We start from the raw sequence: 51,695 nt of genomic DNA, 5'->3' as shown, positions 1-51,695 counted from the left end.
CGGCGGATGGGCAACGACCACCCCTCGATCGCCCCCTATCAGCTGCTGGCGTGCCGGGACGCGCCGCTCGCCGTCGCCATCGGCAATGACGCGCAGTTCCGCACCTTCGCCGCGGCCCTCGGCGTCCCCGAGCTCGCCCAGGACCCGCGCTTCACCACGAACACGGACCGGGTCGAGCACCGCGAGGAGCTGCGCACCGCCCTGGAGGACGCGCTCTCGGCCGAGACGGCCGCCCACTGGCGGGACGTGCTGCAGGCCGAGCGGCTCCCGGTCGGCCTCGTGTCCACCGTCGCCGAGGGCGTCGAACTGGCCGAGTCCCTCGGCCTCGAGCCGACCGTCGAGGTCCAGGACCGCTCCGGCGCCCCGGCCGGCCGGCAGTTCCGCCACCCGGTGCAGTGGGACCCGCCCGTCGCGCACCCGCGCCACGCGCCGCCCGCGCTCGGCGCGGACACGGCGGCCGTCAACACCTGGCTCGACGCCCGCTGACCACCCCGCAGAGAGGACCCCCACCATGACCACCCCGTTCCACACCGAGGCCGACTCGTTCCTCGGCCGCGCCGACGTCGTCGGCCTGGACTCCCTGTTCTCCGCCGAGGAGAAGGCCGTCGCACTGAAGGTGCGCGGCTTCGTGGACGAGCACATCCGCCCGCACATCGCCCGCTGGTACGACGACGCCGTGTTCCCCCGCGAGATCGTCCCCGAGCTGGGCCGTCTCGGCGTGCTCGGCATGCCCTACGAGGGCCACGGCATGCCCGGCCGCTCGGCGGTGGAGTACGGCCTCGCCGCGCAGGAGCTCGAGGCCGGCGACTCCGGCCTGCGCACCTTCGTCTCCGTACAGGGCTCGCTCGCGATGGGCGCGATCCACAAGCACGGCTCCGAGGAGCAGAAGGCGCAGTGGCTGCCGCGCATGACCGCCGGCGAGGCGGTCGGCTGCTTCGGCCTCACCGAGCCGGGCGCCGGCTCGGACCCGGCCTCCATGACGACGACGGCCCGCCAGGAGCCCGGCGGCGACTGGGTGCTCGACGGGGTCAAGCGGTGGATCGGGCTGGCCACCCTGGCCGACGTCGCGATCATCTGGGCGCAGACCGGCGAGCCCGGCGACGGGCGCGGGGTGCGCGGCTTCGTGGTCCCCACGGACACTCCCGGATTCCGCGCGGAGGCGATCACCCAGAAGCTGTCCATGCGGGCGTCGGTGCAGTGCGAGATCCACCTCGACGGCGTGCGCCTGCCCGCCTCCGCGATGCTGCCGGCCGACTCCGCCGTCGGGCTCAAGGGCCCCTTCCAGTGCCTCAACGAGGCCCGCTACGGGATCATCTGGGGTGCGATGGGTGCGGCCCGCGACTCCTTCGACGCCGTCCTCGACTACGCGATGCAGCGGCAGCAGTTCGGGGTGCCGCTGGCCTCCCACCAGCTGACGCAGGCCAAGCTCGCGGACATGGCCGTGGCCATCGGCAAGGGCTACCTGCTGGCGCACCAGATCGGCCGCGCCAAGGACGCCGGCCCGCTCACCCCCGCCATGATCTCGGCGGGCAAGCTGGACAACTGCCGCGTGGCCATCGGCATCGCCCGGGAGGCCCGCGAGATGCTCGGCGGCAACGGCATCACCCTGGAGCACTCGCCGCTGCGGCACGCGAACAACCTCGAGTCCGTGCGCACCTACGAGGGCACGGACGAGGTCCACCAGCTGACGCTCGGCCGGCACCTCACGGGCATCGGCGCGTTCGCCCCGGCCCGCTGAGCCCCGCGCCCGGGCTCAGGCGTCGTCGGCGGGCGCCTCGGGCGCCGGGGCCTCCTCGGCGACGGAGGCGAGGATCGGGGTGGCCGGCAGCTTCCGCACGCGCTTGGGGCGGCGGGCGCGGGCGGGGATGAGGGCGCGCATGTTCTCGGTCTTGCCGAAGCAGAGCAGCCGGTCGCCCTCCTCGAGGACCTTGGTGTCCGCGGGGTTGGGGAACACGGAGGTGCCGCGGTGCAGGGTGAGCACCTGCAGGTCCTTCGCGAGCAGCCCGGAGTCCTCGATGGACTGGCCCACCCAGCCGGAGCCGGCGTGCACGGTGATCTCACCGACCCCGTACCCGGTGGACACGGCCAGGCGCTGGCGCACGTCGATGTCCGGGAAGCCGGCCTGGTCCGCCACGTAGTCGATGATCGCGCCGGCCACGTCCAGGTCCGTGGCGGCCTCGATGCCCTGCAGCCCCGGCGAGGAGTTCACCTCCACGACCAGCGGACCGTGCTCGCCCTCGAGCATGTCCACCCCGGCCACGCGCAGGCCCATGATGTGGGCCGCCCGCACGGCGGTCTCCGCGTACTCGGGCGAGAGCTCGACGCGCTCCACGGTGCCGCCGCGGTGCACGTTGGAGCGGAACTCGTCCCCCTGGGCCCGGCGGCGCATCGCGGCCACCACGCGGTCCCCCACCACGAGCGCGCGGATGTCCGTGCCCTTGGACTCCTCCACGAACCGCTGGATGAGCACCTGCTGGTTGGTGCCGTGCAGCGTCTCGATGATCGCCTCGGCCACCTTCTTGGTCGGCGCCAGGATCACGCCGATGCCCTGGGTGCCCTCGAGCAGCTTGATCACCACGGGCGCCCCGCCCACCATGTCGATCGCCGTGGAGACCTCGCCGCGGTTGCGCACGAACACGGTGGCGGGCATGTCGATCTCGTGGCGGGAGAGGATCTGGGTGGCCCGCAGCTTGTCCCGCGAGTTCATGATCCCGGCGGCCGTGTTGGGCGTGTAGACGTCCATCTGCTCGAACTGGCGCACCACGGCGGTGCCGAAGTAGGTCACCGAGTTGCCGATGCGCGGCAGCACGGCGTCGTAGCCGGAGAGGGGGCGGCCGCGGAACATCAGATCGGGCTCGTCCGAGCTGAGGTCGATGCCGAAGCGCAGGGTGTCCAGGACCTTCACCTGGTGGCCGCGCTCGAGCGCCGCGGTCTTGAGGCGCTGCGTCGAGTAGGCGCGCAGGGAACGGGAGAGGATGGCGAGCTTCATGACCGCTTTCCTGGGAGGATGAGGGGCGTGTCTGAATCTAAGCACACGGCCCCGGCCCCCCACGGCGTGCCCCCCACCGACGACGGCGCCGCTCGCCCGGGGCTGGTGGGCTGGCGCGAATGGGTCGGCCTGCCCACCGCCCACACCCCCTGGATCAAGGCCAAGATCGACACCGGCGCCCGCACCTCGGCGCTCCACGCCTTCGGCATCGAGCGGTTCACCCGCGACGGCGCCGCCTGGGTCCGGTTCGAGGTGCACCCGTGGCAGACCTCGGCCGCGGACGCGCGGACGGCCGAGCTGCCGGTGGCCGACCTGCGGACGGTCCGCTCCTCGAACGGCGAGGCGCAGGAGCGCGTCGTCGTCGTGATGCCGCTGACCCTGGCCGGCCGCACGATCGAGGCGGAGGTGACCCTGACCCACCGCGACGAGATGGGCTTCCGCATGCTCGTGGGGCGCACCGCGCTGGCCGCCGGCGGCCTCCTCGTGGACCCCGCCGCCTCGTACGTGGGCGGGCAGCCTCCGCGCGGCGTGCGCCGCCGGAACCGGGGACGCGCGTGAGCCCTCGCCCCGCCCGCGCCCCCTTCGCGTTCGGCGGGGTCGAGATCCCGGCCGGCCGCCGCCACGAGCTGTCCCTGCCGATCTCCCAGCTCGTCACCGGCGCGGACGTCACCCTGCCCGTGCACGTGCTCCACGGCCGCGAGGACGGGCCCACCGTGTGGGTCTCCGCCGCGATCCACGGGGACGAGGTGGCCGGCGTCGAGATCGTCCGCCGCGTCCTGGAGCGCCTGCAGCCCAGAAACCTGCGCGGCACCCTGCTGGCCGTGCCCATCGTCAACGTGCTCGGCGTCATGGCCGGGGACCGCTACCTGCCGGACCGCCGCGACCTGAACCGCTCCTTCCCCGGCTCCGCCCGGGGCTCCCTGGCCTCGCGCATCGCGCACCTGATGATGACCGAGGTGATCGGCCGCTGCACCGTGGGCATCGACCTGCACACCGGCGCGGACCGCCGCTCCAACCTGCCGCAGATCCGCTGCGACCTGGAGGACCCCCAGACCCGCGCGCTCGCCGAGGCGTTCGGCGCGCCCGTGCTCTTCCACGCCCGCCTGCGGGACGGCTCCCTGCGCGCCGCGGCCCGCGAGACCGGCGCGCGCGTGCTGCTCTACGAGGCCGGCGAGGCCTGGCGGTTCGACGAGTACGCGATCGCCCCCGGCGTGGACGGGGTCCTGCGCGTGCTCGCGGCCCTGGACATGGTGGATCCCGCGGACGTCGGGCTCACCGAGCCCGGGCCGGACGCCGTCGTCGACGCCCCCGGTCCGCTGCCCGGTGAGGTCCCCGAGGAGCGGACCACGGACGTGCCCGAGGCGACCGACGCCACCGGCGAGGACACCGCCGCCGTGCACCCCGACGTCGTCGACGGCGAGCAGGACGCCCCGTACCTGGTGTGGCAGTCCACGTGGGTGCGCGCCCGCGCGGACGGCCTCGTGCACCTGGACGTCTCCCTCGGCGAACGCGTGAGCGCCGGGGACCGGATCGGCGCGCTCTACAACTCGTTCGGCCGCCGCCTCGCGCACGTGAAGGCCGAGCTGACCGGCGTGGTCATCGGCCGCACCGAGGCACCCCTGGTGCACCGCGGCGACGCCCTCGTGCACATCGGGGGATGGGACGCATGAGCAGCGGCGGGGCGCCGTCCGCGCGCCGGAGCCGCCCGGCTCAGGCCGGGGACGGGCGCCGGGCGATGGCCCGGCCGCCGTGCACGAGCCGGTAGTAGAGCAGCAGCGCTACCCCGACCCCGCCGGAGAGCAGGTACATCACCGGGATCCCGACGGCGGCCGCCACCGCGCCGAGCACCATGGGGCCGAGGCCGGTGCCGAGGTCCAGGAGCAGGAAGAACGTGCCCGTGGCGACGCCGATCTCGGTGGGCCGGACCACCTTGATCGCGATCGTCTGGAACACGCTCACCACCGGCCCGTAGGTCAGCCCCAGCAGAGCGCCGGCCACGAGCATGCCCGCCGGCTCCCGCCACAGCGCCAGCACCGCGTAGGAGACGGCCATGCCCGCGAGGATCGGGTAGGCGACGGCGTTGTCCCCGTGCCGGTCGTGCAGCACGCCCAGGACGGCGCGGCCCACGATGGTGCCCGCGGCGAAGAGCAGGAAGAACAGGCTCGGCACCATCGCCGGGTAGCCCTGCTGCTGCGCGAACGTGGCCATGAACGCGAGGATGCCGCCGTACATGAACCCGGAGGCCAGGGCCACGCCCGCCGCCGGCGCCACCTCCGCGGAGAACACGTCCGCCCGGTGCAGCCGGAACCGGCCCGTCAGCGGCGGCTCGGGCACGCGCAGGAACAGGGCGATCAGCAGGGCCATGCCCGTGAAGCCGATGCACGCCCGGAACAGGGCGTCGTAGCCGAGGGCCGTGCTCAGCTGCAGGGCCACCATCGGCCCGACGGCGCCCGCGAGCGTCATGGACGTGGAGAACCAGCCGGTGCCCTCGGAGCGGCGCACGGGCGGGACGATCCGCTGCACGGCCGTGGCCAGCACGGTGCCGGCCGCGCCGAAGCACATGCCGTTGAGCAGCCGTACCACGGTCAGTGCGGCCAGGGAGTCCGCCCACAAGTACGCCGCCGTCGTGAGGACGTAGCAGGCCAAGGCGACGAGCAGGACCCGCCGCCGCCCCCACGCGAAGGTGGCGGGCGTCGTCGTCATGCGGGTGAGGACCGCGCCCAGCACGAACGCCCCCACCACGACGCCGGCCTCCGCGTCCGACGCGCCGAAGGACGTGACGGCGTAGAGCGCCATGGCGGTCATGAGCGTGTAGAAGATCATCGCCACGAACAGGTAGGTGGCGCTGACGAGGATGAACGGGCGCGTCCACAGCGGCGGGCGCGGGGCCGCCGTCGAGCCGGCGGGGTCGGAGGACGGTGGGGCGGAGGGCATGACCTCCATGTTCCCCCACGGCACGAGGCCCCGGCCCGCTCGTGAAGAGCAGACCGGGGCCTCGGGTGCGTCGCGTGCGCGACGGGTTCAGAAGCGGTTGATCACTTCTTGGCCTTGGCGGCCACGACCTGCAGCTGGACGGTCGCGATGACGTCCTCGTGCAGGCGGACCTGGGCCTCGTGGTTGCCCACGGACTTGATGTGCGCCGGCAGGGTGATCGAGCGCTTGTCCACGGAGCCGAGGCCGGCGGCCTCGATCGCCTCGGCGACGTCGGCGGTCTGGACGGCGCCGAACAGGCGACCCTCCGCACCGGCGGTGCGCTCGAGCTTCACGGTGGCGGACTGGAGCTGCGCGGCCTGGGCCTGCGCGTCCTCCAGGTTCGCCACCGCGCGGGCCGCGCGGGCCTTCTGCAGGGACTCGACCTGCTTCTCCCCGCCCTTGGTCCACACGGTGGCGAAACCGCGCGGGAGCAGGTAGTTGCGGGCGTACCCGTTCTTGACCTCGACCACGTCACCGGAGGTGCCGAGACCGGCCACTTCCTGGGTCAGGATGAGCTTTGCCATCTGGGTGTTCCTTCCTTCGCTCGCTCGATCAGCCGCGGCCGGCGCCGGCGTAGGGCAGCAGGGCCACCTCGCGGGCGTTCTTGACGGCCTGGGCGATCTTGCGCTGCTCCTGGACGGTCACGCCGGTCACGCGACGGGCACGGATCTTCCCGCGGTCGGAGATGAACTTGCGCAGCAGGGCCACGTCCTTGTAGTCGATCTCGGTGATCTTGGCGGCCTTGAGCGGGTTGGACTTCGGTTTGGGCTTGCGGAGTTCAGCCTTCGCCATCGTGGTGCTCCTTCAGAGTTCTCTGGAGCCCGCAGAACGGTTCTGCGGGATGGGATCACGCGGCGTCCCGTGCGGGGCACGGGGCCGTGTGCAGTGCGGCCCGGCGGTGCCGGGTCGCGGGTGGGATGGGCCGCCGGGGCGGCCCTCCGGGCAAGGTGCGCCCGGACGGAGAGGTCCGTGGTGTTCCGTGTCCGTCGCGGCCGCGGGGGCCGCGCCCGGTCAGTGCAGGATCAGAACGGGGGCTCGTTGGAGGACGGGGTGTCCCATCCGCCGCCACCGCCGCCGGACCAGGGGTCCTGCGGTGCGGCCTGGCCGCCGCCCTGCTGCTGGCCGCCCCAGCCGCCGCCCTGCTGGGCGCCGCCGAAGCCGCCGTCGTTGTTCCCCCCGAAGCCGCCGCCGGCCGGGGCGCCGCCGAAGCCGCCCCCCTGCTGGCCGCCGCCGAAGCCACCGCCGCCGCCGCCGCGCTGGGCGCGGGTGACCTTGGCCGTGGCGAACCGCAGCGCCGGGCCGACCTCGTCCACGTCCAGCTCCCAGCTGGTGCGACGGTTGCCGTCCCGGTCGTCGTAGGAGCGCGCCCTGAGGCGGCCCTGCACGATCACGCGCATGCCCTTGGTCAGCGACTCCGCCACGTTCTCCGCGGCCTCGCGCCAGACCGAGCAGCGCAGGAACAGCGCTTCGCCGTCCTTCCACTCGTTGGTCTGGCGGTCGAACGTGCGGGGCGTGGACGCGACGGTGAAGTTCGCGACGGCCGCGCCGTTCGGGGTGAAGCGCAGCTCCGGGTCGGCGGTGAGGTTGCCGACCACGGTGATGACGGTCTCGCCTGCCATGGTCACTCCTGTCTTCGGGGGTTCTGCCGGTCAGTGACCGGATCCGGGGATCCGGGACTGCTCAGCGGGGTTCCGGTGGGGGCGTCGGGGACTGATCCGATGCTCTCAGACCCTCCGGACACGGTACGAGGATCACTCAGCGGTGATCTTCTGCTCCTCCGGACGGATGATCTTGGTGCGCAGGATCGTCTCGTTGAGGTTCAGCAGACGGTCCAGCTCCTGGGTGGCGGCCGGCTCCGACTGGAAGTTGACGACCACGTAGATGGCCTCGGACTTCTTCTGGATCTCGTAGGCGGTCTTGCGGCGACCCCACACGTCGATGTTGTCGACGGTGCCGCCGGCGTTCGTGACGACCTCGAGGTACTTCTTCAGGGTCGGCTCCACGGTGCGCTCGTCGACCTCAGGGTCGATCAGCACCATCAGCTCATAAGCACGCATGCGAACCCACCTCCTCTGGGCTTGCGGCCGCGGTCTCTCCGCGGCAGGAGGTTCTGCGTTCTCCCCTTACGCATGCATCCGCACTCTTCGGCGGCACGCAGGGGATCCCGTCAAGAATACCAGCACTGCGCCTCCGCAGATGAGGTGCCACCCCTAGGGGGCCGTGGGGTGGCCGGGGCTTGCCCTCGGTCGACGACGACGTACCTTGGAAGGAGGACACACATCCTGTGTCACACCCCTCTCACGTTTCGGAGCATCCATGTCAGAGTCCACGTCGGCAGCGCCCCAGCCGTCCCAGTCCGTCCCCTCCCGCCGCCGAGTCGCCAGCAGCCTCGCGTGGGCGGTGCCGACCGTCGTCGCCGCCGCCGCTGCCCCCGCCGAGGCGGCCAGCCCTCTCCCGCGGATCGACCGCGTGTTCAGTATCCGCCGCGCCACCACAGCAGCCGTACCCGGCGCGTCGGTGTCGGCCTGCGGCTCGGGTTCGACCCGCTTGAGCGTCACCACGGACGACGTCAATACCTACTACCGGATCGCCAATGTGCGCACCGGCTCCACGGTGACGGATGTGACCGCCTCCGTCCTGGTGCAGAAGGACATGGTGGATGCGATGGAGACTGGGAAGAACCCCACCACCTTCACCTGGACGAGCAGCGCTACACCGTCCTGGAGCACCCCCGTCCGTGAGGTCTCCGGGACCGGCAGTCCGGTCCTGTACACCAACAATGGAATCCAGTACTACCGCTACGTCAGCAAGCTCTCCACCCCGGTACCCGCCCCCGTCTCAGGCACCATCACCCTGCCGATCATCGGGTGGTACAGCAACTGCAGCACGACCCTCGCCGGCGTGTCGGTCAACGGCCGCGGCAGTGCCGTCGTGAACGGCACGCCCTTGGTCAATGTCGGCACCTACCGACAGCTGTGACCCCAGGCTCCGCCGGCTGACGCAGCCCCGCGCACGCCGCTCGCGGCGCCCCCCACGCGCAGCCTCACACCCCGCGGAAGAACTCCCGCACGGCCGCCGTCAGATGCTCCACATCCCGCACGCCGCACATCTCGCGCGCCGAGTGCATGGACAGCAGGCCCAGGCCCACGTCCACGGTCCGGATGCCCAGGCGGGTCGCCGAGATCGGGCCGATGGTGGAGCCGCAGGGGACGTCGTTGTTCGAGACGAACTCCTGGAACGGCACCCCCGCCACGCCGCACCAGCGGGCGAACGCGGCTTCTCCCCCGGCGTCGGTGGCGTAGCGCTGGTTGGCGTTGATCTTCAGCAGCGGGCCGTGGTTCACGCGCGGGTGGTTCACGGGATCGTGCCGCTCGGCGTAGTTCGGGTGCACCAGGTGGCCGGCGTCCGCGGACAGCAGCCAGGACCCCGCGATCGCCCGCGCCCGGCCCTGCCCGGCCACGCCGAGCGCCTCGAGCACGCGCCCCATGACCTCCTCGAGCAGCGGACCGGCCGCCCCGGACCGCGACGCCGACCCCAGCTCCTCGTGGTCGAACGCGGCGAGCAGCGGGATCACCGGGGCGCCGGACGCCTCACCGGCCACCCCGCCCGCGACGGTCCCCTCGTACACGATCGGCCCCTCGGCGCCGCCGTGCTCGCGCGCCAACTCCTCGAGCGCCACGAGGCCCGCGTGCACCGAGCTCAGGTTGTCCAGCCGGCCCGACGCGAAGAACTCGCCCGCCAGCCCGAAGAGTCCGGGCGCCTGGGCGTCGGCCACCACGACGTCGTGCCCGCGCACCGCGGCCGGGTCCACGCCGGCGGCGGCCGCGAGCGCGGTCAGCACGTCACCGGGCACGCGGGCGACCAGACCGTCGGCCACGGTCGCGCCGGCGCCCTCGCCGCGCGGGTCGAGCGCCCCCACGACGGGGTTCGTGTGCCGCTGCCGCTTCAGCGTCAGCCCCTCGTTGACCTCGCGGTCCAGGTGGATGGCCAGCTGCGGGATGCGCCCCACGGGCCCGGTCGCGGCGAGCACCTGCGTGCCGTCGTCGAGGGCGAGACGCCCGGCGAACCGCAGCTCGCGGTCCAGCCACGAGTTCAGCAGCGGGCCGCCGTACACCTCGACACCGGCCTGCACCCAGCCGTCGGCCGTGACGGTGGCCGGGTTCGGCTTGAGCTTGAACCCCGGCGAGTCCGTGTGCGCGCCGAGCACGCGGAACACCGGCACGACGCCGGCGCTCGGCCCCGCGTCGTCCGGCCCGGCCACGCGCGGCTCAGCGCCCGCGGCCCGGCCCAGCGCCCCGGCGCCCGTCGGCACGATCCAGGCCACCGCCGCGCCGTCGCGCACCACCACATAGCCGCCCGGGGCCGACGGGAAGTCGACCGTCTCGTCCAGCCGGGTGAAGCCGACGGCCTCCAGGCGGCGTGCGACCTCCTCCGCGGCGTGGTAGCTGGAGGGCGAGGCGGTCACGAACTCGGCCAGGTCCCGCAGGTGGGCGGGCAGCTCGGCGGCGGTGTCACGGGTCACGGGGGTCATGCCCCGACCGTACCGCCCCCACCACCCCGTCCGACTACCCTGGCCCGCAAGCGGGCCCGCCGCATCGCCCGCCCCGTCAGCGCAGGAGGAGCCCGCCGTGGACATCATGATCGCCGTCGCCGTGGGGGTCTTCCTCCTGGTGGCGTGGACCGTGGGCGGCTGGGCCATCGTGCGGCTGGGCTTCACCCGGGACGGGGACGCGGCCCGCGCCCCCGCCCACGACGCCCACGACGACGGCGCCGCGCGTCCGGCGCACCCCGGCGCGGCCGCGGACCCGGCCACCGACCCCCACGTGATCTGGCGCGAGCAGATGAAGGCGGCCACGGCCGCCTCCGGGGCGCAGTGCGTCTGCCCGCCACCCCGCGAGGGCGGCGCCGCCGAGGCGGGCACGACCGCGCCGCCGTCGTCCCCGGACTGCCCGATCCACCGCTGGGACTACGCCTGAACCGCGGCCGGCTGGCCTGAGCGCCCCCGGGCCGGGCCGGCGTACGCGCCGGCGAGCGGGTCGGTGTCCGGGTGGCCGCCGTGGTCGCGCTTCACGAGGTCCTCCGCCGGGTGCAGCATCTCCCACACGACGCGCCCGCACAGCCACAGCACCGCAAGCATGTGCGCGAGGATCGCGGCCACGTAGACGGAGTCGTCCATGGAGTGCTGCGGCGGGGTCTCGGCCACCCCCTTGGCCAGGTACATCCACACGGCGAAGAAGTGCAGCGCCTCCACCGTCTGCCACACCCAGAAGTCCCGCCAGCGCGGCAGGGCGAGCGCCAGGAGCGGGATCAGCCAGACCACGAACTGCGGTGAGTACACCTTGTTGGTGAGCACGAACGCCGCCACCACCAGGAACGTCAGCTGCGCCAGCCGCGGGGTGTGCCGCACCCGCACGCCGAGCACGAAGATCCCGAGGCAGCACACCGCGAAGGTGCCGTAGGCCAGCAGGGTCAGGGAGTCCTCCGGCACGAACGCCCACCCGGCCTGCGCGGCGGTCACGTCCCATGCGTGCCACACGCTGGACAGGCCCGGCCCGCGCTCGCCGGAGAAGGTGAAGAACACGGACCACGCCTGGAAGTTCAGGGCCATGAGCGGCACGTTGACCGCCGCCCACGCCGCCACCGTGCCCCCGGCCGCGAGCAGGAAGGGCCGCCACCGTCGCGAGCGCACCGCCAGGATCAGCAGCGGCCCCAGGATCAGCAGCGGATACAGCTTCATGGCCGCGCCGAGGCCGAACAGCATCCCCGCCGTCAGGGACCGGCCGCGCGACCAGGCGTACATGCCGCACGCCAGCAGGGCCACGGCCCACAGGTCCCAGTTGATGGTGCCGGCCAGCACGATCCCCGGGGCCACGGCCACCATGAGCCCGTCCGTCCACCGGCGCCCCGCCATCCGGACGGTCAGCACCGCGACAACGGCCCACAGCACCACCACGAATCCGAGGTTCACGAGCCAGAACACCACCGTGCCCTGCTCCGGCGAGAACGGCAGCGCCTGCGTGATCCAGGCCGCCACCGAGCCCACGACGGACATCAGCACGGGGTACTCGAACGTGGAGCCCGCCCGGAACGGCGCCCACGGGTCCGCCGCGAACCCCCGCCCGCCGTAGAGCGCGGCCCAGTCCGAGTAGCAGCCCGCGTAGTAGACGTCCGGGGCGCCCCAGCCGTGCAGCAGGCACGGCGACTTCTGCAGCACGGTCACGACGGCGGCCAGAGCCACCAGCAGCCCCGTCAGCGCCGCGGGCCCGGCCCAGGAGCCGGTCCCCCGTCCGGGGCCGTTCGCCGCGAGGCCGCCGGCGAGCTGGAAGCGGCCGCCGCGCTCGCCGGGGGCGGGCAGGGTCCCGGACGGTGCGCTGTCAGCGGAACGCCCGGCGGGGGCACCCGGGTCGGCCACGGCGTCGCACGGGGCGCCGTCCGCGGCGTGAGTGGGCGGCTCGCTGGGGGTCGCGGCATGCGCGGGGGCCGGTCTCATGCCCCCATCCTAGGAAGCCGCCCGGACACCGGACGGGCGGGGCCGCCGTCGTCGGTCGTAGACTGGCGGGGTTGATCCCCGGGTGAGCGCCCCGCCGAACGGTGTGGGCCCCCTGCGCGCGCTCCGCGTGCCCGCACCCGTTCCGGACAGTCGAGGAGAGAACCAGACCGTGGCCACCAATCCCATCCGCGTCGCCATCGCCGGCGTGGGCAACTGCGCAACATCCCTCATCCAGGGTGTGGAGTACTACCGCGAGGCGAAGGCCACGGACACGGTCCCAGGCCTGATGCACGTGCAGTTCGGCGACTACCACGTGTCCGACCTCGAGTTCGTGGCCGCGTTCGACGTGGACGCGAAGAAGGTCGGCCTCGACCTGTCCGAGGCCATCACCGCCTCCGAGAACAACACCATCAAGATCGCGGACGTGCCCCACGCGGACGTCACCGTCCAGCGCGGCCCCACCCTGGACGGCCTCGGCAAGTACTACGCCGAGACCATCGAGGAGTCGGAGGCCGAGCCCGTGGACGTGGCCCAGGCCCTCCGCGACGCGAAGGTGGACGTGCTGGTCTGCTACCTGCCCGTCGGCTCGCAGCGGGCCACCGAGCACTACGCCCAGGCCGCGATCGACGCCGGCGTCGCGTTCGTGAACGCCCTGCCCGTGTTCATCGCCGGCACCCCGGAGTGGGCCGAGAAGTTCACCGCCGCGGGCGTGCCGATCGTGGGCGACGACATCAAGTCCCAGATCGGCGCCACCATCACCCACCGCGTGATGGCCAAGCTGTTCGAGGACCGCGGCGTCACCCTGGACCGCACCTACCAGCTCAACGTGGGCGGCAACATGGACTTCAAGAACATGCTCGAGCGCGAGCGCCTGGAGTCCAAGAAGATCTCCAAGACGCAGGCCGTCACCTCCAACACCTCCGCGCAGCTGGGCGAGAAGGACGTGCACATCGGCCCGTCCGACTACGTGGCCTGGCTCGACGACCGCAAGTGGGCGTTCGTGCGCCTCGAGGGCCGCAACTTCGGCGACGCCCCGGTCTCGCTCGAGTACAAGCTCGAGGTGTGGGACTCCCCCAACTCGGCCGGCGTGATCATCGACGCCGTGCGCGCCGCGAAGATCGCCCTGGACCGCGGCATCGGCGGGCCGATCCTCTCGGCCTCGTCCTACTTCATGAAGTCCCCGCCCGTGCAGCACAACGACGACGCGGCGCACGAGCTCGTGGAGGCCTTCATCCGCGGCGACATCGAGCGCTGACCCGCCCGGTCCCCGCGGACCGCGCACGACGCCGGCCCGTCACCTTCCCCGTGGAGGTGACGGGCCGGCGTCGTCGTGGGGGCGCATGCCGCCCCGGCCACCGCGCTCAGCGCCGTGTGCCGAGCCGGTCCTCGATGGTGAGCCGGACGAGCTGGGCGTACATGGCCTGGCCGTCGGCGCGGGGGTGCACGCCGTCGGCGGAGAAGTCCGTGACGTGCTGCTTCGCCGCGGCGTCCCAGTCCGCCAGGACGATCCGGTCCGGGTGGGCCTTGGCCTGCGCCTCCATCTGCACCTGCACGTCCGCGATCCAGTCCATCGGGCCGTGCGGCACCACGAGCACGAGCAGCCGGTCCTCGCCGACGGCCGCCAGGATCTTCTCCCAGTCGCCCCGGTGGGTGGTGCCGTTGGCGCCCAGGGCCACCACGACGACGTCGCTCAGCTGGCCGTCCGCCTTGAGCTTCTCGATCTCGTCCGCGGCGTCCCAGATCTGGTAGCCCACCTCCGCCTCGAGCAGCATCCCCGGCAGCTGCTCCAGGAGCGTGGGCGCGGCCGAGAGCGAGACGGAGTCGCCGATCAGGGTGACGTCCGGGCCGAGCTCGGACGGCGGCAGGGCCGCGGTGAGCTGCTCCTTGGAGTACGTGGGGCGCGTGACGGCCGGGTCGCCGAGCCCGAGCCCGGACGGCTCGGCGGACGACCCGGGCGAGGGCGTCGCACCGGCGGAGCCCTCCGCGTCCCCGGGGGCGGCCGAGCCGGGCGAGGCCGAGGCCGATGCCTCGGCCCGCTTCGACTGCTCCGCCGCCCGGGACTCGCGGGCCGCCTGCTGGGCCGCCTGGGCGGCCTTGAGGGACTCCTCCGCCTGGGCGATGTCCTGCTCGAGCTGGGTCTGCGCGGGCGAGTGCACCACGGCGGCCACGGCCGCCGCGGGGACGGCCACGAGCCCCAGCGCCGTGGCGGCGGCCGCGAGCCGGCCGATCGGCCCGGCCCCGCCCGTGAACGCCCGCCGAGCGGCTGCGCCCCAGCGACCGAAGGCACCCCTGAACCCCTCGTGGAGGATGGGCTCCTCGATCAGCCGGGTGCTCAGGTCGGCGATCAGGGCGGTCAGCAGCAGGATCGCGCCGGCGGCCACGGGCTCGACCCACCCGGGGGCGTCCACGGGCACCATCACGCGCATGATCACGAGCAGCGGCCAGTGCCACAGGTACGCGGCGTAGGAGCGGCGCCCCCACCAGCGCAGGAACCCGTTGCCCAGCGCGCGAGAGAGCGAGTCGCGCCGGTCGCCCTGCACCACGTGCCAGACGATGAACGCGACGACGGCGGACAGGCCCGCCAGCACCCCGCGGTACGTGCTCGCGTGGCCGCCGTCGACCAGGGCGAATCCCGCCGCGAGCACCGCGACGGCGCCCCACGCGACGGCCACCCGCGTGGCCGAGGTCCGCGGCTCGGGGCCGCCGTGCTCGGGCCGGGGCACATGGGCCAGGCCGATCGCCACGCACGCGCCGAACAGCAGGCCGAAGGCGTGGGTGTCCGTGCCGAAGTAGAGGCGGGCCTGCTCGAACCCGTGCCACGAGCCCCAGGCCATCCACGCCGCGGAGGCCACGGCCATGACCGCGACCACCAGGATGCGACGGCGGTCCGCCACCCGCCCCGAGTTCACCGTGCTGCGCGGCGGCCAGGTGAGCAGGAGCAGCCCCCAGAGGAGCAGGGGCCAGAGGATGTAGAACTGCTCCTCGATCGCCAGGGACCACAGGTGCTCGAACAGGGGCGGCGAGGCGCGGTTGAAGTAGTCCCCGCCCTCGAGGATCATCACCCAGTTGCTGGTGTAGGTCAGGGCGCCGAACCATTGGCGGCCCAGGCCCGCGGGGAACTCGTCCACCGCCAGCCACGCGAGCGCGGTGGTGCCCACGAGCGCCATCAGCATGGCCGGGATGAGGCGTCGGACGCGCTTCATCCAGAAGGTGCCCAGCGCCACGCCCCGGCCCGCGTCCACACCGCGGACCAGGCCGGTGGTGATGAGGAAGCCGGAGAGCACGAAGAACATGTCCACGCCCACGAACCCGCCGCGCAGGAAGGTGGGCCAGGCGTGGAAGACGAGCACGGCGAGCACCGCGATCCCCCGCAGCCCGTCGAGGGCGGTCACCCGGCCGGGGCCGCGACTGACCCGAGTGCCGACCTTGACGGCGGGCACGCCGTCCTCGGGCGACAGGGCATGGCGGGGCACGGACGCGGTGCGCTGGTCGGAACTCACAGCGGTCGATCATCCCATCCGGACCTGGATGGGCCAAAGCCTCCGGCTATCCCCGCCCGCCCCACCGGGTTGGGGGCGGCTTCCGGCGGTATTCCGCTCCCAAAGCACCGGTTTCCGCCCCGGAAGCGGGGGGCGGGCGCCGGTCAGTGGTTCCGCAGCGCCTCGATGAGCTCGTCCTTGGTCATCGTGGAGCGGCCCTCGATGTCGAGCTCGCGGGCCCGCTTCGCGAGCTCGTCCTTGGTCCAGTCCTCGTAGGAGCCGGCCTCGCCGCCGCGCTCGGCGACCTCGTCCCGGCCGTCCCGGGCGGAGGCGTTGGCGATCCGCGCGGCCTTCTCCTCGCTCGCGCCCTCGCGGCGCAGCGCCTCGTAGACCTCGGGGTCCTTGATGTTGGAGGTGCCGGGGCCCATGGGGGCGCCGTTCTTCTCGGTCTTCTTCTCAGCCATGCGGCCAGTGTGGTCCCGGCCCGACGACGGGTGGAAGGTCCGCCGCGCCGCCTCAGTCCTGCTGGGCCTCCGGCTGCTCGGCCCACCAGCGCCGCAGCTCCGCCTCGGCCTCGGCCGGCTCGTGCGGCCCCTCGTCCAGGCGCCACTCGAGCAGGTGGGTGTACGCCCGGCCCACCACCGGGCCCGGGCGGATCCCCAGCAGCGCCATGATCTGCTGCCCGTCCAGGTCCGGCCGCACAGCCGCGAGCTCCTCGGCCTCGGCGATCTCGGCGATGCGCCGCTCGAGGTCGTCGTACGCGTGGGCCAGCCGCTCGGCCTTGCGCCGGTTGCGGGTGGTCACGTCCGAGCGGGTCAGCGCGTGCAGGCGGGGCAGCAGGTCGCCGGCGTCGTGGGCGTACCGGCGGACGGCGGAGTCGGTCCAGCCGGCGTCGCCGTAGCCGTAGAACCGCATGTGCAGCTCCACCAGGCGGGCCACCGCCTTGATCGTGTCGTTGTCGAACTTCAGGGCGCGCAGCCGCTTGCGGACGAGCTTGGCGCCCACGGTCTCGTGGTGCCGGAAGGTGACGGCCCCGCCCTTCTCGAAGCGACGCGTGGCCGGCTTGCCGACGTCGTGCAGCAGCGCCGCCAGGCGCAGCACGGGGTCGGGGGTCGACGGCGCGTACTCGCCCTCCAGCTCCATGGCCTGCTCCAGCACGGTCAGGGAGTGGGCGTAGACGTCCTTGTGGCGGTGGTGCTCGTCCGACTCGAGCTGCAGGGCGGGCAGCTCGGGCAGGACGTGGTCGGCCAGGCCGGTGCGCACGAGCAGGTCGAGGCCGGCGCGCGGGTGCGCACCGCACACGAGCTTGACGAGCTCCTCGCGGACGCGTTCGGCGGAGATGATCGTGATCCGCTCGGCCATCGCGGTCATGGCCTGCTCCACCTCGGGGGCCACGGCGAAGCCGAGCTGGGAGGCGAAGCGGGCGGCGCGCATCATGCGCAGCGGGTCGTCGGAGAAGGAGTCCTCAGGGGTGCCGGGGGTGCGCAGCACGCCGGCGTGCAGGTCCCGCATGCCGCCGAAGGGGTCCACGAGCTCGAGGGCGGGCAGGCGCAGGGCCATGGCGTTGACGGTGAAGTCGCGGCGCAGCAGGTCGTCCTCGAGGCTGTCGCCGAAGGCCACCTGCGGCTTGCGGCTGGCCGGGTCGTACTGCTCGGCCCGGTAGGTGGTGACCTCGAGCTGCCAGCCGGCCTTGCGGAAGCCGATGGTCCCGAACCGCCGTCCCACGTCCCACGTGGCGTCCGCCCAGCCGGCGCCGACGGCCTCGGACGCGTCCGGGTCGGCGTCCGTGGTGAAGTCCAGGTCCGGCGACGACCGTCCCAGGAAGAGGTCGCGGACCGGGCCGCCCACCAGGGAGAGCTCGTGGCCGGCGGCCTCGAACCTCCGCCCCAGCTCCACGACGACGGCGGGCAGGGTGGCGTCCGCGGGGAAGCCGGGGGGCAGCGCGTGGGTGGTGGTGGTCAGATCCATGATGCCTACAAGGGTGCCAGACGGTCCCGGCACGGGCCCGCGCGGGCCGGGCTAGAGTTGACGGCATGACCCGCCCCGATCCCTCCGCGCACCGGGGCGCCCCCCTGCCCTCCGCGCTGGGGGCGTGGCGTCGCCGGCCGCAGCCGCCTCTGCGCCCCGTCACCCCGGCCCCCGCGGGACCCCGTTCCGCCGCTGCCGCCTCCCTGCCCACGGTGGAGGAGGTCTCCGCCGGCGGCGTCATCGTCCGCGAGCATGACGGCGGCCTCGAGGTGGCCGTGATCGCCCGCTACAACCGCGGTGGCCGGCTCGAGTGGTGCCTGCCCAAGGGCCATCCCGAGGGCGAGGAGGACCACCGGCAGGCGGCCGTGCGCGAGGTGGAGGAGGAGACCGGGATCGCCGGCCACATCCTCGAGCCGCTCGGCGCGATCGACTACTGGTTCACGGTCGCCCGGCACCGCGTCCACAAGACCGTGCACCACTTCCTGCTGCGCGCCACGGGCGGCGAGCTGACCACGGAGAACGACCCGGACCACGAGGCCGTGGACGTCGCATGGGTGCGCCTCGAGGACGTCGCGCGCCGCCTCTCCTTCGCCAACGAGCGCCGGATCGTCGACCTGGCCCGCCAGGTGGTCGACCAGCACTTCCCCCCGGGCGGTGCCCGGGGCCCCCGCCCCTGATCCACCGCCCCCGGCACGGGGCCTTCCGACCACGATTGGGTGACCCTTGAGCAGCAGACCCGCCCCGCGCCGAGCGCAGGACCCCGCCCACGCCGGCGTCGCCGACGAGGAGCCGACGACGACGGACCCCGCCCCCGCCACGGATCCGGCCGCCGTGGACCCCGCGGACGAGACCCCCGAGGGCGAGCGCCGCGCCGGCCGGTCCACCGCGATCATGGCCTCCGGCACGCTCCTCTCCCGCGTGCTGGGCCTCGTCCGTGCGACGCTGGTGACGGTGGCGATCGGCCTGTCCGCGGACATGGCCGACATCTTCGAGATCGCCAACTCCCTGCCGAACGTGATCTACCTGCTCCTGGTGGGCGGCGTGTTCAACGTCGTGCTCGTGCCGCAGCTGATCAAGCACGCCCGCGACGCCGACCGGGGCGCGGACTACACCTCCCGCCTGATGACGCTCGGCACGCTCGTGATGCTCGCCGGCACGGTGGTGGTCATGCTGGCGGCGGCCCCGCTCATGACGGCCCTGACCCGCGGCTGGTCGCCGGAGAAGCTCGAGATGGCCACCGTGTTCGCCCTGTGGTGTCTGCCCCAGGTGTTCTTCTACGGCATGTACGCGTTGGTGGGGCAGGTGCTCAACGCCAACGGGCGCTTCGGCGCCTACATGTGGGCGCCGGTGCTGAACAACGTCGTCGCGATCGGCGCGATCGTGCTGTACCTGGGCATGTTCGGGGCGTACCGGGCCGGGGACGACCTCGCCGGGTGGACGAGCGCACAGACGGTCGTGCTGGCCGGCGGCCACACCCTGGGCGTCGTGCTGCAGGCCGTGATCCTCTTCCTGCCGCTGCGCGGGCTCGGCCTGGGTCTGCGCCCGCGGTTCGGCTGGAAGGGCATCGGCCTGCGGGACACCGGCCGGATCGCCGGGTACACCCTGATCACGATGGTCGCCACGAACGTGGTGCTCCTGCTGTGCCAGCGGTACGTCACCTCCGCCACGGAGGCCCGCGACCGCGGCGAGCTGCGCATCCCCGGCACGGAGACCTGGAGCGCCGAGATGGCGCAGGCGGCCATCCCCGGTGTGGCCGCGTACAACATGGCGATGCTGATGGCCGTGCTGCCCCATTCGGTGTTCGTGCTCTCCCTGGCCACCGTGCTCTTCAACCGGTTGGCCCGCGCCATGGGCCGCCAGGACATGTCCGCGGTGCGGCGCACGACGGCGCAGGGTCTGCGCGCGTTCACCGTGCCGCTGATGTTCTGCCTCGCCGGCGTGGTGGTCCTGGCGGGCCCCCTGGGCCGCGTCTTCGGCTCGACGGCCGAGACGGCGATGGTGGCCGGCGTCGCGGTGGGCTCGGTTCTGCTCGCGCTGGCGCTGTCCATCCCGTTCCGCTCGGGCTCCTTCTACCTGCTGCGCGTGTTCTACGCCGCCGAGGACGCCAAGGTGCCGATGGTGGTCCAGGTCAGCGGCTCGCTCCTGATGCTGCTGCTCTCGTGGGCGGGCGCGATGCTGCTGCCGCTGTGGTCCATGGCCCTGTGGGTCGCGGTCGCCTCGTCCGTCTCGTACGTGTACCAGTTCGTCCTGACCCATGTGCTCACCGTGCGCCGGTTCGGGGACTACGGCCTCGCATCCGTGCTGCGTGCCCACGTCCAGACCGGCCTGGCCGCGCTGGCCGCGGCGGCCGCGGGCGTCGTCGTCGTGTGGCTGCTGGGCGGGTACACCGGCGGGTTCGCGTGGAACTCCATCGGGACGGCGCTGCTCACGTGCGCGGTGGCGGCCGTGGCGATGGGTCCGGTGTACCTGATGGTGCTGCGGGCCATGCGGTTCCCCGAGCTGGACGACGCCCTCCGGCCGCTCGTCGCCCGCGTGCCGGCGCTGGGTCGTCTGCTGCGCGTCGGCTGATCTCTGGCCGCGACGGCCACGCCACGTATCATCGGATTCCGACCCCGTCGTCAGGAGAAGAGCCCGTGCCCCAGCCCATCGCCGTCGGCGCCGTCCTGGGCGGCCGCTATCGCATCACCCAGCACGTGGTGACGTCCGCGGACCAGGACATGGTGTTCCTGGGCACGGACCAGGTGCTCAACCGCCGCGTCACCGTGCTCGTGGCCTCCCGTGAGAACGCCACACAGGTGGCCTCGTCCGCGCGGGAGCTGGCCACGGGCGAGCGCACCGACGACGTGCAGGTGCTCGACCTGGGCCTGTCCGAGGGCCGCACGTACCTGATCGCCGGCGGGGACCCCGACCCGGACGTCCTGCTGGGTCTGGCGTACCCGCAGGAGCTGCACGTGGAGCCGTTCCAGACGGACAGCCTCGGCTCCGAGCTGTTCGGCGAGTCGCGGACCCAGGACCCCCACGCCTACGACGACGACGAGGCGTACTACACCGACCTCGACCGGCGGCTCCGCGCGGACGAGGACGAGGCCCAGCGTCGTCCCGGGTTCCTGAACCGCCTCTCCGAGCGCCTCGCCGAGCGGGTCCGACCCTCCGACGGCACCGCGGCGAAGGCGGCCGCCGGGGCGTCGGCCCTGGCCGCGGCGGACGCCGCCACCCGGAAGCAGCAGGAGGAGCGCGAGCGGGCGGAGCGGGAGGCTGCCGAGCGCGCCGAGCGGGAACGCAAGGAGGCCGCCGAGCGCGCAGAACGCGAACGTCGGGAGGCGGAGGAGCGTGCCGAGGAGGAGCGCCGCGCCGAGGCCGAGCGCGCCCGTCGCCAGGCGGAGCAGGAGGCTGAGGAGCGGGCCGCGCGCGAGCGGGAGGCCGAGCAGGCCCGGCTGGCCGCGGAGCGGGAGGAGGCCGAGCGCCGCGAGCTCGAGCGCCGGGCCGAGGCCCGCCGTCGTGCCGAGGAGGAGCGCGCCCGGGAGGCCGAGCGGCGCGAGGCTGAGAAGCGCGCGGCCCAGGAACGCGAGGCCGCGGAGCGCGAAGCTGAGAAGCGCGAGGCCCAGGCGGGCACCGCCGCACTCCCGGCTGTCGCGGCGGGGGCCGCCGCCGCGCAGACGACCGACGCCGATGCCGACGGGGCTACGCCACCCACCGAGCCCGTCGAGCCCGTGGCGGCCGAGAAGACCGACGCGCCGGAGCCGGTCGCCCCGGACACCGAGGCGATCCCGGTGCGGCGCCAGCGCCCCGTCCCCCGCCGAGCGATCGTGGCCGAGTCCGCGCCCACCGTCCGTGAGGAGTCGCGCGGCACGGCCGCTCCGGTGGCTGCCGCGGCCGGGGCCGCAACGGCGGCGGGTGCCGCGGCTGCCGGTTCGACGGCCGCCGCCGCGGCTCCGAATGCTGAAGCTGCCCCGGCCACCACCGGGGGCGACGACGGCGCCACGGTGGCCGACCCGGGCGACGGCAACGGCCGCACGCGCGGCGGCGGTCCGCTGGCCCTGCTCCTCGTGCTCGGCCTGCTGGCCGCACTCGTCGTGGGCGGGGTGCTGCTGGCCCAGAACCTGCGCGGCGGGCCGGCCCCGCAGGCCGCGTCGTCCGAGTCTGAGTCTGCGTCGTCCGAGTCCGCATCGGACACCCCGTCGCCGTCGGAGAGCACCAGCCCCTCCCCCACCCCGTCCAGCGAGAGCGCCGCGGCCGCCCCGCAGCCCGTCCAGGCCCTGCGCTCGGTGCCGGACCTGCCGGAGCACGAGGCCGAGCACGACGCGGACCTGAGCAACCTCATCGACGGCGACCCCACCACCGTGTGGCGCACCTTCGCCTACGCACGGCCGAACTTCGGCGGCTATGTGGAGAGCATGAACCTCGTGGTCCAGCTCGAGGAGCGCACCGAGGTGAACGAGGTGACCCTGCAGAGCACGGGGGCCACCGGTGGCGCCTGGTTCGCCTACATCGCCGACTCCCCCGAGGGCGCGAACGCCAAGGAGATCGGCAACGGCACCTTCGACCAGGACACCGTCTCCATCCCCGTGCCGTTCGAGGGCACCGAGGCCGAGGCCGAGTACGTGATCGTCAGCCTCACCTCGCTGCCCCAGCTGGAGGGCACGACGTCGGACCTCCCGTTCGGCCTGCGCCTCGGCGAGATCGCCGTCCGCTGACCCCGCGCCCGGGCGACGGCGCGCCGGACCTTCCGGCCGCCGTCGCCGGACGTCGTCGCACCGCGGCCCCGGCACCGCGGAATACCCGCCCGTGGCTCCGCCGTTGTCCTGGAGGAGCGTCCACCACCCCGATCCACTGGAGGAACCCGTGGCCCCCACCGCCCAGGACCAGAGCGTCCACAACGTCGTGATCGTCGGATCCGGCCCCGCCGGATACACCGCGGCGATCTACACCGCCCGCGCCGAGCTCTCCCCGGTCCTGGTGGCCGGGGCGGTGACCGCGGGCGGCGAGCTGATGAACACCACCGAGGTGGAGAACTTCCCGGGCTTCCCGGAGGGTGTGCAGGGGCCCGAGCTGATGGCGAACCTCGAGGCCCAGGCCCGCCGGTTCAACACGGAGGTGGTCTACGACGACGTCGTGCAGGCCGACCTGACGTCGAACCCCAAGGTGCTCACGCTCGGCGACGGCACCCAGCTGCGCACCCACGCGGTCATCCTCACGACCGGCTCCGCCTACCGGAAGCTCGGCGTTCCCGGCGAGGAGCGCCTCTCCGGCCACGGCGTCAGCTGGTGCGCCACGTGCGACGGCTTCTTCTTCCGCGAGCAGGAGATCGCGGTCGTGGGCGGCGGCGACTCCGCCATGGAGGAGGCCCTGTTCCTCACGAAGTTCGCGTCCAAGGTGACCGTGCTGGTCCGCAAGGACGAGCTGCGCGCCTCCAAGGTGATGGCCCACCGGGCCATGGAGAACGAGAAGATCGAGTTCCGCTGGAACACCGAGGTCACGGAGGTGACGGGTGACGACAAGGTCAACACCCTCCGCCTGCGGGACACCCGCACCGGCGAGGCGTCCACGCTGGACGTGACCGGCCTGTTCGTCGCCATCGGCCAGGACCCGCGCACGGACCTGGTGCAGGGCCAGGTGGAGCTCACGGAGCACGGCACGATCCGCATCGACCATCCGTCCTCGCGGACCTCCCAGCCGGGCGTCTTCGCCGCCGGCGACGTCACGGACCACACCTACCGCCAGGCCATCACCGCCGCCGGCTCGGGCTGCGTGGCCGCCCAGGACGTGGAGCACTACCTCGCGACCGTGGCCGACGTGGAGGAGGCCGCGCCGGCCGGCCCGGAGTCGGACGCGGTTCCGGCATGAGCCACTGACTCATGACCCCTGACAGAGCGTCATGAGTCATGTCGATAACACCCCTGTCCACCCTCGTCAGACACAGAACGACCCCCAGGAGGCTGCCATGAGCACCATCACCGTCACCGACGCCGACTTCGACCAGAAGGTCCTCCAGTCCGAGCTGCCCGTCCTCGTGGACTTCTGGGCCGAGTGGTGCGGCCCGTGCCGCATGCTCGGGCCCGTCCTGGAGGACATGGCCGTGGAGCACGAGGGCAAGGCCGTGATCGCCAAGCTCAACGTGGATGAGAACCCGGCCATCGCCGCGCGCTACGGCGTCACCTCCATCCCGCTCGTCGTGGGCTTCCAGAACGGCGAGAAGGTCGTCGAGTCCGTGGGCGCCAAGCCCAAGGCCGCGCTGGAGAAGGAGTTCTCGGCCCTGCTCGGCTGAGCCCCTCCCCCACTCACCACGACGGCCCCGTCACCCGAGAGGGTGACGGGGCCGTCGTGCGTCGATCTTCAGGACCAGCGGCGGGTGCCCGTGGACGCCGTCCGCGGGAAGTCCGGATCAGGACTTCTTGCCCTTCCCCTTGCCGTCCTGACCGCCCTGGATGAGGTCCATGATGCGGTTCAGGTCCTCCACGGTGGTGAAGTCGATGGCGATGCGACCCTTGCGCGCGCCGAGGGTGATCTTCACGGCGGTGTCCAGGCGGCTGGTGAGCGCGGTGGCGTAGTGATCCAGGCGCTCGTGGCGGGCGTCGTCCGTGCTGCGCCGCGGCGTACGGCCCGGCCGGAGCCCGCCCTGCAGCTGCGCGACAGCCTCCTCCGTGGCCCGGACGGACAAGCCCTCCGACTGGATCCGCTGCGCCAGACGCTCCATGTCCGACGGGTCCGTGAGACCGAGCAGCGCGCGAGCATGACCGGCCGAGAGCGTGCCGGCGGCGACGCGGCGCTGCACGAGGGGCGGCAGCTTGAGCAGCCGCAGCGTGTTGGAGATCTGCGGACGGGAACGGCCGATGCGCTGGGAGAGCTCTTCCTGCGTGCAGGCGAAGTCCTCCATGAGCTGCTGGTAGGCGGCGGCCTCTTCGAGCGGGTTCAGCTGGGAGCGGTGCAGGTTCTCCAGCAGGGCGTCCCGCAGGAGGTCCTGGTCCGGAGTCTGGCGGACGATCGCCGGGATGGTGTCCAGGCCGGCCTTCTGGGTAGCGCGCCACCGGCGCTCGCCCATGATCAGCTCGTAGGGGGTGGGGCCGTCCACCTCGCGCACGACGATCGGCTGCAGGATGCCGACTTCGCGGATCGAGGTGACCAGTTCCGCCATGTGGTCCTCGTCGAACACCTCACGCGGCTGCCGGGGGTTGGGGTGGATGTCCCCCACCGGGATCTCCCGCAGGACCGCGATGTCCGCGGACACGGTCCCCTCGGTCGCGGCGGACTCAACGCTCGAGTCCGCCGGTTCCTTCCTCGACGACGTCGCGGAGGTGGGACGCTTGCTGGGCGCCTTCACCGTCGGCATGGCCGGACGCCCGTTGCTCGAACGCGCCGCAGGTGCGTCCTCGGAGTCTGCGGAGAAGAACACGTCGACGGGACGCTGCGCGGGTCGCGAGGCACGCTTCGATGAGGTGGGCCCTGCCTTCGTGGCGGACGCGGTGCCCCGGCCAGTCGTGGACGTTGATTTCGAGACCTGAGCGGCGCCGCCCGTGGTCTTTCTCTGGGAGGCCGACGGGGCAGGATCGCTGGACTTCCCTGACGTCTCGGTCGTCGCGATGCTCCGCGTCGATGTCATGGTGGTCTCCGCTGCCGCGTCGGCCTTCGGGCCGCTCTTCGCCGGCGTCGGAGAGTCCTTCGGGGAGGGTGCCTCGGCGTTCTCTTCCGGGGCTTCTACAGTGCTCTGGATCAGGGCGCCGAGGCCTCGCCCCAGGCCTCCTCGACGGCTCGTCTTCAACGGGTCCTCCTGCAGTGAGTGGGTCTGCGATCAGTGTAGGTGAGCGGCCTGGTCTCGATGATCCCGGGCGACGGAAAGACAGTCCTCGAGGTGCTCTGGCCCTGACTGGCGGGGGCGTGCGAGGGTCTGGCCTGCACGGGGTCGGCGATGCCCTGCTCTCGGTTCTGGCGTGGACGCGCGTGCTCGACTCGGACGGCTGAAGGTGGATGTGCGGGCCATCCACCTCCCGTGAGGGTGGGCGTTTCACGTGGAACGCTTCGTGGGTGCGCCCCAGAGCGGCCTCGCTGGAATCCTCAGGGCCCTCTCGGCCTTCCTCTGGCGGTTCACCCGTTTCACGTGAAACACGATGTCTGAGCTAACGAGTGAGCGGCAACAGAATCGCAGTTGCAATCGCTAGTGTTACATCTAAGCACTCCCGGCCAAACTTCCGTGTGGATGGTCCTCAGATTGCGGGTCACCCCCATGATGTTGTGCGCCATGAGATGCGGAATGGGGGAGCAGCAGCGGAGTGCTCATGCCACTTCCCCTCAGAGCTATGCGGACACTCAAATCTTTGAGCAGGTCGGTTTGGATTTCTCTAGTTCCTGTATTCAGTGCCTCCGCTCTCCGCAGCATCCTCGGGCGATGTCTTGGCGTCGATGTTTCACGTGAAACAGGATGAGTCTGCCGGCAAGAGCAGGACGTACGCCCCGTGGAGCACGAATCAGATCCATCGTGAGCGACTCCCACGTTCTTGGACCGCTCCTCGGCACGTAGTCCCAACACGGAATCGTTTGCTCGCGGAACAGCCCCGGATGCTTACGCCGCGGCACGGTGCACTCACCCGGGGTTCGTTTCACGTGAAACGTCCCGTTCGAAGATTTGACCGTGCACTGGTGCCACGGAAGTCCGCCCACGAACGGGTTGCATTCAGATGCCGGCGTCCATAGGGGCGTGAGATGCGTTCGAGGTTCAGACTCCTCGCGTTGCTGACGTCGTGACCCGGGCGCGTCGAGCGCCGGACGTCGGTCGTTCGGTTTCACGTGAAACGTGGCGGCGTACTGGGCGCGAACGCCGGGTCGCGGGTCCCATGTCGCGCAGCTTGCACCGACTTGTGCCGTTGACCGTACTGTTCGATGCAGTCGCTGCCGTCAGCAGCGGCCGTACAGTCATATGGCAGGCCCTTCCGCCCGACAGACCGGACCCATTCCTCCCGTCTGCCCATTCCGCCCATTAAGGTTCACGTCCGACTCGTGTGGAACCGGGTCTTCACCCGTCCGTCCGCACGCGACTCCCTCCAGGGATCGACGCTAGATCTACGCGCGATCATCGTGTTTCACGTGAAACCCCCGGCCACCACCTGAGTGATCGACGTCCTGCTTCCACGTCGTTGCAGGGGTCAAAACCGTGCGGCCTGACCGTCCCGCACTGAGCTGATGGGGGTTTCCCGGGGGAGGGGACCCAGACTGACTCAGCATTCCCCTGCCGACCCCGTACCTAGCCGTCGGGCCGCGCTGGGGATTCGCCAGACCAACCAGCGCCATGGTGGCACCCACGGCCACCTACCCACGGCGTCCCCTTGTCCACAGATCTTGTCCACATATCAACATCGACGATAGCCGCTAACCACTGCTGACTCCGCAAAGTGCCAGCTCACATGCTTGTCCTTGTATACATTGGGGGCGCGCGGCCGCCCCTCTTCGCCGGAATCTTTTCTACTCCGCACACAGGAATGCACAGTAGAACTGTCCTTCTGGCGCCGCCGTTCGGCCCCTCCAACTCAGACGAATCACAGCAGCCCACCATCGCCGCTGACGTCTGCTCTCGCACACGCTCACGGCAGACCGGCCGCGCGCCTCGCGGCGACACCACAGCTCGAGCTCCGCTCTGGCCCCGATTCCCTGAACGTCACCGACGGGGAGGAGGGCTGACCGTGGGGGAGAGGGAACACCCAGTCACAGCACCCGGCCTGCTCGCTGGCTGCATCCTCGAGGCTGCAGCGCACCCGGGTGAAGGTGGAGGGACGGACCATGCCCTGCACGGCCGCGCCCGGCGGCCAGGACGTTCCCCACGCATCGCGCAGCTCCCGAGGAGCACTTCAACGCAGGGTGCACCACCGGCCCTCACAGCCGCCGTCGCCGCCCCGCCGCCATGCCGTCCACCCCGTGAGTTCGTGCGTCGCCGCCCGCGGCTGCTCCCAGGCCTCGCGACAGGTGCGCCTGGCCGGCGGCGGAGGGGCCGGCCCAGCGAAGGAGAGGGGAGCGTGTCAGACGGACGCAGTCCACCACGGGCACCCCTCCCCATCGTCCCGCCGCGGCGGCACCACGCGCGCACCCTCGGAGAAGGTCGTTTCACGTGAAACACGAACTTCCGATATGCCCAGCGTTTCCGCTTGTCTTTTCACCCCCCATCTTCCGGGCCACGCTCACTCACGACGAAGCCCGCCGGGGGATCGCTCCCTCCGGCGGGCTTCGTCGTCGTCAGCAGCGCCATTTGGCGACCGCAACAGCGGGTCGCCTGGGCGTCAGCCCTTCAGGGCCGTCGGCGCACCGCGGCCGGCGATCTCCGCGGCCGCCTCCCGGTACGCCACGGCGCCGGCCGAGGCCGGGTCGTAGGTCAGCACCGTCTGCTGATAGCTGGGGGCCTCGGAGATGCGGACGTTGCGGGGGATCGCGGTGTTCAGCAGCTGCTCCGGGAAGTGCGTCCGGACCTCCTCCGCCACCTGCACGGCGAGGTTGGTCCGCGCGTCGAACATCGTCAGCAGGATGGTGCTCACCTGGAGGCGCGGGTTCAGGTGTTTCTGGATCATCTGCACGTTCTTGAGCAGCTGCGAGAGGCCCTCGAGGGCGTAGTACTCGGCCTGGATCGGGATGAGCACCTCCTCGGCCGCCACGAACGCGTTGACCGTCAGCAGGCCCAGGGACGGCGGGCAGTCGATGAACACGTAGTCCAGCCGCTCCTGGCCGTCCTCCTCGCGCCAGGCGGTGTACGCCTCGAGCGCCCGAGACAGTCGCTGTTCGCGAGCCACCAGCGAGACCAGCTCGATCTCGGCACCGGCCAGGTCGATCGTCGCGGGCACCACCTGCAGGCCGTCCACGTCCGGGGCGTCCTGCACGACGTCCTGGATCTCCATCTCGCCCAGGAGCACGTCGTACACGGAGGCCACGTCTCCGGTGTGGGGGATGTTCAGCGCGGTGGACGCATTGCCCTGCGGGTCGATGTCGACCACCATCACCCGCATCCCTGCGCGGGCGAGGGCCGCGGCCAGGTTGACCGTCGTCGTCGTCTTGCCGACGCCGCCCTTCTGGTTGGACGTCGTGAACACGCGGGTGCGGTCGGGGCGCATCAGACGGCGACGCTGGAGCCGCGCGGGCTCCTCGGCGTCGGCGCCGCCCTTCTCGGCGGTCCGGCCGGTCCACTTCTGGCGCAGGGCCCTCCAGGCCCCACCCCGGCTCTCCTGCTCCTGCGCCATGCGGCTCTACCTCCTGGGTCGCGGGTGTGCGGATCTGCTGCCGCCCGGCCCGTCCCGTCCCGGTGGGGGAGGGGTCAGCGGGGACGCGCGCTGACGCGCACGACGGTGGTGGTCTCGGGCAGCAGGCCCTCGCCCACCGTGAGGATCTCGGGCTCGGCACCACCATACTTGCGCAGGGCCTTGCGGGCGGCGGCGATCTCGTCGGCCGCGGAGCGGCCCTTGATGGCCAGCAGCTCCCCGGCGCCCTGCAGCATCGGCATGGTCAGCGGCACGAGGGTCTTCAGCGCGGACACGGCGCGGGCGGTCACGACGTCGACGTCGAGGTTCCCGGAGACCTGCTCGGCGCGGCCGCGGATCACGTCCACGTTCTCCAGGCCGAGCTCGGCGACCACCATGTCCAGCCACTCCACGCGCCGCTCGAGCGGCTCGATGAGCAGGAACTGGCAGTCGGGGCGCGCGAGCGCGAGGCACAGGCCGGGCAGGCCTGCGCCGGAGCCGACGTCGGCCACGAGCGCGCCCTGCGGGAGGAGCTCCTCGACCACGGCGCAGTTCAGGACGTGGCGCTCCCAGAGACGGGGTGCCTCGCGCGGACCGATCAGGCCCCACTCGATGCCGGTGTCCGCCAGGTGGGCCACGTACGCCTCGGCCCGGGGGAGGGCCTCGCCGAACAGCTCGACGGCGGCCGGCCGCAGCGCATCGGTCAGCGGCGGCGCCGGCTGCCCCACGGGCGCGGGGCGGTCGCCCCGGTCCTGCGGATCCAGCCCGGGGCGCCGCTCGTAGGCCGAGCCCCGCTCAGTCATCGGCGGAGATGACCACGTGCCGGCGGGCGCCCTCGCCCTCCGACTCGGAGGTCAGGCCGGCGTCCGCGACGACGTCGTGGACGATCTTGCGCTCGTACGCGCCCATGGGCTCGAGGTGCACGGGACCCTCGCCGGCGCGGACGCGCTCGACGGCCGCCTGGGCGGCGGTGCGCAGGGCGACGTTGCGGCGCTCCCGGTGCCCGCAGACGTCCAGGATCAGCCGGGAGCGGCGCCCCGTGGCGGCGAGCACGGCCAGCCGGACGAGCTCCTGCAGGGCCTCCAGGGTGCGGCCGTCGGGGCCGACGAGGCCGTCCAGGCGCTCGTCGTGGTCCTCGGAGACGACGGACACGTACGTGCGCCCGTCGCGGACCTCGATGTCGATGTCCCCGTCCAGGTCCGCGATGTCGAGCAGCTCCTCGACGTAGTCCGCGGCGACGTCGCCCTCCTCCTCGAGGCGGCGCACCGCCTCCGAGACGGCGGCGTCGTCCTGCTCCGCGACGCGAGAGCCCTGGCCCGCGGGGGTCTCGACGACGGCGTCCTCGGCCTCGGGGGCCGGGGTCACGTTCTCGGCGGACATGTTCACTTCCTCCTGCGGTTCTTGCGCTGGGGCTGGAGGCGCTGACCCGACTCGCGGACGACCTCACCGTTCAGCACGGCGCCGCCGCGGCCCGCCTGGGTGTGCGCGGACGAGGGCGTGGCCTCGGCGTTCGACACCTTCTGGCCCACGGGAGGCAGGCCCTTGGCGGCGCGGCGCTCGTTGAGCTCCTTCTCGGCGAGGGAGCCCGGGGTCGGGTTGTTGCGGATGATCCACCACTGCTGGCCGACGGCCCAGAAGTTGGAGTAGGTCCAGTACAGGAGCACGCCGATCGGAAAGTTGATGCCGCCGATGCCGAAGATCAGGGGCATGGCGTAGAGCATGATCTGCTGCGTCTGCATCATCGGGCCGGTGAGGGCCTGCTGCGTCATGTTCTTCGTCATGAGCATCTTCTGCATGAAGAACATCGAGCCCGACATGAGCAGGATCAGCACGATCGCCGTGATGATCACGGGCGTGCTGCCCGGCGCGCCCAGCGAGTTCATGAAGGTGTCCGACATGCGGGCGCCGAAGATCGTGGAGCCCTCGAAGGAGCGGATCTGGTCCGCGGACAGGGCGTCCATGGCTTCGCCGCGCTCGGCCGCGCCGCGGGCGCCGATCAGCACCTGGTACAGCGCGAAGAAGAACGGCATCTGGATCAGCAGCGGCAGGCAGGCGGCGAACGGGTTCGCCTTGTGCTCCTTCATGAGCGCCTGCTGCTCCATGGCCATGGCCTGGCGGGAGAGCTGGTCCTTCTTGCCCTTGTACTTGGCCTGCAGCTTCTGCAGCTCGGGCTGGATGGCCTGCATGGCGCGCTGCGCCTTGATCTGCTTGACGAACAGCGGGATCAGCAGGGTGCGGATGAGCACCACCAGCAGGAGGATGGACAGGGCCCACGTCCAGCCGGAGTCCGCGGGCAGGCCCGCAAACTCCAGGATGCTGTGGAACGCCCCGAGCAGCCAGGACATCAGCCAGCGGAACGGGGAGAGGATGGCTTCGAACATGGGGGTCAATCCTCCTGCGGGAGATCAGGTGGGATGGGAGGGTGGTTCAGGGCGAGGATGCGCGGCTGCCGGCCCGGCGGCCAGCGTCGGTGCCCGGGCGGGACCGGGTCCACGCCGCCGTCGTTCCAGGGATGGCACCGGCCGATGCGCCGCGCGGCGAGCCACGACCCCTTCACCGCGCCGTGCACGTGCACGGCCTCCAGCCCGTAGGCGGAGCAGCTGGGGAAGAACCGGCACACGGGTCCGTACAGCGGGGAGACCACGGCCCGATAGACCGTGAGCAGGCCCGCCAGCAGGGCGGACGGCAGCGCGCGCAGCGGCCCCCACTCACGGGAGGGCTCGAGCACGACGAAGGGCGAGGGCGTGACGGTCATCTACGCGTGCTCCGAGGCGGCGGGCAGGTGCGGCTTCAGGGCCTTGCCGAGCGCGCCGACGGTCTCGCGGCGCAGCAGCGCGTAGTCCGCCTCGGCGGCGGCCGGCAGCGCGCGGACCTGCACCAGAACCGGCAGGTCGCGCAGCGGGGGCAGACGCATCTGATCCGCGACGACGGCGCGCAGCCGCCGCTTCACCCGGTTGCGGGTCACCGCGTTCCCCACGGCCTTGGACACGACGAACCCGGCCCGCGGCCGAGGGGCGCTCGGCGACGTGGACCGGGTCTGATCGGGGTCCGTGGCGACGCTCACCACGACGGTGCGCCGACCCGCGCGGGTGCCGGTGCGACCGAGGTGACGGAACTCCGCGGGCGTGCGGACGCGACGGTCACGGGGCAGCACGGGGCGCGCCGTCCCTGGACCGAGGTCCTCAGGCGGACAGCTCGGCGCGGTTCTTGCCGCGGCGAGCGGACAGGATGGCGCGGCCGGCGCGGGTGCGCATGCGGGCACGGAAGCCGTGCTTGCGGGCACGACGGCGGTTGTTGGGCTGGAACGTGCGCTTGGTCACTGTGATCTCTCCACGACGTGTTGTGTGCCTTCGACCGTCGACCTGAGCAGGTGGACCAGGGGGAAGGACCGGTGAGGCTCTGACATGAAATCCCCGGCGGGCACGATCAACCGACACCCGGGGGACCAGACAACTCTAGTGGCCGGGGTACGCAGGGGTCAAACGGGTGCGCGCGGATCCCGGACGCCCGTGGGCGCCCGGGGCGGTCGTCCACAGGATGATAGGGGTTGTCCACCGTCTGTGCACAACCCTGTGGACAACCGTTAGACTCCGAGCACCGTCGTCCGTCTCGCGCAGCCGCCCCCGTCCTCGGGGACGTCTGCCCCAGGAAAGGAAGCCTCCGTGGTGGCAGACCAGGCCGTGCTCAGCTCGTGGCGCTCCGTCGTGGGCTCCCTCGAGGACGACGCGCGGGTCAGCGCCCGCCTCATGGGCTTCGTCTACCTGGCCCAGCCGCAGGGCCTCATCGGCAACACGCTCCTGCTGGCCGTGCCGAACGAGACCACCCGCGAGACGCTCCAGGGCACCCAGGTGGCCGACGCCCTCACGGACGCCCTGACCAAGGAGTTCCGCGAGGAGATCCTGCTGGCCATCTCGATCGACGCGAACCTGCAGCCGCCGCGGACCCCCTCGTCCGAGGCCCGCCGCTCCTCCCTCGCGGGCGGACCGGCCGCCGCCGCGGTGCCGGACGTCGAGCTGCCCCCGGCTGCGACCGCCGCCACCTCCCGCCGCGCCGTCGCCGAGGAGCTGCCGGGCTTCCGCATCGAGCCGCCGGCCGACGTCGCGCCCGCTGCGACCGCGGCCCCGAGCGGGAACGGCAAGCCGACCCCCGCGCCGCCGTCGACGTCCGCGGAGACCAGCCGCCTCAACGACCGCTACCACTTCGAGACGTTCGTGATCGGCTCGTCCAACCGGTTCGCGCACGCCGCCGCGAACGCGGTGGCCGAGGCGCCGGCGAAGGCGTACAACCCGCTGTTCATCTACGGCGAGTCCGGCCTGGGCAAGACGCACCTGCTGCACGCGATCGGGCACTACGCCCGTCGCCTCTACCCGGGCCTGCGGGTGCGGTACGTGAACTCGGAGGAGTTCACCAACGACTTCATCAACTCCATCCGCCACGACGAGGGCGCCTCGTTCAAGCAGGTCTACCGCAACGTGGACATCCTGCTGATCGACGACATCCAGTTCCTGGCGGACAAGGAGGCGACGGTCGAGGAGTTCTTCCACACCTTCAACACGCTCTACAACAACAACAAGCAGGTGGTCATCACCTCGGACCTGCCGCCCAAGCAGCTCTCCGGGTTCGAGGACCGGCTGCGCTCCCGCTTCGAGTGGGGGCTGATCACGGACATCCAGCCGCCGGACCTCGAGACGCGCATCGCGATCCTCCGGAAGAAGGCGGAGGCCGAGGGGCTCGTGGCCCCGCCGGAGGCGCTGGAGTACATCGCCTCGCGCATCTCCACGAACATCCGCGAGCTCGAGGGCGCGCTGATCCGCGTGACCGCGTTCGCCTCGCTCAACCGGCAGACCGTGGACATCGAGCTGGCCGAGCATGTGCTCAAGGACCTGATCACGGACGAGACGGCGCACGAGATCACCCCGGAGCTGATCCTGCACGCCACGGGGGAGTACTTCAATCTCACCCTCGAGGAGCTGACCAGCAAGTCCCGCACCCGCACGCTGGTGACGGCGCGGCAGATCGCCATGTACCTGCTGCGCGAGCTGACCGAGATGTCCCTGCCCAAGATCGGCCAGGTCCTGGGCGGCCGCGACCACACCACCGTCATCCACGCGGACCGCAAGATCCGCGAGCTGATGGCCGAGCGGCGGACGATCTACAACCAGGTCACCGAGCTCACCAACGAGATCAAGCGGAAGCAGCGCGGCGCCTGAGCCACCCGCTGTCCCACCCTCGAGTCCCGGTTCGAACCTTCGACCGGGACTCGAGCCTTCTTCCACATTGTCCACCGGTGTGGACAACTCTGTGGAGAACCCCCGGTGCTGTGGACAACCTCCGCCCCTGTGGATGGCGGAATCAGGCCGCTCACGCCGCGTCCACACCCCTGGGGACGACGACGGTGCACAGGCTGGTGAATCACACGGGTGTCATTCGATGGTCCACACGTATCCACAGGTCTCCACAGCCGAAAACCGCATGATCTCGCGGATTTCGACGGGTGTGGACGCACCCTGTGGACAGGAATGTGGACAACTGGGGGGTGGATCCGGGGATGAGTCTGGACAACTCCGGTCGGGCCTGTGCAGAGCGGGGGGAGGGCCTCCGGGGCTCGTCCACACCGGATGCACACCCCGAACGAGCGGGCGTCCACACGGTTCCCCCAACCGGATCCGCATGTCGGCGCGGCAGAACCGCGTTCTCCACAGGATCCACACCCGCTACCACTCCTTCTGATCCCTCTGGAGAGATCCCGCCAAGCAACATCATCTCCGCCGCCCCGCACCGAGCTGAGCGCCTCGAGGGCCCGGGCTGCGCCCGTGCGCTCGGAATCCGTGGAATCACACCACTGTCATTCGTCGGCGACCTGACACCCACCGCGCGGACCGCCTATGCTGAGGCCCGCGTGTCGCCGTTCCCCCCGGGCCCGCAACCCCCGTCATCACCCCCAGAGAGGCAGTGCAGCTCGTGAAGTTCACCGTCGAACGCGACATCCTCACCGACGCCGTCTCCTGGGCCGCACGCTCCCTGTCCCCGCGCCCGCCGGTGCCGGTGCTCTCGGGCCTGCTGATCACGGCCGAGGCCGGCGTCGTGTCCATCGCGAGCTTCGACTACGAGACCTCCGCGCGCCTGGAGATCGAGGCCGACGTCGAGACCGCGGGCCAGGTGCTCGTCTCCGGCCGCCTGCTGAACGACATCGTCCGCTCCCTGCCGCAGGCCCAGGTCACGGTGGAGCTCGACGGCGGCAAGGTGCTCGTCACCTGCCGCTCCTCCCGCTTCGCCCTGGCCACGATGCCCGTGGGCGACTACCCGGCCCTGCCCGAGCTGCCGGCCCCCGCGGGCACCGTGGACGGCGCCGCGTTCGCCCACGCCGTCGCCCAGGTCACCGTCGCCGCCTCCAAGGACGACACCCTGCCGATCCTCACCGCCGTGAAGGTGGAGATCGAGGGCGACACCATGACCTTCCTGGCCACGGACCGCTACCGGCTGGCCATGAAGGAGATCCGCTGGACCCCGGCGGACCCGTCCCTCTCGACGTCGCTGCTCATCAAGGCGCGCACGCTCACCGAGGTCGCCAAGTCCCTCGGCTCCGGCGGCGACCTGGAGATCCTGCTCGGTCAGACCGCCGACCTCGTGGGCTTCGCCTCCGGCGGCCGTCGCACCACCTCCGTGCTCGTGGACGGCGAGTACCCCAAGATCCGCTCGCTCTTCCCCGAGTCCAGCCCCATCCAGGCCGTGGTGGACACCGCCGCCCTGGTCGAGGCGTCCCGCCGCGTGGCCCTCGTCGCCGAGCGCAACACCGCCCTGCGCATGGTGTTCACGGACGGCCAGGTCACCCTGGACGCCGGCACCGGCGACGACGCGAGCGCCAACGAGTCCGTGCCGTGCACGCTCGAGGGCGAGGACATCACCGTGGCGTTCAACCCGTCCTACCTCTCCGAGGGCCTGGCCGTGGTGGACCAGCCGCAGGTGCGCTTCGCGTTCACGTCCGCGCCCAAGCCCGCCCTGCTCACCGGCGTGAACCAGGAGGACGGCGTCGTCTCCGACTACCGCTACCTCGTGATGCCGGTGCGCATCGCCTGACGCAGGGGGCTGGACGCTCCCGTGTACCTGTCCCACCTCACCGTCGCGGACTTCCGGTCCTACCGCTGGGCCGACCTGGAGCTGACGCCGGGGTCCACGGTGCTGCTCGGGGCCAACGGGGTGGGCAAGACCAACCTCGTGGAGGCGATCGGCTACCTCGGCGCCCAGCAGTCCCACCGGGTCAGCTCGGACGCGCAGCTCGTGCGCTTCGGCCGGGACCGGGCCCGGATCGCCGGGCGCGTGCACCGCGGGTCCCGCACCGTCGCCCTCGAGCTGGAGATCCTGCCGGGCCGGTCCAACCGGGTGGCCATCAACCGCGGCGCCCCCGTGCGGGCGAAGGAGGGCCTCGGGATCCTGCGCACCGTGGTCTTCGCCCCGGAGGACCTGAGCCTCGTGACGGGGGAGCCCGGTGGCCGTCGTCGTCTCCTCGACCAGCTCATGGTGCAGCTGCGTCCGGCCCTCGGCGAGGCCGCCGCCGACTACGAACGCGTGCTGCGCCAGCGCAACGCCCTGCTCAAGTCGAGCCGCGGCTCTCGCCGCTGGGGCCCCGAGGAGGACGCGACCCTCGCCGTCTGGGACGAGCACCTCTGCGCCGCCGGCGCCCGCCTGCTCCACGGCCGCCTGCACGTGCTGCGCCTGCTGGCCCGCCCCCTCCAGGAGATGTACGCGGCGCTGACCAACGGCTCCAAGGCGGCGGCCTACGCCTACGAGTCCACCGTCCCGCTGGCCCGCGGCACCCACGCGGAGGTCCCGGCCGTGGCGGACCTGGCCGTGGACATGCGCCGGACGCTCGAGACCCAGCGGGAGGAGGAGCGGGCGCGGGCGCTCACCCTGGTGGGCCCCCACCGGGACGAGCTCGCCCTCTTCCTGGGCCCGGCGCCCGCGCGCGGCTACGCCTCCCACGGGGAGACGTGGTCGCTGGCGCTGGCCCTGCGCATGGCGGCCTACGACGTGCTCGTGGCCGACGACCCGGACCCCGACGCCCGCCCCGTCCTGATCCTGGACGACGTGTTCGCGGAGCTCGACGCCGCCCGTCGCCGCCGCCTCGCCGCGCTCGTGCACCGGGCCGAGCAGGTGATCGTCACGGCCGCCGCGCTCGAGGACGTCCCCGAGGAGCTCACGGCCCACCGCGTGCTCATCCGCCAGGACGCGGAGGGCTCCGAGGCCGTGGCCGCCGCGGCCCCCGTGGAGGGCGACATCCGCGAGCCCCGGCGCGAGGGCGGCGCCGATGGCTGAGACCCCCGCCCCGTTCGAGCCGGACCGGCCGGACCTGGCGCTCGTGCAGCTGCGTCGGGTCCGCGAGGCCGCCCGGGAGCGGGGCGAGGCGCCGCTGCGGGCGCGGGGGACGGGCGCGGGCCTGGCCGGGGCCATGGCGGGCACGCCGTCGGCCGGCCGGGAGCGGCAGGACCGTCGGCGCCCGTTCGGGGGTGCGGACCGGGACCCGGCCACGGTGTCCACCGTGTTCGGCCGGCTCATCCGCGACCGCGGCTGGTCCACCCCCGTGGCGGTCGGCTCCGTGCTCACCCGCTGGGCCGAGCTGGTGGGGCCGGAGATCGCGCTGCACTGCCGCCCGGAGAGCTTCGAGGACTCCGTGGTGCGGGTCCGGACGAGCTCCACCGCGTGGGCCACGCAGCTGCGCCTGATGAGCCCCGTGCTCCTGCAGCGCTTCGACGAGGCGCTCGGGCCCGGCGTCGTGACCCGCATCGAGGTGGCGGGGCCGCAGGCCCCGAGCTGGCGCAAGGGGCCGCGCACCGTGCGCGGCGGCCGCGGGCCGCGCGACACCTACGGCTGAGTCCGGGGCGGCCCCCCGCGGCGCACGACGGCGTCCCGGACGCGGCGAGGCCATGGGCGCCGCTCTGGCGCGCTCACAGGGTCGGGGACGGCCCGGGAGGCATGGGCGGTCTCCTGCGCACGTCCTGAGCCGTGTCCCTGGCCGCTGAGCGGGTGTTCTCCCGTGGCGGACCCCCGTCGATGCGGGCCCTCGGGGTGTCAGGCGGTACACTGGGACCAGTGAAAGGGGGCCGGTTGTCGTCCGTCCCCCACCCCCGTGGATCTGCGGGAGCGTGTCGCGTGCCGGTTATGTCCGGGCGGCGTCGCGCGCCTGCGCGCGGGTCGACCCAGCCGCCGACGTCCGAGGAAGTGAGCCACCCGTGGTTGACGCCATGCCCGAGAACCCCGCGGAGGAGCCGACCGCCGCGTCGGCCGCGCCGAACCCGGAGGCCGTGCCGGACGCCGTCGGGCAGCCCGAGACCCCCGTGAAGGACCGGAAGGTGCCCGGTGAGTACGGCGCCAGCGCCATCACCGTGCTCGAGGGTCTCGAGGCCGTCCGCAAGCGCCCCGGCATGTACATCGGCTCCACCGGCCCGCGGGGCCTGCATCACCTCGTGTACGAGGTCGTGGACAACTCCGTGGACGAGGCGCTGGCCGGCTACGCCACCGGCATCGACGTCACGCTGCAGGCCGACGGCGGCGTGCGCGTGGCGGACGACGGCCGCGGCATCCCCGTGGACCTGCACCCCACCGAGGGGAGGCCGACCGTCGAGGTCGTCATGACGATCCTGCACGCCGGCGGCAAGTTCGGCGGCGGCGGCTACGCCGTCTCGGGCGGCCTGCACGGCGTGGGCATCTCCGTGGTCAACGCGCTCTCCCGCCGCGTGGACACCGAGGTCCGCCGTCAGGGGCACGTGTGGCGCATGTCCTTCGCGGACGGCGGCGTGCCCCAGGGCGAGCTGGTGAAGGGGGAGGCCACGGACGCCACGGGCACCGTGCAGACGTTCTACCCGGACCCGGAGATCTTCGACTCGATCGAGTTCGACTACGAGACCCTGCGTGCCCGCTTCCAGCAGATGGCCTTCCTCAACAGGGGCCTGCGCATCACCCTCACGGACGAGCGCGTCCAGGAGTCCAACGAGGTCGTCGACGACGAGATCGCGGGCGAGGGCGCCGCCGGTGAGGACGTCGCGGAGAACGGCCTGGCGGAGGAGGCGGAGCAGGAGCCCCAGCGCCGCTCCGTCACCTACCTGTACGAGAACGGCCTGCTCGACTACGTCCAGCACCTCAACTCCGCCAAGAAGGTCGAGTACGTCCACGACGACGTCATCGCCTTCGAGGCCGAGGACGTCTCGGACGGCCGCTCCATGGCCGTCGAGGTGGCCATGCAGTGGACCTCCGCCTACTCGGAGTCCGTGCACACCTACGCGAACACGATCAACACCCACGAGGGCGGCACCCACGAGGAGGGCTTCCGCGCCGCGCTGACCTCCCTGGTCAACCGCTACGCGCGGGAGAAGGAGATCCTCAAGCCCAAGGAGGACAACCTCACGGGCGAGGACATCCGCGAGGGCCTGACCGCCGTGATCTCCGTGAAGCTCTCCGAGCCGCAGTTCGAGGGCCAGACCAAGACCAAGCTCGGCAACTCCGAGGCCCGCGGGTTCGTGTCCAAGGCGGTCACGGACCACCTCGGCGACTGGTTCGAGCGCAATCCGGGCCCGGCCAAGGAGATCATCCGCAAGGCCATCATGGCCTCGCACGCCCGCCTGGCCGCCCGCAAGGCCCGGGACAACGCGCGCCGCAAGTCCCCGCTGGAGTCCTTCGGCATGCCCGGCAAGCTGGCCGACTGCTCCTCGAAGGACCCCGAGCGCTGCGAGGTGTACATCGTGGAGGGCGACTCCGCCGGCGGCTCGGCCAAGCAGGGCCGCAACCCGGAGACGCAGGCCATCCTGCCGCTGCGCGGCAAGATCCTGAACGTGGAGCGCGCCCGCCTGGACAAGGCCCTCGGCAACGCCGAGATCCAGTCGATGATCACGGCGTTCGGCACCAACATCGGCGAGGAGTTCGACATCTCCAAGCTGCGGTACCACAAGATCGTGCTCATGGCGGATGCGGACGTGGACGGCCAGCACATCACCACGCTGCTGCTGACCGTCCTGTTCCGGTACATGCGCCCGCTCATCGAGGCCGGCCACGTGTTCCTCGCGCAGCCGCCGCTGTACCGCATCAAGTGGTCCAACGCCCCGCACGACTACGTGTTCTCGGACGAGGAGCGCGACGCCGCCGTCGAGGCCGGCCTGGCCAAGGGCTGGCGCTACCCCAAGGACAACGGGGTGCAGCGCTACAAGGGCCTGGGCGAGATGAACTACCAGGAGCTGTGGGACACCACCATGGACCCGGAGCACCGCACCCTGCTGCAGGTGACCATGGAGGACGCCGCCGCCGCGGACGCCGTCTTCTCCATGCTCATGGGCGAGGACGTGGAGTCCCGCCGCACCTTCATCCAGCAGAACGCCAAGGACATCCGCTTCCTGGACGTCTGAGCCGGACCCGCAGACCTGCCTGAGCCGACCACCCTCCCCGCCGTCGCGGGGAGCACGAGAGGACCCGCGTGAGCGACGAGACCACCCCCCAGACCCCGGACGAGCCCGTCGAGGGCGCCCCGACCCCGCAGACCGGCCAGACCGGCCTGGACATCGAGGTCGAGCACTACGTGCTCCCCGAGGGCGCCGCCGACAAGGTCGAGCCCGTCGACCTCGAGTCGGAGATGAAGCGCTCGTACCTGGACTACGCGATGGCCGTGATCGTCGGCCGCGCGCTGCCGGACGTGCGCGACGGCCTCAAGCCCGTGCACCGTCGCGTGCTCTACGCGATGTACGACGGCGGCTACCGCCCGGACCGTGCGTTCAACAAGTCCGCCCGCGTGGTGGGCGACGTGATGGGCAACTACCACCCGCACGGCGACACCGCGATCTACGACGCCCTCGTGCGCCTCATCCAGGACTGGGTCCAGCGCTACCCGCTGGCGCTCGGCCAGGGCAACTTCGGCTCCCCGGGCAACGACGGCGCGGCCGCCCAGCGCTACACCGAGACCAAGATGGCCCCGCTGGCCATGGAGATGGTCCGGGACATCGACGAGGACACCGTCGACATGCAGGACAACTACGACGGCAAGCAGCAGGAGCCCGTCGTCCTGCCCGCCCGGTATCCGAACCTGCTGGTCAACGGCTCCTCGGGCATCGCCGTCGGCATGGCCACGAACATCCCGCCGCACAACATGCGCGAGGTGGCCGCGGGCGTGCAGTGGTACCTCGAGCACCCCGAGGCCACCCGCGAGGAGCTGCTCGAGGCGCTCCTGGCCCGCGTGCACGGCCCCGACTTCCCCACGGGCGCCCAGATCCTGGGCCGCAAGGGCATCGAGGAGGTCTACCGGACCGGCCGCGGCCCCATCACCATGCGCGCCGTGGTCAACGTGGAGGAGATCCAGGGCCGCACGTGCCTCGTGGTCACCGAGCTGCCCTACATGACCAACCCGGACAACCTCGCCGCGAAGATCGCGGAGATGGTGCGGGACGGCAAGATCAGCGGCATCGCGGACATGCGCGACGAGACCTCCGGCCGCACCGGCCAGCGCCTGGTGATCGTGCTCAAGCGCGACGCCGTCGCCAAGGTGGTGCTGAACAACCTCTACAAGCACACCGAGCTGCAGTCGAACTTCTCGGCCAACATGCTCGCGCTCGTGGACGGCGTGCCGCGCACCCTGTCCCTGGACGGCTTCGTGCACCACTGGGTGAAGCACCAGATCGACGTGATCGTGCGCCGCACCGCGTTCCGCAAGCGCAAGGCCGAGGAGCGCGCGCACATCCTGCGCGGCCTGCTCAAGGCCCTGGACATGCTGGACGAGGTCATCGCGACCATCCGCCGCTCGGCCTCGGCGGACGTGGCCCGCGAGGCCCTCAAGGAGCTCCTGGACATCGACGACGTCCAGGCCCAGGCCATCCTGCAGATGCAGCTGCGCCAGCTCGCCGCCCTGGAGTCCCGGAAGATCCAGGACGAGTACGACGACCTCATGGCGAAGATCGCCGAGTACAACCGGATCCTGGAGTCCCCGCAGCGTCAGCGCGAGGTCATCTCCGAGGAGCTCGCCGAGATCGTGGCCAAGCACGGCGACGACCGCCGCACCGAGATCATCGCCGGCTTCGACGGGGACATGTCCATCGAGGACCTGATCCCCGAGGAGGAGATGGTCGTCTCCATCACCCGCGGCGGCTACGTCAAGCGCACCCGGATCGACCAGTACCGGTCCCAGGCGCGCGGCGGCAAGGGCGTGCGGGGGGCGACGCTGCGCGGCGACGACGTCGTCGAGCACTTCCTCACCGTGTCCACGCACCACTGGCTGCTGTTCTTCACGAACTTCGGCCGCGTGTACCGCATCAAGACGTACGAGCTGCTCGAGGCCGGCCGCGACGCGAAGGGCCAGCACGTGGCCAACCTGCTCGCGTTCCAGCCGGACGAGCGGATCGCCCAGATCCAGCCGCTCGTGGACTACGGCCGAGCCCCGTACCTCGTGCTCGCCACGCGCGGCGGCCTCGTGAAGAAGACGCCGCTGCTGGACTACGACACGAACCGCACCGCCGGCCTGATCGCCATCAAGCTGCGCGAGGGGGACGAGCTGGTCTCGGCCCGCGTGGTCTCGCCCGACGACGACCTCATCCTGATCTCGCACAAGGGCCAGTCCCTGCGGTTCACCGCCACGGACGAGGCGCTGCGTCCCATGGGCCGTGCGACCTCGGGCGTGACCGGCATGAAGTTCCGCGACGACGACTCCCTGCTGACGATGGACGTGGTGGAGGAGGACGGCTACGTCTTCACCGTCACGGACGGCGGCTTCGCCAAGCGCACCCACGTGGACGAGTACCGCCCGCAGAACCGCGGCGGCCTCGGCATCAAGGTCGCCAAGCTCGTGGACGACCGCGGCGAGCTCGCCGGCGGTCTCGTGGTGCGCGAGGACCAGGAGGTCCTCGTGGTGATGGCCTCGGGCAAGGTGGTGCGCTCCGCCGTCGCCGGTGTGCCGGCCAAGGGCCGCGACACGATGGGCGTGATCTTCGCCAAGCCGGACAAGCGGGACCGGATCGTCGCCGTCACCCTGAACAACGAGCAGGAGATGGAGGCGAAGGCGGACGCCGAGGCCGAGGCGGGGCCGGATGTACCCTTGGACGCAGACATCGACCCGACCGACCCCGTAGCCGCACCGGAGGACGCCCTGACGCAGGACGCCGGTGAGGGTGCAGACGGAGGAGAGCAGTGAGCACGTCCGCGTCGTCGCGTCCCGGCCAGGGACGGAGCACCGGGAAGGCCGCCGAGCCGCGGTCCGGCCGCCCGGTGCGCAAGGCCAGCGGGTCCTCGCAGGAGGACCTGGTCCGCGCCGTCCCGAAGGCCAAGGTGCGCCGCGCCCGCCTGGTGCTGACCCGGGTGGACCCGTGGTCCGTGCTGAAGCTGGCGTTCCTGCTCTCGGTGGCGCTGGGCATCCTCACGGTGGTGGCGGCGGTGGCGCTGTACTCGCTGTCCGACGTCCTCGGGATCTTCGACAGGGTCAACGACGTGATCGGCACCGTGCTCGGCTCCGAGGCCGGGCGCTACACCGTGGCGTCCCTGGCCCCGCTGAGCACCGTGACCTCGCTGGCCACCGTGCTGGCCGTGGTCAACGTCATCCTGCTGACCGCCCTGGCCACCGTGGCCGCGCTGCTCTACAACCTCTGCGCGAGCCTCGTGGGCGGCCTCGGCGTCACGCTGACGGACGACTGAGCAGACCCTCGACGACGCCCCGCGCGGATTTGCGCGGGGCGTCGGCGTTCCTGTACAGTCATCTCCTGTTGTGAACGGCGTCAGCCGTGAGCGACGGTGAGGGCGTATAGCTCAGGCGGTTAGAGCGCTTCGCTGATAACGAAGAGGTCCCAAGTTCAAGTCTTGGTACGCCCACTCCCACCACACAGAGCCCCGGTCCGCTGGGGCTCCGTTCGTCTCCGGAGGTCTTCCCATGGGTCGACTGGCACGCGTGGCCCTCGTGGTCAGCGCCGCGGCAGCCGCCTATGGGGCGCGTCTCTGGCGGGAGAACAGTGCGGGGAAGGACGTCTGGGCCACGGCCACGGACGACCTGCCGGAGGACGCCGACGGCGTCGAGCCGGCACCGGAGGACTGACCGGTCCTCACGGGGGCATGGCGCAATTGGTAGCGCACCTGCTTTGCAAGCAGGGGGTTAGGGGTTCGAGTCCCCTTGCCTCCACCGAAGAAGGGCCCGGGAGTCGTGAGACTCCCGGGCCCTTTCGTCTGCCCAGGGTGGCCGCCGGCGCCGGCACCGTGGGCAGAAACCGGCGACCCGGGGGCTCCTGGGGCACAAACCGCAGGACTTCGGGCCCCGTGGGCAGAAGAGAGGGCGTTTCTGCCCACGGAGGGACGGGGATGGCCTGCCCCGAACCCCCGCCGCCGGACCCGCCCACCGCGCCCACCGCCGTCGTGCGTGGTGTTGGATGGTCCGGTGAACACCACCATCGACACCCCGTCCCCCGACCGACCCGCCTCTGGGCAGGGCACTCCGGCCTACGCCCGGGTGCCCGCGAGCTACTACGACATCTTCGTGGGCGTCTTCACCGCCCTCCTCATCCTCTCCGGCGTCACCGCGGCCAAGCTCTTCTACGGCCCCACCGTCCCGGTCGTCTCGGACCTCTTCTACGACGGCGGCCCCCTCATCTTCGACGGCGGCGCCTTCCTGTTCCCGTTCGCGTACATCGTCGGCGACATCCTCGCCGAGGTGTACGGCTGGCGCCGGGCCCGCCGTGCCATCGTCCTCGGCTTCGCGATGCTCGTGCTCGCCGCCCTCACCTACACGGTGGTCTCCTGGACCACGCCCGTCGAGGGCTTCGAGGTGTGGGACCAGGCCCTCGCGCCCATGCTGCGGATCACCGTGGCCGGCTTCGTCGCGTTCCTCGTGGGCTCCCTGCTCAACGCGTCCATCGTGGTCCGCCTCAAGGAGCGCATGAAGGAACGGCACGTGGCGTTCCGGCTCATCCTCTCCACCGTGGTCGGCCAGTTCTTCGACACCCTGATCTTCTGCACCATCGCCTACGCCGGCACCATCTCGCTGCTGGAACTGGCGAACTACACGGTGACCGGCTTCGCGTACAAGACGCTCGTGGAGATCCTCATCGTGCCGGTGACCCTGCTCGTCATCCGCGCCCTCAAGCGCCGGGAGCCCACCTACCGGGCACCCGGCTTCGAGATCCACCGCGACGACGATCCCGCCCTCGCCCCGGCCGCGTCCCGCTGACCCGCACGGGCCCCGGCGCGGCCGCGCCGGGGCCCGTCCGTCGCGCGCACCCCGCCCAGCGACTACCGTCGGTGCCATGGGCAAGGACCTCTTCGAGCACGAGCAGCAGCAGACCCTCAGCCGTGAGCAGGCCGCCGCACGCCTACGCGACCTCGCCGACCAGCTCTCCCGGCAGAACGAGGTGCGGGTCGAGCACGGCGGCCGCGACGTCGTCGTCACCGTCCCGGACCGCGTGGGCCTCGAGGTGGAGCTCGAGGTCGAGGACGGCGGCGACGCCGAGCTGGAGATCACCCTCAGCTGGTGACCGGCCCCGGGGCGGCCGCTGCCTCCCCGTGCCTCAGAACGTCCAGAGCTCCCCGGGGGCCAGGCGCCGGTAGTCGGTCACGCCCTCGGCGAGACCCGAGAGCACCCGATCCACCACGCCCTTGCCGTCCTCGCTGAGGATGCCGTCGTGGATGGGGCGGGTGTGCGTCGCCGCGATGGCCCGCATCTGGTCCACCACGTCCGCGATGCGCAGCCACGGCGCCGCGGCGGGCAGCAGGAGCACCTCGACGTCGGCGTCTGGCACCGTGAACGAGTCGCCGGGGTGCAGCACGGCCCCGTCCACGAGATAGGACACGTTCACCGGGCGCGGCACCTCGGCGTGGATCACCGCGTGCTCCCCGCCGAGCACCTCCACCCGGAAGCCGGCGGCCTCGAACGTCTCCCCGGGCACGGCCGTGTGCACGTGTCCGGCGTCGAGCCCCGCCTCCGCCAGCGGCCCCGTGAGGTCCCGTGGCGCCCACACGTGCGTCTCCGTGCCGGCCAACGCCCGGGCCAGCTGCTCGGGGACCACGTGGTCCGGGTGGCCGTGCGTCACGAGGACGGCGTCCGCGCCGTCCAGGACCGCCGCGTCGCTGAACGCGCCGGGGTCGAACGCGAGGCGCCGGCCGGCCTTCTCGAGGCGGACGGCCGAGTGGCCGAAGAGGGTCAGGGTCGTGCTCATGCAGATCACTCCTCCGCCCGGCGTCGGGATCCCGGGCGCTCCCAGCCTCCCGCGCGCTCCCGGCGGTGGACAAGGCCCGCGCCCCGTTCGACGGCGGCCCACCGGCTCCCGCCCCGACCTGCGCCCGGACGCGCGCCGGCCCGCGCCCCCTCGGTCCTGCCGAGGATGCGCGGGCCGGTCGCCGTCCGCTGCGCGCTCAGAGCGCGGGGGAGCGGGTCAGCGCTGCTGCCCGGGCTGGACGCCCAGCACCTTCGCGTTGGCGGCGGCCACCGGGTCCGGCGTGGCGGTGTCCACCCGCACGCCCTGACCCGCCGCGGCCGAGCCGGCCTCGGCCACGACCTTCTGCTGCTGGGCGTAGGGGTTGTTGGCCTCCACCACCGGGATGTTCGCGGTGATCGGGCCCGGGACCGGGGCGGTCCACGGATCCTGCACCGGCTTGGTCAGGCGCCACAGGGCGAAGCCGGCGCCGGCGGCGGCGGCCGCCATGCCCGCGACGATCCAGGCGCGGCCGCCCGAGCGGGAGGCCCGGCGACCGGCGGCACGGTTCAGGTCCTTCTCGGCGGCGCCGGCGTACTGCTCGGCGCCCTGGCGCAGGCGCTTCACGATCGCCTTGTCCCCGGTGAGCTTGATCAGGGCCTGCTCCAGGGCGTCCGGGACCTCGACGTCGTGGGCGGTCTTGCGGGCGTGCGCGGCGCCGTCGGCCAGGCGGGCGGCGGCCACGGGGAGGACCTCCTCCTTGCGGCGCTGGGCGTAGTCGCCGGCGTCGGCCAGGCGGGCCTGCACCTGCGGGGCCACCTTCCCGCCCTGCTCTTGCAGCGCGGACAGACCCGTGGCGAGGAGGCCGGCGAGGGTCAGGCCGCCCGCGGCGGCGGCGTCCTTGGCCTGGCCGGCGCGGTCGCTGAACAGGGCGGCGGACCGCTGCGCGTCCTTGCGGGCGCCCTTGGCGGCCCTCTTCGCGTCCTTGCGCAGGCCCTTGGCGGCCTGGCGGCCGTCCCGGCGCACCTGCGTGGCCTTGCGGCCCCCACGACGGCGGCCCTTCTTCGCGGCCTTCTCGGCGTCCTTGCGCGCCGCGGCGAACTGCTGCTGCACCTCGTGGCCGGCGTCCTGCGCCTGGGCCTGCAGGTGCTCGAGGAAGTCCTGGACGGTGTCCACGCCCTTGGCGACGGCGGGGGCCAGCAGCCCGTACTGGTGCGCGACGGCCTCACCGGCCTTCCGCGCCCCGCGCTCGACCACGGGGCCGTACTCCTTCTTGGCGTCCTGGGCCTTGCGGCGGCCCTCCTCGGCCGCGGCGGAGCCGCCGATCAGCCCGTAGGCCGCGGCCACCTCGCTCCAGGCGCGGGTGGACTCCACCTTCGGGGCGGCCCAGTGGCGCAGGTTCTCCGCCTGGCGTGCGACGAACGCGTTCGCGCCGCCGTCGTGCTGGATCTCGTCGTGCAGGGTCTTGCGGGCCATGTGATGCCTCCCGTGAGTTCTGGATGGTCGTTGAACGCGGTGGTCCTCGAGGCCCAGCCTAGTGGCCGACCCCCGCCGTGGCACGGGTCCCGGCACGCCGGGAGTGCGTACGCCGATCGCGGAAGATCCCGACCCCGGACGGCGGGATCCGGACGGCCCGCCGCCGCGGATGGAACAATGGGGCGCATGGCGAACAAGACGCACACCGCGACCATCCACACGAACCACGGCGACATCGTCGTCGAGCTGTTCGGCAACCACGCCCCGAAGACCGTGAAGAACTTCGTGGGCCTCGCCACCGGCGAGCAGGAGTGGACCCACCCGCAGACCGGTGAGAAGAACAACGGCGCCCCGCTGTACTCCGGCACCGTGTTCCACCGCATCATCAAGGACTTCATGATCCAGGGCGGCGACCCGCTCGGCATGGGCATCGGCGGCCCCGGCTACCAGTTCGGCGACGAGATCCACCCCGAGCTGCAGTTCGACCGTCCCTACCTGCTGGCCATGGCCAACGCCGGCCCCGGCACCAACGGCTCGCAGTTCTTCATCACCTCCGTGCCCACCGGCTGGCTCAACGGCAAGCACACCATCTTCGGCGAGGTGAAGGACGAGGCCTCCCAGAAGGTCGTGGACGAGCTCAACGCCGTCGCCACCGATCCCCGTGACCGCCCGCTCGAGGACGTCGTCATCGAGTCCATCGACATCGACGAGGCCTGAGCAGCCCCTCGGTGAGCACCACCCCCTCTGACCCGCACGGCCCGGACTCCGCGGACGGCACACCCCCGGTGTGCCCGCGGCATCCGGGCCGTGCCGCGTATGTGCGCTGCGCCGTCTGCCGGCGCCCCGCGTGCCTCGACTGCCAGCGTCCCGGCTCCGCGGCCGGACCGGTCTGCGTGGACTGTGCGTCCGGCGTCGTGGCCGGCCCCGCTCCGACGCCGTCCCCCGCCGCCGGCGCCGCCGCGACGGTCCCGGCCCGACGGCGGACGGGCTTCACCGCCTCGCCCGTCACTTGGATCCTGCTGGCGGTCACGACGGTGGTCTATACGGCGCAGTGGATGACCCGGGATCAGGCGTCCGGTGTGACCGAGGCGCTCTGGTACGCCGGGCTCTACACGTCCCCGTACGGCATGGAGCCGTGGCGGATGGCCTCCTACGCGCTCGTGCACGACGTCTCCGGCCCCACGCACCTGCTGCTGAACATGCTCGCGCTGTGGGTGGTCGGGCGCGTGCTCGAGCCCGCGCTGGGCTGGTGGCGGTTCCTCGCCCTCTACGTGCTCTCCGCCGTGGGCGGTGCGGTGTTCGCACTGTGGGTCTCGGACCCGCTGCAGCCCGTCGTCGGGGCGTCCGGCGCCGTGTACGGCATGTTCGCTGCCCTGTTCCTGCTCACCCGGGTGCGGGGCGGGCAGGTGCGCTCGATCGCTGTGCTGATCGGCCTGAACCTCGTGTTCTCGTTCCTGTTGCCCGGGGTGGCCTGGCAGGTGCACGTGGGTGGGCTGCTGACGGGCGCCGTCGTCGCCGTCGTGTTCTCCCTGGCCGGCGGGCTGCGCCCCGGCCGCGCGCGCGTGCCGTCCGTGGGCACCCAGGTGGCCGGCCTCGTGGTCGTGGCGGCGGCGCTGGCGGCGCTCACGGTGCTCGGCGCCGCACGGGTCACGGTGGCCGGCCTGCTGGGCTAGGCCGTCGTCCCCGACCGTCCCCGGAGTTCGCCACAGCCGGGTGTGCACTTCTTCCCACAGGGGTGTCCACACCTGTGGACAACTCCGGGGACAACTCGTCTCCGGGCCGGATCGTGCGGATCCCTCATCCACAGGGTTGTCCACCGCTGTGGAGAACTACACGCGTGTCATTCGCTCCAGCGGGACATCATCAGGAACCCGACGAGCGCGATGCCGAAGCCCACGAGGATGTTCCAGCCGCCGATCTGCACGATCGGGAAGAGGCCCTGGGTCAGGTAGTAGACGATGATCCAGAGCAGACCGAGGATCAGCAGGCCGAACATCACGGCCTTGTACCCGGGGGAGAGGGGCTTCGGACCCGGGTCCACGTCCCCGAGGTCCGTCCGCACGGCGGAGCGGCTGCGGCGCGCGGCCTCGAGCTCCTCGCGCTTCCGACGGGCCGAGTCCTTGCGCTTGCCGGCGGGTGCTGCCACGGGTCTTCTCCTCGGGTGGGGGGTGGTGGGCGCCCCCACCGGCGGGGACCGGGGCGGGGACGGTATCCTGCTGACCTGCCCAGGACCGGGGTCAGCGACATGCCCGGCCAGTCTATGCACCCCGCTCCCACGCGGCGGGGAGGAAAGAGCGCCCCCGTGCAGAGCCCCGAGGTCTCCGTCCTCGTCGTCGACAACTACGACAGCTTCGTCTACACCCTGGTGGGCTACCTCGAGCAGCTCGGGGCCCGCACCACCGTGATCCGCAACGACGAGGTCACCCCCGCCCGCGCCCTCGAGCTCGCGGCCGAGCACACGGCGGTGCTCATCTCGCCCGGGCCGGGCGCGCCCGCCGACGCCGGTGTCTCCCTCGACCTCATCCGCTCCGCCGCCGACGGCGGCCGCCCGCTCTTCGGGGTGTGCCTGGGGCACCAGGCCATCGCGGAGGCGTTCGGCGCGACCGTGACGCACGCGGAGTCCCTCATGCACGGCAAGACGTCCCTGGTCCGCCACGGCGAGCACCCCATGTTCGAGGGTGTCCCCTCGCCGTTCACCGCCACCCGCTACCACTCGCTGGCCGCCGTGCGGCCCACCGTGGACGAGGCGGTCCTGGAGATCACCGCCGAGACCGAGGACGGCGTCGTGATGGGACTGGCCCACCGCACCGCGCCCCTGTGGGGCGTGCAGTTCCACCCCGAGTCCGTGCTCACCGAGGGCGGCTACCGGATGCTCGGCAACTGGCTCGAGTCCGTGGGGCTCTCCGGGGCCGCCGAGCGCGGCGGCCGGCTCTCGCCCCTCGTCCGCCAGGACTGACCGGCCCCGGGGCCCGGTTCGCGGGTCCGACGGCGCCCCGTCCGCTCAGGTGGACGGCGGCGGATCGATCGAGGGCTCGGGCTCCGGCGTCAGCGTCGGCAGCGGGTCCACCGGCGTCGCGGTGGACGAGGTGCTCGGCGACTGCTCGGTCGGCCCCGGCGAGGTCGACGGGGCCGCCGACGTCGGCGCCGGGCTCTGCGTCGGTGACGGCGTCGCGGTCGTCGTCGGCTCGGGGCTGGGCGTGGCCGAGGCGGACGGCGAGGGCGAGGGTTCCGCGCTCGCGGAGGGCTCGGGGCTCTCCGACGGCGGGGGGCTCGGTGACGCGGACGCCGACGGCGTGGGCTCGGGCGCCTCGCTGGACGGCGGCGCCGGCTCGGAGGGCTCGGCCGTGGGCGCGATCCATGAGGACGCCGTCAGGGTCAGGGAGGAACGGTTGTCCACGCGGACGCCGGCGGGCGGATCCTGGGCCACGACCGTTCCGGTGTCCGTGGTCGCGCCGTCCTCGTCCTGGATCCGCACGCGCAGCTCGGGGGCGCTCAGCGCCAGCTGACGCCGCGCGTCCGGAGCGCTCATCCCCACCACATCCGGCACGTCGACCATGCCGCTGGACAGGTGCAGCACCACGGAGGAGCCGGGCGGCACGTGCGTGCCCATCGCGGGGTCGGTGCGGGCGAGCAGCCCGCGTTCGAGTCGGCCGTCGTCCTGGTACTGCACGGAGGAGACACGCAGGCCCAGCCGTTCCAGCTCGCGGCGGGCCGCGTCCTCGGACAGCCCGTGCAGGGAGTCGGACAGCGCGATGCCCTCCTCGCCGCGGGACACCCGGATCCGCACCTCGGCCCCGCGGGGCACCTCCGTGCCCGTCGGCGGGTCGCTCTGGGTGACGGTCCCGTCCGGGGCGTCGGCCATGTACGCGGACGAGACGACGGCCACCAGACCTGCGTCCTCGAGCGCCGCGACCGCCTCGTCCTGCTGCAGCCCCACCACCGCGGGCACCTCCGCGGTGGTGGGCAGAGCCGCCGCGAGCCACG

The 51,695-nt window shown here is 72.4% G+C and carries 48 protein-coding genes and 2 tRNA genes; 27 read left to right on the top strand and 23 right to left on the bottom strand.

The features are described 5' to 3' along the window. Both SJ20_RS11220 and SJ20_RS11215 read left to right on the top strand, forming a co-directional pair. Positions 1-486, top strand: a 486-nt coding sequence (locus SJ20_RS11220; RefSeq protein WP_044659963.1) for a CoA transferase, incomplete at its 5' end; no start/stop codon positions are given. A gap of 25 nt (positions 487-511) precedes the next feature. Continuing rightward, positions 512-1,738 (top strand): acyl-CoA dehydrogenase family protein, encoded by a 1,227-nt coding sequence (locus SJ20_RS11215; protein WP_041102466.1) that lies wholly within the window; start codon positions 512-514, stop codon positions 1,736-1,738. A 15-nt stretch (positions 1,739-1,753) separates the two neighbouring features. On the opposite strand, the gene rimK is transcribed toward SJ20_RS11215, so the two are convergent. Continuing rightward, complete coding sequence (rimK, locus tag SJ20_RS11210) at positions 1,754-2,989, bottom strand: 30S ribosomal protein S6--L-glutamate ligase (RefSeq protein ID WP_044659959.1); 1,236 nt, start codon at positions 2,987-2,989, stop codon at positions 1,754-1,756. A gap of 27 nt (positions 2,990-3,016) precedes the next feature. Here rimK and SJ20_RS11205 point away from each other — a divergent pair, with 27 nt between their 5' ends. Further along, positions 3,017-3,547 carry an ATP-dependent zinc protease gene (locus SJ20_RS11205; RefSeq protein ID WP_002857781.1) on the top strand — a complete coding sequence of 177 codons (531 nt, stop codon included), beginning with the start codon at positions 3,017-3,019 and terminating at the stop codon, positions 3,545-3,547. After that, on the top strand, positions 3,544-4,659 hold the full coding sequence (locus SJ20_RS11200; RefSeq protein ID WP_044659958.1) for a succinylglutamate desuccinylase/aspartoacylase family protein: 1,116 nt from the start codon (positions 3,544-3,546) through the stop codon (positions 4,657-4,659). Before SJ20_RS11205 ends, SJ20_RS11200 begins: the two co-directional genes overlap by 4 nt. A 40-nt stretch (positions 4,660-4,699) precedes the next feature. Here SJ20_RS11200 and SJ20_RS11195 read toward each other — a convergent pair whose 3' ends face one another. The 5 genes from SJ20_RS11195 to rpsF all read right to left on the bottom strand — a co-directional run bounded on the left by SJ20_RS11195 (position 4,700) and on the right by rpsF (position 8,019). Beyond that, positions 4,700-5,923: an MFS transporter gene (locus SJ20_RS11195; RefSeq protein WP_230278185.1), complete on the bottom strand. Its 1,224-nt coding sequence runs from the start codon at positions 5,921-5,923 to the stop codon at positions 4,700-4,702. 101 nt (positions 5,924-6,024) lie between these two features. Then, the gene (rplI, locus tag SJ20_RS11190; protein ID WP_002857787.1) at positions 6,025-6,486 is read right to left on the bottom strand and encodes a 50S ribosomal protein L9; all 462 of its coding nucleotides are present in this window, start codon (positions 6,484-6,486) and stop codon (positions 6,025-6,027) included. A gap of 28 nt (positions 6,487-6,514) precedes the next feature. After that, on the bottom strand, positions 6,515-6,754 hold the full coding sequence (gene rpsR, locus SJ20_RS11185) for a 30S ribosomal protein S18 (protein WP_002857788.1): 240 nt from the start codon (positions 6,752-6,754) through the stop codon (positions 6,515-6,517). 230 nt (positions 6,755-6,984) lie between these two features. Further along, positions 6,985-7,581 (bottom strand): single-stranded DNA-binding protein, encoded by a 597-nt coding sequence (locus tag SJ20_RS11180; RefSeq protein WP_044659956.1) that lies wholly within the window; start codon positions 7,579-7,581, stop codon positions 6,985-6,987. A 132-nt stretch (positions 7,582-7,713) separates the two neighbouring features. Continuing rightward, entirely contained in the window at positions 7,714-8,019 is a 306-nt protein-coding gene (gene rpsF, locus SJ20_RS11175; RefSeq protein ID WP_002857790.1) for a 30S ribosomal protein S6, read from the bottom strand. A gap of 343 nt (positions 8,020-8,362) precedes the next feature. Between rpsF and SJ20_RS11170 the strand changes: the two genes are divergently transcribed. Further along, a complete protein-coding gene (locus SJ20_RS11170; protein WP_129867167.1) occupies positions 8,363-8,941 on the top strand; it encodes a hypothetical protein in 579 nt (192 codons plus the stop codon). Positions 8,942-9,005: 64 nt separating this feature from the next. Here the strand turns inward: SJ20_RS11170 and SJ20_RS11165 are convergent, their stop codons facing one another. Further along, on the bottom strand, positions 9,006-10,493 hold the full coding sequence (locus tag SJ20_RS11165) for a M18 family aminopeptidase (protein WP_044659954.1): 1,488 nt from the start codon (positions 10,491-10,493) through the stop codon (positions 9,006-9,008). Between the two features lie 106 nt (positions 10,494-10,599). Here SJ20_RS11165 and SJ20_RS11160 point away from each other — a divergent pair, with 106 nt between their 5' ends. Beyond that, positions 10,600-10,938: a hypothetical protein gene (locus tag SJ20_RS11160; RefSeq protein WP_230278097.1), complete on the top strand. Its 339-nt coding sequence runs from the start codon at positions 10,600-10,602 to the stop codon at positions 10,936-10,938. Here the strand turns inward: SJ20_RS11160 and SJ20_RS11155 are convergent. Then, the gene (locus tag SJ20_RS11155; RefSeq protein ID WP_044659952.1) at positions 10,929-12,452 is read right to left on the bottom strand and encodes a glycosyltransferase family 87 protein; all 1,524 of its coding nucleotides are present in this window, start codon (positions 12,450-12,452) and stop codon (positions 10,929-10,931) included. The genes SJ20_RS11160 and SJ20_RS11155 overlap by 10 nt on opposite strands. 169 nt (positions 12,453-12,621) lie before the next feature. Between SJ20_RS11155 and SJ20_RS11150 the strand changes: the two genes are divergently transcribed. Continuing rightward, positions 12,622-13,707 (top strand): inositol-3-phosphate synthase, encoded by a 1,086-nt coding sequence (locus SJ20_RS11150; RefSeq protein ID WP_044659951.1) that lies wholly within the window; start codon positions 12,622-12,624, stop codon positions 13,705-13,707. Positions 13,708-13,813: 106 nt separating this feature from the next. Here the strand turns inward: SJ20_RS11150 and SJ20_RS12250 are convergent, their stop codons facing one another. The 3 genes from SJ20_RS12250 to SJ20_RS11130 all read right to left on the bottom strand — a co-directional run bounded on the left by SJ20_RS12250 (position 13,814) and on the right by SJ20_RS11130 (position 17,899). After that, on the bottom strand, positions 13,814-15,952 hold the full coding sequence (locus SJ20_RS12250) for an acyltransferase family protein (protein ID WP_235281303.1): 2,139 nt from the start codon (positions 15,950-15,952) through the stop codon (positions 13,814-13,816). Between the two features lie 143 nt (positions 15,953-16,095). After that, the gene (locus SJ20_RS11135) at positions 16,096-16,395 is read right to left on the bottom strand and encodes a Rho termination factor N-terminal domain-containing protein (RefSeq protein ID WP_002857801.1); all 300 of its coding nucleotides are present in this window, start codon (positions 16,393-16,395) and stop codon (positions 16,096-16,098) included. Between the two features lie 52 nt (positions 16,396-16,447). After that, positions 16,448-17,899, bottom strand: coding sequence for a CCA tRNA nucleotidyltransferase (locus tag SJ20_RS11130; RefSeq protein WP_044659949.1), 1,452 nt, complete (start codon positions 17,897-17,899; stop codon positions 16,448-16,450). 65 nt (positions 17,900-17,964) lie between these two features. Here SJ20_RS11130 and SJ20_RS11125 point away from each other — a divergent pair, with 65 nt between their 5' ends. From SJ20_RS11125 to trxA, 5 genes are all read left to right on the top strand, one after another. Then, positions 17,965-18,576 (top strand): NUDIX hydrolase, encoded by a 612-nt coding sequence (locus tag SJ20_RS11125; protein ID WP_041102508.1) that lies wholly within the window; start codon positions 17,965-17,967, stop codon positions 18,574-18,576. A 46-nt stretch (positions 18,577-18,622) separates the two neighbouring features. Continuing rightward, entirely contained in the window at positions 18,623-20,467 is a 1,845-nt protein-coding gene (gene murJ, locus SJ20_RS11120; protein ID WP_002857806.1) for a murein biosynthesis integral membrane protein MurJ, read from the top strand. 65 nt (positions 20,468-20,532) lie between these two features. Beyond that, complete coding sequence (locus SJ20_RS11115) at positions 20,533-22,593, top strand: hypothetical protein (RefSeq protein WP_044659948.1); 2,061 nt, start codon at positions 20,533-20,535, stop codon at positions 22,591-22,593. Between the two features lie 148 nt (positions 22,594-22,741). Further along, a complete protein-coding gene (gene trxB, locus SJ20_RS11110) occupies positions 22,742-23,743 on the top strand; it encodes a thioredoxin-disulfide reductase (RefSeq protein ID WP_044659947.1) in 1,002 nt (333 codons plus the stop codon). A 31-nt stretch (positions 23,744-23,774) separates the two neighbouring features. Continuing rightward, a complete protein-coding gene (trxA, locus tag SJ20_RS11105) occupies positions 23,775-24,164 on the top strand; it encodes a thioredoxin (protein WP_326847851.1) in 390 nt (129 codons plus the stop codon). A gap of 117 nt (positions 24,165-24,281) precedes the next feature. Here the strand turns inward: trxA and SJ20_RS11820 are convergent, their stop codons facing one another. The 8 genes from SJ20_RS11820 to rpmH all read right to left on the bottom strand — a co-directional run bounded on the left by SJ20_RS11820 (position 24,282) and on the right by rpmH (position 32,423). Next, positions 24,282-25,655: a ParB/RepB/Spo0J family partition protein gene (locus SJ20_RS11820; protein ID WP_082067648.1), complete on the bottom strand. Its 1,374-nt coding sequence runs from the start codon at positions 25,653-25,655 to the stop codon at positions 24,282-24,284. A 2,503-nt stretch (positions 25,656-28,158) separates the two neighbouring features. Continuing rightward, positions 28,159-29,106 (bottom strand): ParA family protein, encoded by a 948-nt coding sequence (locus SJ20_RS11090; protein WP_044659946.1) that lies wholly within the window; start codon positions 29,104-29,106, stop codon positions 28,159-28,161. Positions 29,107-29,180: 74 nt separating this feature from the next. Further along, a complete protein-coding gene (gene rsmG, locus SJ20_RS11085; RefSeq protein ID WP_082067647.1) occupies positions 29,181-29,906 on the bottom strand; it encodes a 16S rRNA (guanine(527)-N(7))-methyltransferase RsmG in 726 nt (241 codons plus the stop codon). Next, complete coding sequence (locus SJ20_RS11080) at positions 29,899-30,483, bottom strand: R3H domain-containing nucleic acid-binding protein (RefSeq protein WP_044659945.1); 585 nt, start codon at positions 30,481-30,483, stop codon at positions 29,899-29,901. The genes rsmG and SJ20_RS11080 overlap by 8 nt, the downstream gene beginning before the upstream one ends. 2 nt (positions 30,484-30,485) lie before the next feature. Further along, positions 30,486-31,484 (bottom strand): membrane protein insertase YidC, encoded by a 999-nt coding sequence (yidC, locus tag SJ20_RS11075; RefSeq protein ID WP_044659944.1) that lies wholly within the window; start codon positions 31,482-31,484, stop codon positions 30,486-30,488. 5 nt (positions 31,485-31,489) lie between these two features. Continuing rightward, positions 31,490-31,858, bottom strand: a complete 369-nt coding sequence (gene yidD, locus SJ20_RS11070) for a membrane protein insertion efficiency factor YidD (protein ID WP_002856440.1) — start codon at positions 31,856-31,858, stop codon at positions 31,490-31,492. After that, on the bottom strand, positions 31,859-32,257 hold the full coding sequence (gene rnpA / locus SJ20_RS11065; protein ID WP_002856442.1) for a ribonuclease P protein component: 399 nt from the start codon (positions 32,255-32,257) through the stop codon (positions 31,859-31,861). A 28-nt stretch (positions 32,258-32,285) separates the two neighbouring features. Next, positions 32,286-32,423 (bottom strand): 50S ribosomal protein L34, encoded by a 138-nt coding sequence (gene rpmH, locus SJ20_RS11060; RefSeq protein ID WP_002856443.1) that lies wholly within the window; start codon positions 32,421-32,423, stop codon positions 32,286-32,288. 342 nt (positions 32,424-32,765) lie between these two features. On the opposite strand from rpmH, the gene dnaA reads away from it, so the two are divergent. The 12 genes from dnaA (at position 32,766) to SJ20_RS11005 (ending at position 45,578) form a co-directional block, all read left to right on the top strand. After that, positions 32,766-34,313 carry a chromosomal replication initiator protein DnaA gene (dnaA, locus tag SJ20_RS11055; protein WP_044659943.1) on the top strand — a complete coding sequence of 516 codons (1,548 nt, stop codon included), beginning with the start codon at positions 32,766-32,768 and terminating at the stop codon, positions 34,311-34,313. 751 nt (positions 34,314-35,064) lie between these two features. Continuing rightward, positions 35,065-36,180 (top strand): DNA polymerase III subunit beta, encoded by a 1,116-nt coding sequence (dnaN, locus tag SJ20_RS11050; RefSeq protein ID WP_002856446.1) that lies wholly within the window; start codon positions 35,065-35,067, stop codon positions 36,178-36,180. Positions 36,181-36,201: 21 nt separating this feature from the next. Continuing rightward, the gene (gene recF / locus SJ20_RS11045) at positions 36,202-37,416 is read left to right on the top strand and encodes a DNA replication/repair protein RecF (protein ID WP_044659942.1); all 1,215 of its coding nucleotides are present in this window, start codon (positions 36,202-36,204) and stop codon (positions 37,414-37,416) included. Continuing rightward, positions 37,409-37,972: a DUF721 domain-containing protein gene (locus SJ20_RS11040; RefSeq protein WP_044659941.1), complete on the top strand. Its 564-nt coding sequence runs from the start codon at positions 37,409-37,411 to the stop codon at positions 37,970-37,972. The genes recF and SJ20_RS11040 overlap by 8 nt, the downstream gene beginning before the upstream one ends. Before the next feature lie 370 nt (positions 37,973-38,342). Next, positions 38,343-40,493: a DNA topoisomerase (ATP-hydrolyzing) subunit B gene (gyrB, locus tag SJ20_RS11035; RefSeq protein WP_036314432.1), complete on the top strand. Its 2,151-nt coding sequence runs from the start codon at positions 38,343-38,345 to the stop codon at positions 40,491-40,493. Between the two features lie 68 nt (positions 40,494-40,561). Then, positions 40,562-43,258 carry a DNA gyrase subunit A gene (gene gyrA, locus SJ20_RS11030; protein ID WP_044659940.1) on the top strand — a complete coding sequence of 899 codons (2,697 nt, stop codon included), beginning with the start codon at positions 40,562-40,564 and terminating at the stop codon, positions 43,256-43,258. Beyond that, a complete protein-coding gene (locus tag SJ20_RS11025) occupies positions 43,255-43,755 on the top strand; it encodes a DUF3566 domain-containing protein (RefSeq protein ID WP_010079768.1) in 501 nt (166 codons plus the stop codon). Before gyrA ends, SJ20_RS11025 begins: the two co-directional genes overlap by 4 nt. 100 nt (positions 43,756-43,855) lie before the next feature. Then, positions 43,856-43,929: transfer RNA gene (locus tag SJ20_RS11020), tRNA-Ile, on the top strand. 58 nt (positions 43,930-43,987) lie between these two features. Continuing rightward, the gene (locus SJ20_RS12050; RefSeq protein ID WP_020624432.1) at positions 43,988-44,149 is read left to right on the top strand and encodes a hypothetical protein; all 162 of its coding nucleotides are present in this window, start codon (positions 43,988-43,990) and stop codon (positions 44,147-44,149) included. Between the two features lie 11 nt (positions 44,150-44,160). Continuing rightward, positions 44,161-44,233 (top strand) — tRNA-Ala (locus SJ20_RS11015). A gap of 252 nt (positions 44,234-44,485) precedes the next feature. Then, positions 44,486-45,274, top strand: a complete 789-nt coding sequence (locus tag SJ20_RS11010; protein WP_044659939.1) for a queuosine precursor transporter — start codon at positions 44,486-44,488, stop codon at positions 45,272-45,274. 76 nt (positions 45,275-45,350) lie between these two features. Next, positions 45,351-45,578 carry an amphi-Trp domain-containing protein gene (locus tag SJ20_RS11005; protein WP_020624434.1) on the top strand — a complete coding sequence of 76 codons (228 nt, stop codon included), beginning with the start codon at positions 45,351-45,353 and terminating at the stop codon, positions 45,576-45,578. 33 nt (positions 45,579-45,611) lie between these two features. Here SJ20_RS11005 and SJ20_RS11000 read toward each other — a convergent pair whose 3' ends face one another. Together SJ20_RS11000 and SJ20_RS10995 are read right to left on the bottom strand one after the other, a co-directional pair. Beyond that, complete coding sequence (locus SJ20_RS11000; protein ID WP_044659938.1) at positions 45,612-46,259, bottom strand: MBL fold metallo-hydrolase; 648 nt, start codon at positions 46,257-46,259, stop codon at positions 45,612-45,614. A gap of 216 nt (positions 46,260-46,475) precedes the next feature. Further along, positions 46,476-47,711, bottom strand: a complete 1,236-nt coding sequence (locus SJ20_RS10995; RefSeq protein WP_044659937.1) for a hypothetical protein — start codon at positions 47,709-47,711, stop codon at positions 46,476-46,478. 186 nt (positions 47,712-47,897) lie between these two features. Between SJ20_RS10995 and SJ20_RS10990 the strand changes: the two genes are divergently transcribed. Continuing rightward, positions 47,898-48,428, top strand: coding sequence for a peptidylprolyl isomerase (locus tag SJ20_RS10990; protein WP_010079725.1), 531 nt, complete (start codon positions 47,898-47,900; stop codon positions 48,426-48,428). Positions 48,429-48,439: 11 nt separating this feature from the next. Next, positions 48,440-49,384 (top strand): rhomboid family intramembrane serine protease, encoded by a 945-nt coding sequence (locus SJ20_RS10985; protein ID WP_235281302.1) that lies wholly within the window; start codon positions 48,440-48,442, stop codon positions 49,382-49,384. A 167-nt stretch (positions 49,385-49,551) separates the two neighbouring features. Here the strand turns inward: SJ20_RS10985 and SJ20_RS10980 are convergent, their stop codons facing one another. After that, positions 49,552-49,857 (bottom strand): cell division protein CrgA, encoded by a 306-nt coding sequence (locus SJ20_RS10980; protein ID WP_044659935.1) that lies wholly within the window; start codon positions 49,855-49,857, stop codon positions 49,552-49,554. A gap of 156 nt (positions 49,858-50,013) precedes the next feature. On the opposite strand from SJ20_RS10980, the gene SJ20_RS10975 reads away from it, so the two are divergent. Further along, positions 50,014-50,667 (top strand): aminodeoxychorismate/anthranilate synthase component II, encoded by a 654-nt coding sequence (locus SJ20_RS10975; protein WP_002858195.1) that lies wholly within the window; start codon positions 50,014-50,016, stop codon positions 50,665-50,667. Positions 50,668-50,712: 45 nt separating this feature from the next. Here the strand turns inward: SJ20_RS10975 and SJ20_RS10970 are convergent. Then, positions 50,713-51,695, bottom strand: a 983-nt coding sequence (locus tag SJ20_RS10970; RefSeq protein ID WP_044659934.1) for a PASTA domain-containing protein, incomplete at its 5' end; no start/stop codon positions are given.

This window comes from Micrococcus sp. MS-ASIII-49, from assembly GCF_000946635.1.
Classification (GTDB): Bacteria; Actinomycetota; Actinomycetes; order Actinomycetales; family Micrococcaceae; genus Micrococcus; species Micrococcus luteus.
Note: the sequence above shows the minus strand (reverse complement) of the source record. Positions and strands in the feature narration are given on the sequence as shown.

What these genes read in the sequence shown, in the direction of transcription:
- SJ20_RS11215 (WP_041102466.1), top strand. Translation starts at nt 512, where the DNA reads ATGACCACCCCGTTCCACACCGAGGCCGACTCGTTCCTCGGCCGCGCC.
- rimK (WP_044659959.1), bottom strand. Translation starts at nt 2,989, where the DNA reads ATGAAGCTCGCCATCCTCTCCCGTTCCCTGCGCGCCTACTCGACGCAG.
- SJ20_RS11195 (WP_230278185.1), bottom strand. Translation starts at nt 5,923, where the DNA reads ATGCCCTCCGCCCCACCGTCCTCCGACCCCGCCGGCTCGACGGCGGCC.
- rplI (WP_002857787.1), bottom strand. Translation starts at nt 6,486, where the DNA reads ATGGCAAAGCTCATCCTGACCCAGGAAGTGGCCGGTCTCGGCACCTCC.
- rpsR (WP_002857788.1), bottom strand. Translation starts at nt 6,754, where the DNA reads ATGGCGAAGGCTGAACTCCGCAAGCCCAAACCGAAGTCCAACCCGCTC.
- SJ20_RS11180 (WP_044659956.1), bottom strand. Translation starts at nt 7,581, where the DNA reads ATGGCAGGCGAGACCGTCATCACCGTGGTCGGCAACCTCACCGCCGAC.
- rpsF (WP_002857790.1), bottom strand. Translation starts at nt 8,019, where the DNA reads ATGCGTGCTTATGAGCTGATGGTGCTGATCGACCCTGAGGTCGACGAG.
- SJ20_RS11165 (WP_044659954.1), bottom strand. Translation starts at nt 10,493, where the DNA reads ATGACCCCCGTGACCCGTGACACCGCCGCCGAGCTGCCCGCCCACCTG.
- SJ20_RS11160 (WP_230278097.1), top strand. Translation starts at nt 10,600, where the DNA reads ATGATCGCCGTCGCCGTGGGGGTCTTCCTCCTGGTGGCGTGGACCGTG.
- SJ20_RS11155 (WP_044659952.1), bottom strand. Translation starts at nt 12,452, where the DNA reads ATGAGACCGGCCCCCGCGCATGCCGCGACCCCCAGCGAGCCGCCCACT.
- SJ20_RS11135 (WP_002857801.1), bottom strand. Translation starts at nt 16,395, where the DNA reads ATGGCTGAGAAGAAGACCGAGAAGAACGGCGCCCCCATGGGCCCCGGC.
- SJ20_RS11130 (WP_044659949.1), bottom strand. Translation starts at nt 17,899, where the DNA reads ATGGATCTGACCACCACCACCCACGCGCTGCCCCCCGGCTTCCCCGCG.
- SJ20_RS11125 (WP_041102508.1), top strand. Translation starts at nt 17,965, where the DNA reads ATGACCCGCCCCGATCCCTCCGCGCACCGGGGCGCCCCCCTGCCCTCC.
- trxA (WP_326847851.1), top strand. Translation starts at nt 23,775, where the DNA reads ATGAGTCATGTCGATAACACCCCTGTCCACCCTCGTCAGACACAGAAC.
- SJ20_RS11090 (WP_044659946.1), bottom strand. Translation starts at nt 29,106, where the DNA reads ATGGCGCAGGAGCAGGAGAGCCGGGGTGGGGCCTGGAGGGCCCTGCGC.
- rsmG (WP_082067647.1), bottom strand. Translation starts at nt 29,906, where the DNA reads ATGACTGAGCGGGGCTCGGCCTACGAGCGGCGCCCCGGGCTGGATCCG.
- SJ20_RS11080 (WP_044659945.1), bottom strand. Translation starts at nt 30,483, where the DNA reads ATGTCCGCCGAGAACGTGACCCCGGCCCCCGAGGCCGAGGACGCCGTC.
- yidC (WP_044659944.1), bottom strand. Translation starts at nt 31,484, where the DNA reads ATGTTCGAAGCCATCCTCTCCCCGTTCCGCTGGCTGATGTCCTGGCTG.
- yidD (WP_002856440.1), bottom strand. Translation starts at nt 31,858, where the DNA reads ATGACCGTCACGCCCTCGCCCTTCGTCGTGCTCGAGCCCTCCCGTGAG.
- SJ20_RS11040 (WP_044659941.1), top strand. Translation starts at nt 37,409, where the DNA reads ATGGCTGAGACCCCCGCCCCGTTCGAGCCGGACCGGCCGGACCTGGCG.
- gyrB (WP_036314432.1), top strand. Translation starts at nt 38,343, where the DNA reads ATGCCCGAGAACCCCGCGGAGGAGCCGACCGCCGCGTCGGCCGCGCCG.
- SJ20_RS12050 (WP_020624432.1), top strand. Translation starts at nt 43,988, where the DNA reads ATGGGTCGACTGGCACGCGTGGCCCTCGTGGTCAGCGCCGCGGCAGCC.
- SJ20_RS11005 (WP_020624434.1), top strand. Translation starts at nt 45,351, where the DNA reads ATGGGCAAGGACCTCTTCGAGCACGAGCAGCAGCAGACCCTCAGCCGT.
- SJ20_RS11000 (WP_044659938.1), bottom strand. Translation starts at nt 46,259, where the DNA reads ATGAGCACGACCCTGACCCTCTTCGGCCACTCGGCCGTCCGCCTCGAG.
- SJ20_RS10995 (WP_044659937.1), bottom strand. Translation starts at nt 47,711, where the DNA reads ATGGCCCGCAAGACCCTGCACGACGAGATCCAGCACGACGGCGGCGCG.
- SJ20_RS10990 (WP_010079725.1), top strand. Translation starts at nt 47,898, where the DNA reads ATGGCGAACAAGACGCACACCGCGACCATCCACACGAACCACGGCGAC.